Consider the following 57,671-nt stretch of genomic DNA (forward strand, 5'->3'; position numbering starts at 1 on the left):
GAGGTCGGCGACGGCGCGCAGCAGCGCCGTGCCGACGCCGCGCCCCCGGTCGGCGACACCGCCGATCAGCAGATGGAGGCCCGTGTCCTGGGGCCGCGCCTGGCAGTAGCGGGCGACCGGGTCGAGGTCGGCGCGGTAGATCTCCCAGTAGCTCATGGGGGTGCCGTCCAGGACGCCGAGGCACGGCACGCTGCGGCCGTCGCCCTCCAGTTGGGCCCGTACATGCGCGGCCGTGGTCTCCGCCGGGCCCGACAGCTCCCAGAAGGCGGCCACGGCAGGGTCGTTCATCCAGGCGGCGAGCAGGGGGAGGTCGCGGGCGAGCCGGACGGGGACCAGTTGCAGCGCTCCCACGGGGGTGTGCGTGGCGGGCCAGGTGTCCACGGAGTCGAGCAGAGCGGGATCGGCGCTCGACGGGCGCGAGTGCCCGGCGAGGACGCCCTCCTCCGGAGGGGACGGGGCCGGAACCGGAACCGGGGTCTCCGCCGCGCTGTCGCTCGCGGCGAGCAGCGCGGTGAGTTCGCCGGGGAGATGGAGGTCGAGGGTGTCGTCACTGCTGGAGTGCGGCGAGTCGGCGGCGGGCCCGGGACCGGACTCGGGATCCGGGCCGGGGCGGGGACCGGGCCCCGCGGACTCGGGCTGCGCGAAGGGGTGCTCGCGCGAGTGCTGCATGACGACGCCTCCTCTCGGTGCTCGTAGCGGGGTCAGTGGATCAGCGGATTGGTGACGTCCACGTAGACGGACTGTGTGTCCACGGGGCCGACGAGTTCGTCCAAGCCGTGCAGCCGGGTGAGGAGGTTGGCCTTGCAGCGCAGGCTCGGGGAGTCGAGCAGCAGCGCGGGCAGCGGCGATACGGGCGCGCCGTCGACGCCGCGCGCCTCCTTCTCCAGGAAGCGGCGGAGCGCGGCCAGGAGCAGTCGCTCGTCCGCGAGCCACTGGGCGCCGAAGGCGCCGATGAGGCCGAGGACGTTGTTGATGCCGAGGTAGTAGGCGAAGCGTTCGTCCGTGACGTCGTCGTCCACGAAGGACTCGCTGGCGACGCCGAGCCGCGCTCCGGGCAGCCGCCGCTCCAGCGCCTCGCGCCGTGACGTACGGAAGTAGTAGCCCTGGTTGTCGCGGTAACGGCCGCCCCTGGGCCAGCCGTCCGCGTCGAGCAGCACCAGGGTGTTCTGCTGGTGCGCCTCCAGGGCGATCCCGGCGTGCGCGTCGAGCCACAGGACGGGGCGTACGACGGCGTCCAGATAGCGCAGGAACCACTCCGCCGAGACGGCGGCGACGGACCGTCCCGTACGGGACGCCAGGCGCTCGGCCACATCGGTCAGCCGCGAGCGCAGCGCGCCGGGCCGGGCCTCGCCCGTGCCCGCATCTGTGCCCGCGCCCGAAGGGGCGGGCGGCCAGGGGCGGGGCGAGGTGAGGGAGGCGAGGCACACGGCGTCGTCACCGGGCGCGAAGGGGTGGTGCCGGACGACGGTGTCCAGTCCTGGCAGCGGCTCGCCGTCAGGGCCGTCGACGCCCAGCCAGGCCGGGTCGCGGACGATGTCGAAGCCGGGGTGGGCCGCGTGCCACTGGGTGGCCAGCCCCGAACGCAGCAGCCGGTGCACCTCGACCCCGCGCAGCGCCTCCTTGCGGAGGTTCTCGCGGCGGGAGTTGGTGATCCGCACGCCCAGCGACAGCTTCAGCATCGCGGGCCCTTCGGGACGTGCCACGGTGCGGATGGAGGAGGTGGGGTGCCAGGGGCCGCCCGCCTCGCCCAGGTCGTGCAGCAGCCCCTCCGCCAGGAGCGCGGCGACGGCGGGCCGGTGCCGCAGCTCCCGCGCCTGCCAGGGGTGCAGCGGCAGCGGCGCTGTGCCCTCGGGCAGCCGGGCCGCCACCTCCTCGCCTGCGAGCCTCGTGGCGAGCCGGTCGGCGGGAACCGTTCTGCCGCGCTCGGTCCAGGCGGAGTCGTGGGCGAGCAGGGAGCGGGAGACAGCGAACCAGTGCAGCGGGAAGGCGGCGCGCAGTTCGGGCGAGTACGCGCGTACGCCCTCGTCGGACAGCCCCTCGCGGCTCTTGGGCGTCGGGTGCAGGGGATGCCCCAGCAGGAGCGACTGTTCCGCGTCGAGGAAGCGTCCGGTCCCGGAGGGGGCGTGCGGGGACGCCCTGCGCGCGGTGAGGAAGTCCACGGTGCGCTGGAGCGAGTCGGCGACCCGGCCCACGAGGGCGGCGCTCTCGATGGGGTTGTCGACGCGGGTGCCGTGCGCGCCCCGGTCCACGTGCGCCCGTTCCTCCCCTGCCTCTCCCGCCGAGCGCCCCCGGTGTGCCGCCTCCCGGCCGATCAGTGCCGCGAGGGTGACGGCGTCCACGGGGGCGGCCTCCGGAGGGGCGCCCTCCAGCAGCGGGGAACCGAAGCGGTGCCATCCCGTGACCGACCAGTGGAGCACCGGCACGAGCACGGCGGTGCCGCAGGCGTCGAGCGGGATGCGCAGGGGGGCGCCGGAAGCGGGCCGTGGCAGGTCGTTCTCGCGCACCCAGCACCGCAGCAGGTTCTCGGTGGCGGCGGCGTCGGCGGCGACGGCGGGTTCGGGGTGCTCCAGAGGGTCGGCGTGGCCGGACGGGTTCGCGTGCGGCACAGGGGTCACCTGCGGCACGGGGTTCGTGTGAGGCACGGGGTTCGTATGCGGCACGGGGTTCGTATGCGACAGAGGGGCCGCATGTGTCAGAGGGTCCGCGTGCGCCGGGGAACCGGCGCCGTCCGGGAGGGGGTGGTCCGTGACCGTGCCCATGTCCGCGTCCAAGTCCAAGTCCGTGTCCGTGTCGTAGTCGCTCACCGTGCGCCGGGACTGCCGGGGCACGGCAGGCTCGATGAGACGGGCGAGTCGTTTACGGACCGGGTCCCTCGGGGTGTCCTCGGATCCGGGGCGCGCGTTCACGGCGGTCTCCTCTGGTCTCGGTCGGCGCGCTTTGAGCGGGCCGGTGTCCCCCGTCCGTACCAACGAAGTGACGGCCCCGGGATCACGGCCGGAAGTGAAGATCTCTGGCGAGTACCGGGCGGAACCATGGACCCTGGTGCACCCGTCCCCTCCCCCACCGGGCATAGTGGTGGCCGCTCGCTCCGGCGTGGTGCATGACAAGTACACAGGCGAAACGATCCAGTTCAGGGGGAATCCGCAGATGCCACCCATAGCCAGATCCGCGCGACGTCGACGTCCGGCGCTCGCCGCCGCAGCGGCCGTCGCAGCGCTGGTGGTGACTGCCACCGGGTGTGGCCCGGACGAGGGGTCGGCCGACGCCAAGGCCAGTGCCGAGGCGGGGGCCAGCACGCCCGACAAGGAGAAGCGGGAGGAGCTGGGGCTGCCGGACAAGCTGCCCGAGGACCTGCCCACCTCCCTCGAAGACCTCGACAAGTGGCGTAACGGCGAGTGGAAGAACTGGGACAAGGACCAGTGGCTCCGTGAGGCCAAGGACTTCATCAATCCGATCATCGAGGACCTCTGGGACCCGGACCGGATGAAGGACGCCGACGAGAACGACCGTGCCGACGAGAAGGACCGCAAGGTCGACGACTCGGACATCGACGACAGCCGGAGCGGCGGCGACAACGGCACCGGCGAGGACGAGGGCGTCACCGACCCCACTCCCGCCAAGATCCCGGCGAAGGCGGTCAAGACCCCGTACACGCGGGGCGCGGCCCCCGTCGGCAAGGTCTTCATGGACACCCCGAAGGGCTCCATGGTCTGCTCCGGCACCGTCGTGAAGGACCCCGGGAACCCGGGCAGGTCCAACCTCGTCGCCACCGCTGGGCACTGTGTGCACGCGGGCAAGGAGGGCGGCTGGTTCCGTAACGTCGTCTTCGTGCCGCACTACAACAGCAAGGGCCTGTCCAACGCCCAGCTGGAGACGGCGCAGCAGCAGGACGTGGCGCCGCACGGCGTCTGGTGGGCCAAGCACGCGCAGACCACCGACCACTGGATCGAGAACGGTTCCTCCATGGGCGGCGGGGGCGCGCCGCAGGACTTCGCCGTGATGAAGGTCCAGCCGGAGGACAGGAGCGGCGGCAAGTCACTGGAGGAGACCGTCGGCGAGGCCGTGTCGGTCAACTTCAACACGCCCCGGGTGAAGTCGATCCCCACCCTCACCCCGACCGGCTACCCGGCCGCGCCGCCCTTCGACGGCTCGAAGATGTACAACTGCGAGGGCAAGCCGGGACGCGTCACGCTCGACGCCAACCAGCCCACCATGTACCGCGTCGGCTGCACCATGACCGGCGGTTCCTCCGGCGGCGGCTGGCTGAGCCCGAGCGGCTCCCAGCTCCTGTCCGTCACCTCCATCGGCCCGGTCACGGGCGGCTGGCTGGCGGGACCGCGGCTGGGCACCGAGGCGAAGGGCGTCTACACCGCCGTCAGCAAGAAGAACTGACGCGCGGCACGCATCCGCCGGGCACGGCGGGAGGAGCCGCAGAGCATCCCGCCGCGCCCGTGTGCCACGCGTACACCTCGTACGTCACGCGTACGTTCCGTGCGTTACGCGTACGTCCCGTGCGTCACTCGCACACTTCGTGCGCCACACGTACACCCCGTGCGTCACTCGTGCACCTCGTTGTGCCACGCGTACGCACAGAGCACGATGATCGATCCATCTCGATGATCCACAACAGGGGGATTCCTTCCATGTCATCGATACGGCCGAGGCGCCGGAGGCCGGTGGTCGCCATGACCGCGCTCGCCGCCGCGCTCACCCTCACCGTCACCGCCTGCCAGTCCGGCGAGGACGACACCACCGACGCCCAGGCGAAGCCGTCGGCGGGCTCCTCCGCCGACACGGCGGCCAAGGACAAGGACCAGCTCGGGCTGCCGGACAAGCTGCCGGACGACCTGCCCACGTCCCTCAAGGACCTGGACAAGTGGCGCAACGGCGAGTGGAAGAACTGGGACAAGGACCAGTGGGTGCGTGAAGCGTCCGACTTCGTCAATCCCTACATCAAGGACCACTGGAAGCCCGGCCGCATGAAGGAGGCCGAGGACAACGAGAAGCAGGTCCCGGCCGACATCGAGAGCACCTCGGCCGAGACCGGCACCGACCCAGAGCCCAGCGCAGTGAAGGCCAAGGGCGTGCAGACCCCGTACACGCGCAACGCGGCCCCCGCTGGCAAGGTCTTCATGGACACCCCCGACGGCCCGATGGTCTGCTCCGGCACCGTCGTCAAGGACCCCCGCAACCCGGGCAAGTCCAACCTCGTCGCCACCGCAGGGCACTGTGTGCACTCGGGCGGCAGCGGCGGCTGGCTGCGCAACATCATGTTCGTGCCCGCCTACAACGACAAGGGCCTCTCCCCCGCGCAGCTCCAGAACGCGCAGCCGCAGGAGATCGCCCCGTACGGCCAGTGGTGGGGCGAGTGGGCGCAGACCACGGGCTACTGGATCGAGAAGGGCGCCCACTCGGGCGGTGGCGGCGCGCAGCAGGACTTCGCCGTCCTGCACGTGAAGCCGGAGCAGCAGACGGGCAAGTCGCTGGAGGAGACCGTCGGCAACGCCGTGGAGGTCAACTTCGACGCCCCGGTGGTCAGCCGCTTCTCCGGGCTCAGCTCGTACGGCTACCCGGCGGCGCCGCCGTACGACGGCTCGAAGATGTACAACTGCACGGACAAGCCCGGCAAGCTCACCATCGACCCGGCCCAGCCCGCGATGTACCGCATCGGCTGCACCATGACCGGCGGTTCCTCCGGCGGCGGCTGGTTCATGGAGGGCGCGGGCGGCAAGCCCGAGCTGGTCTCGGTCAACTCGATCGGGCCGCAGCCCGCCACCTGGCTCGCGGGTCCGCGCCTGGGCGCGTCCTCCAAGGCCGTCTTCGACGCGATCAGCAAGAAGTACGCGGGCAAGAACTGACCGCGCTCCGGCAGGCGTACCGGCCGGCGAGACCGGCAGGTGTGACATCTGACGGCTGACAGCGGAAGGGCCCGCCCCTCGTGCGAGGGGCGGGCCCTTTCCGTACGCGCTGAGAGCGGTGGCGCCCGCCCGGGGGCGCGGTGGTCAGGCGATGACGTGCGGTTCGTAGGCCCGCAGCTCGGCCGCCAGCTCCTCGTGCACGCGCGCCTTCAGCAGGGTGCCGTTGCCCGTGTGCTCCTCGGAGAGCACCTCGCCCTCGTTGTGCACCCGGGAGACGAGCTTCCCCTTCGTGTACGGCAGGAGGACCTCCAGCTCGACCGAGGGGCGGGGCAGCTCGTCGTCGATGAGCGCCTTCAGCTCCTCGATGCCCTGGCCCGTGCGCGCGGAGACGAGCATCGCGTGCTTCTCCGCGCGCAGCAGCCGCTGGAGCACGAGCGGATCGGCGGCGTCCGCCTTGTTCACGACGACGATCTCGGGGACGTCGGCGGCGCCGACGTCGCGGATCACCTCGCGGACCGAGGCGAGCTGCTCCTCGGGCGCCGGGTGCGAGCCGTCCACCACATGCACGATGAGATCGGCGTCGCCGACCTCCTCCATGGTGGAGCGGAACGCCTCGACCAGGTGGTGCGGGAGGTGGCGCACGAAGCCGACGGTGTCGGCCAGCGTGTACAGCCGCCCGCTGGGGGTCTCCGCCTTGCGCACGGTGGGGTCCAGGGTGGCGAACAGCGCGTTCTCCACCAGGACGCCCGCGCCCGTGAGGCGGTTGAGCAGCGAGGACTTGCCCGCGTTGGTGTATCCGGCGATGGCGACGGAGGGCACCTTGTGGCGGCGGCGCTCCTGGCGCTTGATCTCGCGGCCCGTCTTCATCTCCGCGATCTCGCGGCGCATCTTCGCCATCTTCTCGCGGATGCGGCGACGGTCCGTCTCGATCTTGGTCTCACCGGGACCACGCGTGGCCATGCCGCCGCCCGCCGAACCGGAGCCGCCGCCACCCATCTGACGGGACAGCGACTGACCCCAGCCACGGAGCCTGGGCAGCATGTACTGCATCTGTGCCAGTGCGACCTGCGCCTTGCCCTCGCGGGACTTGGCGTGCTGCGCGAAGATGTCCAGGATCAGCGCGGTGCGGTCCACCACCTTGACCTTGACCACGTCTTCGAGGTGGATGAGCTGGCCGGGGCTCAGCTCACCGTCGCACACGACGGTGTCCGCGCCGCTCTCCAGCACGATGTCCCGCAGCTCCTGCGCCTTGCCGGAGCCGATGTACGTGGCGGGGTCCGGCTTGTCGCGGCGCTGGATGACACCGTCGAGGACGAGGGCGCCCGCCGTCTCGGCGAGGGCCGCCAGCTCGGAGAGGGAGTTCTCGGCATCCTGCGAGGTGCCGGAGGTCCAGACACCGACCAGCACGACGCGCTCCAGGCGGAGCTGCCGGTACTCGACCTCGGTGACGTCCTCCAGCTCGGTGGAGAGTCCGGCCACGCGCCGCAGTGCGGCCCGCTCGGAGCGGTCGAACTGGTCGCCGTCACGCTCCCCGTCGATCTCGTGACTCCAAGCAACGTCCTCTTCCATCAGGGCATCGGCTCGGCGAGTGCTCTCGGTGGGGCGCCGGTCTTCGTGGCCAGGGCCGCCGTTCTGCGGAAGGGAGGAGGAGAAGGTCATTGGATCCTTTACGTCGGTGTCGGTGAGAAAAGTCTGCGCCAGGCCAACGCATGCCCGTCCGGATTGATTCCCCGGAACCGTCCGCCGTACCTCGCGACGTCAAGGATCGTCGCACGGCGCGGTCGGCCCGTCACCCGGATTTACCGCCTCGCGGGCCAGGGGCCCGTTCCGTGCTCAGGCCGCGCGCCACTTCGGGTGGCCCGGCATCGGCGGGGTCTTCTCTCCGTAGAGCCAGCCTTTCATGAAGCCTGTCAGGTCACGCTCCGCGACCTCGTTGACCATGGCGATGAAGTCGGCGGTGTCGGCGTTGCCGTCCCGGTGGCGGGAGGCCCACAGGCGCTCCAGGCGGGCGAAGTCCTCCGCGCCGAGCTGCTGGCGCAGGGCGTAGAGGACCACGGCCGAGCCGTCGTAGACGATGCTGCGGAAGATGCCGATCTTGCCGTCGGGGGTGTCGGTGCGCAGCGCGGCGGGAGGCCCGTACTTCTCGCGCCAGGCGTCCGACTCCCGGTACGCGGCGCGCACCCTGCGCTCGACGGGGAAGCCGCCCGCCTTCTGCGCGTAGGCCCACTCGTACCAGGTGGCGTGCCCCTCGTTGAGCCACAGGTCGCCCCAGGTGCGCGGGGAGACGCTGTTGCCGAACCACTGGTGCGCCAGTTCGTGCACCATGACCGACTCCTTGTACCAGGAGGGGTAGTCGGGGGAGGTGAACAGGTGCCGTTCGAAGAGCGAGAGTGTCTGGGTCTCCAGCTCGAAGCCGGTCTGCGCGTCGGCAACCAGCAGCCCGTAGTTCTCGAAGGGGTACGGGCCCGCCCTGCGCTCCATCCACGCGATCTGCTCCGGGGTCTTCGCGAGCCACGGCTCCAGCTTCGCCACGTCCCCACGGGGCACCACGTCCCGCACCGGCAGCCCGTGCGGCCCCTGGCGGCGCAGGACGGCGGAGCGTCCTACGGAGACCTGCGCCAGTTCGGTCGCCATGGGGTGGGCCGATTCGTACGTCCACGTGGTAGCGGCCCCTTCGCGCCTCTTGCCGGTCAGTTCGCCGCCCGCGACCGCGGTGAGCTTCCTCGGCGCGGTGACGCGGAAGGTGAAGCGCGCCTTGTCGGAGGGGTGGTCGTTGCAGGGGAAGACCCGGTGCGCCGCGTCCGCCTGGTTGGCCATGGCCAGCCCGTCCGACGTACGCACCCAGCCGCTGCCCTTGACGCCCTTGGCGGGGCTGGTGTGCCGGACCTCGATGCGCAGCGTCTGGCCCCGGTACAGCGGGTCCTCCGGGGTGAGCACCAGGTCCTCGTTCCTGCCCGTGTACGCCGCGCGGTCACCGTTGACGCGTACGGAACGCACCTGGCCGCCCGCGAAGTCGAGGTTGACGCGGGAGAGGGAGCGGGAGGTCACGCGCGCCTCGATGACCGTACGGGCTTCGAGGGGCTTGGTGTTGTCCCCTCCGTAGCGCAGGGCGATGTCGTACGCGCTCACGTCGTAGCCGGGGTTGCCCAGTTCGGGGAAGAGGCGGTCGCCGATGCCCAGGGCGCGGGGGGCCGGGAGATCGGCGGCGACGAGCGCCAGCGCGGTGGCGGCGACGGCGCCCGCCGTGCCGAAGCGGCGCCGCAGGGTCCGGACGGGGGCGGGGCGCGGCGGCCGGTCCGGGGGGACCGCTCCAGGGGGTGTGATGGCCATGCACACACGGCTATCAGCAGACCGGCCGCGCGCGGGGGCGGCGCGGCAGCGGCCCACCCGAATGGATTCCGGCCCGGTCATGGCGGGTCCCGGCCGCTCCCGCGCTTGCCCGGCGCGGTCCGCTGTGCGGGGCCTCAGCCGGTGGTCACGGGGCGGACGGCACGCGTGACGTCGTAGACCCCCGGGACGCGGCGCATGGCGCGCATGAGGGCGGGGAGGCCCGTCGCGTCGGGGAGTTGGAGCGTGTACGTGTGGCGCACGCGCTGTTCGCGCGGCGGTTCGACGTCGGCCGAGACGACCGCCGCGCCCTGGGAGGCGATGGTCTCGGTGAGGTCGGCGAGCAGCCGGGGGCGGCCGAACGCCTCGGCGCGGAGCGTGACCCGGCACCCGGCCGCGCCCTGCTCCCAGCGCACGGGGACCGCGCGCCGTCCGGCGGAGCGCATACGGGCCACGGCCTGGCAGTTGTCGCGGTGCACCGTGACGGCGCCGCCGCGCACGGTGAACCCGGTGACGGCGTCGCGCGGTACGGGTGTGCAGCAGCGCGCGAGGCGTACGACGGTGTCGGGGTGGTCGGTGACGACGGGGGCGGCCTCGGTCTCGGTGCCGGTCCCGGAGTCGGACTCGGGCTCGGGGCTCTCGGGAAGGGGTGCCGCGGCCTCGTCGGCGCCAAGGGCGGTACCGGTGCCAGTACCGGTGCCGTTCGCCGGGCCGGGCGCGGGTCCGGGGTCCGGTAGTGCGCCGGTTCCGGCGGCGGGGGCCTCCGCCGTGGGGCACAGGACGCCGCCGGGCTCCGCCGTGCAGGGCCCCGGCCCGGGCGCGCCAGGGCCGCCCCGCGCGCCGACGGGCTCCGGCACGGGCTCACCCGCGCCACCGTCCGTCCCCGCCGTCTCCGGCGTCTCCGCCGTGCGCGGCTCCGCCGCGGTGTCGGCCGGGTGGGAGGCCAGCCAGTGGCGGATGGCGATGCGCGCCGCGGGCGTACGCGCGTGCTCCAGCCACTCGGGCGAGGGGCCGGAGGGCCCGGCCGTCGCCGTCGGCTCCAGGAAGAGCTGGAGCGCGTCACCGTCGCGCAGGACCGTGCTCAGCGCCGCCAGCCGCCCGTTGACGCGGGCGCCGATGCAGCGGTGTGCCGCCTCGCCGTAGCGGGCGTAGGCGGCGTCCACGCAGGAGGCACCGGCCGGGAGGGGCAGGGCTCCGCCGCTCGGGGCCGAGGCGAGGCCGGGAGAGGCGCAGTAGACGGTGATCTCGCGGTCCTGGGACAGCTCGTCGCGCAGCTCGGCCCAGAAGGTGTCGGTGTCGGTGGCGTGGCTCTGCCACTCCAGGAGGCGGGAGAGCCAGCCGGGGCGGGTGGGGTCGGTGCGCTCCGTCGCCGTTCCCGGCACGCCGCCCGCCGCTTCAGCGCCCGCGCTCGCCGCGTCGCCGCCCGCGCCCTCCTGCTCGCCCTGCGGCGCCACGTAGGGGTTGCCGAGCGCGATCACCCCGGCCTCGGCCACGCGGTGCATGCGCCGGGTGCGGACGAGGACCTCGGCGACGCGCCCGTTGCCGTCGGCGAAGGCGGTGTGCAGCGACTGGTACAGGTTGAATTTCGGTACCGCGATGAAGTCCTTGAACTCCGAGATCACCGGCGTGAAACAGGTGTGCAGCTCGCCCAGCACCCCGTAGCAGTCGGCGTCGTCCTCCACGAGGATCAGCAGCCGCCCGAAGTCGCAGGCGCTCAGCTCGCCGCGTTTCATGTGCAGCCGGTGCACGGAGACGGTGTGGCGCGGCCGGATGAGGACCTGCGCGGCGATGCCCGCCTCGCGCAGCACCCTCCGTACGGAGGCGGCGATCTCGGTGAGCGGGTCGGTGCGCCGGGCGTGCTCCTGGATCATCTCCCGGGTGCGCGCGTGCTCTTCGGGGTGGAGGATCGCGAAGACCAGGTCCTCCAGCTCGCTCTTGAGCGCCTGCACCCCGAGCCGTTCGGCCAGCGGGATCAGCACATCGCGGGTCACCTTGGCGATGCGCGCCTGCTTCTCCGGGCGCATCACCCCCAGGGTGCGCATGTTGTGCAGCCGGTCGGCGAGCTTGATGGACATCACGCGCACGTCGTTGCCGGTGGCCACGAGCATCTTGCGGAAGGTCTCGGGCTCGGCCGCCGCGCCGTAGTCGACCTTCTCCAGCTTGGTGACGCCGTCGACCAGATAGCTCACCTCGTCCCCGAACTCCCTGCGCACCTGCTCCAGGGTGACCTCGGTGTCCTCGACCGTGTCGTGGAGCAGGGAGGCGGTCAAGGTCGTGGTCTCGGCGCCGAGTTGGGCCAGGAGCAGGGTGACAGCGAGCGGGTGGGTGATGTACGGCTCGCCGCTCTTGCGCATCTGGCCGCGGTGCGAGGACTCCGCGAGGACGTAGGCCCGGCGCAGGGCGCCGAGGTCGGCGCGCGGGTAGTGCGCGCGGTGGACCTTGGCGACGTGCTCGATGGCGTCGGGAAGGCCGTCGCGGCGCGGCGCGTGCCCCAGAAGCGCCGCACGGCTGAGCTTCCGCAGATTCCGCAGGTTCCGTACGGAGCTCATGCGCCGGCCCCGCCGCGTACCCCGGCTCGCCGGGCCCCGCGTCCGCGCGGCGTCCTCCCCGTACCGGCTCGCTCGCCGCACTCGCTCATGGGCACCTCCCGTTCATGCACACCCCCACAGGCCCGGGGCTGTGATGCTACAGACCACATCACGCACCGCTGACCGGGTCTCGCACACCGTGAAGCGGATCACTCCATCGTGCGACGTTTGAACAGCGGATGTGCCGTAACTGCGCAGGATGCCCGGAATACGCCCCTCAGGCTTCCTGGCCGTCGAGCCACTCCGGGTCGACGGTCCCCTCGGCGACGATGACGGCGGGACCCGTCATCTCGATCTCGCCGTCGGCACGTTCGGTGATCACCAGCCGTCCGCCGGGGACGTCCACGGTGTACGTCACGGGCTGCCCGTCGGCCACCGGGTCCGCACCGTCGCGGCGCGCTGCGGCGACCATCACCGCGCACGCGCCCGTACCGCACGAGCGGGTCTCGCCCGAGCCGCGCTCGTGCACGCGCAGGGCGACGTGACGGGGGCCGCGGTCGACGACGAACTCCACGTTCGTGCCGTCCGGATACGCGGCGGCGGGCTCGACGACGGGCGCCTCCAGCAGGCTGCCCGCATGGGCGAGGTCCTCGACGAAGGCGACGGCGTGCGGGTTGCCCATGGAGACGTGCCGCGCGGCCCAGGCGCGCTCCCCGACGCGCACCGTGACGCCGTCCTCCGGCAGCTCCGCGCGGCCCATCGAGACGGTGACCCCGCCGTCGCCGTCCTGGGCGTCCCCGGTGCCGCTCTTGGCGAGGTGCGCGCGGCGCACCCCGGCGCGGGTCGCGATGGCCAGATCACCGGCCTCGGCCAGCCCGAAGCGCTCCAGGCAGCGCGCGAAGACGCGCACGCCGTTGCCGCACATCTCCGCGACAGAGCCGTCGCTGTTGCGGTAGTCCATGAACCACTCGGCCTCGTCGGCCATGGCCCGCGCCTCGGGGTGCGCCGCGGCGCGCACGACCCGCAGCAGGCCGTCGCCGCCGATCCCGGCGCGGCGGTCGCACAGGCGCGCCACGTCCCGCGCGGACAGGTCGAGCTTCCCGTCCGGATCCGGAATGATCACGAAGTCGTTCTCCGTGCCGTGTCCCTTCAGGAACGGCAGGGGCTGCTGCACGCTGGTCACCTTCCCGATCGTACGGGAGTGCGGCACGGTCCGGAGCCGTCGCCCCGGCCGCGCGGGACGGGGCGGAAGGGGAGGTCAGCGCAGCCGGGCCACGCGCCAGATGGCGAGGGCCACGACGGTGCCGACGACCACCGCGTACAGCACGACCACCCGCCAGTCGGTGCGCTGCCCCGAGCCGCGCGCGGGCAGCCCCGGCCAGGTCTGGCCCACACGGCGCGCCGCCATGACGCCCCAGCCCGCGGCGCAGCCGCAGATCAGCAGCCCGAGCATCGAGACGACGGCTCCCGAGCCGCCGCCGGGCTCGAAGGCGAGGGGGAAGGCGAACATCAGCGAGCCGAGCGCGCCCAGGACGACGATCGGGGCGAGCTGCCACAGCCGCAGCTTCCGCTGGGGGCGCAGCTCGTGCGGCTCCACAGGGGGCGCGGCTTCTGAGGGCACGGCGCCGTCGGGCTCCGGATCGTCGGGCTCCGGATCGTCGGCCCCGGAGACATCAGGAACGTCGGTCCCGGGAGTCCCGGGGGCACCGGGGCCTTCCGGGAGCGGCGGATCGTTCCGGCGCTCCGGTTCCGCCGCGCCTCGGGGGCCCACCACGCCCTGGGGGTCGCGCGAGTCGTCGCGCGGGTCCCGGTTCTCGCGCGCGTCCCGGGGGGCCCGGGGGGCACCGACCGTGGTCTCTTCGTTGTCACGAGGGCCGGCCTCCATCGCCACGTGCCCTCCCAACTTCCGGTTTCACGGCTCCGAACGATGGTCGATGATGGCACGGCCACGCAGTCCGCCATGACCCCCAGCGCGTCCCGATGCCATCACGTGATCAGGCTGTGACCGCTTCTTCCAGCAAGGCGAGCGCGCGGCCGGTGAGTTGCCCCCGGTCGTCGGCCGCGCCGCTGAGCCAGTGCACGCGCGGATCCCTGCGGAACCACGAGTCCTGGCGCCGCGCGAAGCGCTTCGTCGCGCGGACGGTCTCGGTCCGCGCCTCCTCCTCCGTACACTCCCCGGCCAGCGCTGACAGCACCTGCTGGTAGCCGAGCGCCCGGGAGGCGGTGCGGCCCTCGCGCAGCCCCGCGGCCTCCAGCGCGCGCACCTCGTCCACCAGCCCGGCCTGCCACATGCGGTCGACGCGGGCCGCGATGCGCGCGTCCAGCTCGGGCCTGGCGACGTCGACGCCGATCTGGACGGTGTCGTAGACCGACTCGTGTCCCGGCAGGTTGGCGGTGAAGGGGCGCCCGGTGATCTCGATGACCTCCAGGGCGCGCACGATGCGGCGGCCGTTGCCGGGCAGGATGGCCCGCGCCGCCTCGGGATCGGCGGCGGCCAGGCGGCGGTGCAGCTCGCCGGGGCCGTGCTCGGCCAGCTCCGCCTCCAGCCGGGAACGTACCGCCGGGTCGGTTCCGGGGAACTCCATGGCGTCGATCGCGCCCCTCACGTACAGCCCCGAGCCGCCGACGAGGACGGGGGTGCGGCCCTCGGCGCGCAGGCGGTCGATCCGGGCGCGGGCGAGGCGCTGGTACTCCGCGACACTCGCCGCCTCCGTGACCTCCCAGACGTCCAGGAGGTGGTGCGGTACGCCCGCGCGCTCCTCGGGGGTGAGCTTGGCGGTGCCGATGTCCATGCCGCGGTAGAGCTGCATGGAGTCCGCGTTGACGACCTCACCGCCCAGGTGACGGGCGAGCGCGACGCCCAGGTCGGACTTGCCAGCGGCGGTCGGGCCGACGACGGCGACGACGGGCGGGGCGCTGCGCGCCGAGGCGGGTGCGGGCGCGGAATCGGGTGCGGCGTTCACTCCGCAAGTCTCCCAAACCCCGTCCGGCCTTCTCGAACGGGCGACGTGACACCGCGTGCGCGGCGTCGTTGCCCGGCGCGGGGTTCCGGGGCCGGTGACCGGGCCCGGTGCCGCAGGAAGGCCCACGGAGGCCGACGGAGGGGCGCCGGAAGGCCGAAGCACGGCGACGCGAGCCCCCGTAAGGCGCGAGATTTCGCCCGCACGAGTAAGGTCTGGAGCAGATATGGGCGTATTCGCGAAGATTCCGCGCCCTCCATCCGGCGCATGCGGCCGGGGCGGCCGGACCCGTACGGGGGACCGGCTCCCGGGAACGGACGGGACGCCCTGGACGTCGGAGAAGACGTCGGCTCCCGTGGCCGACGCCGTGACAGACGAAGCCGGGGGCGAGAGCGCCCGCGAGCAGACCGTTCCCCACGGGAAGCAAGGACTGGAGAAAGGTGACCGCCATGGGGTTCATGGACAAGGTCAAGGGCCTGCTGGGCCAGCACGGGGACAAGGTCTCCAAGGGCCTGGACAAGGCCGCGCAGGTGGCCGATTCGAAGACCAAGGGCAAGTACAGCAGCCAGATCAGGACCGGCGCCGAGAAGGCGAAGGACGCCGCGACGCGCCTCGGGCCCGACCAGGGCAAGGGCGGCGGAAGCGCCGGCGGCCGGGGCCCCGGCGGCCACTGATCCCTGCGGCTCCGGCCTCCGGTCCGCCGAAGGACCGCGGGGCGTGTGGGGTGCGCGGCCCGCGCGGCCGTGCACCCCACACGTGTGTCCGGCACAGATCCGGCGCAGGCGTACGCGCCGCGTGTGCGGGCCGCACACCCACGACCCGGACCGCGCCGGACCGCGGGCTACGGGCTGCCGCTCACGACCAGCTCGCGACCATGTAGCCGACCCCGTACGGCGCCTCGTCGTACAGCAGCCGCCCGTCGAGCCGCGCGCCCTCCGCGGCGCCCGCCAGCACCTGCCAGCAGGCGCGGCCCGTGGCCTTGAGCTCGTACGCCAGCTCCTCGTCCAGCGCCAGCAGTGCCCCCGTGTCGGCGGAGCCCAGCGCGCGGGCCGCCTCGGCGTCGAAGGCCGCGGCGCGCTCGTCGAAGTAGCCGGGGGCCTTCAGGGTGCGGCAGTTGGTGCCGTCGCCCATGACGAGCATCGCGACGCGGTCCGCGCTCTGGGCCAGCTCCTTGCCGGAGGCGGCGCAGCGGTCGCGGGTGAGCGGCTCGCCCACGCCGAGGCCCTCGACGGGCGCCGCCGTCCAGTCCGTACGGGCCAGGAGCCAGGCGGCGACGGCAAGGGAGGGGGGCAGCTCGCGCTGCGCGGGCTCGCCCTTGCCGAGGCTCACCTCCAGGTCGACTCCGTAGCCGCGGAAGGAACCACGGGCGCCCTGGGGGTGGGGGCCGCGGGCCGGCTGTTCGGCGGGGCCGAGGACCACCAGCCGGTCGGGCCGGGAGGCGGCCAGGACGCCGAGCGCGTCGTAACAGGCGGCGCGCGCGTCATCCATCTCGTGCGCGGCCCCGGCCGCGACCTCGGGCACGAGCAGGGGCGGACTGGGACATACGGCAGCGGCGACAAGCATGCTGCGCAGCTTAGAGGTCTACGCCAGCTCTTCCCACACCCACGCGGCGCCCGTCCGTGTTACGCGAGACGCGGGCAGGGTTATGTTCCCGCGCCCGTGTTGCCGCCGTTGTCACTGTCATACAGCAGCTCGGCCACGGAGAAGCGGCAGGTGAAGGTGTCGACGGAGCCGTGCACCGTCAGCAGGAAGCCGTCGTCGGCCGTGCGGTGGAGCTGCTTGCGCTTCGGCCGCCGCGGGTGCTCGGGCGCGAAGCCCGCGGCGTGCTCCTTGAGCCGCGCGAGCGCCTCCTCGCGCGTGCCCTCGACGGAACCGAGCTGCCGCATCGTCCACTCGCGGGTGCGGTAGCCGGTGGTCGACTCGACGAAGAGCCCCCAGTTCGCCATGTGTGCCGCGTCCTCTCCCGGTGTCCTCTCCGGTGTCCTCGCTCAGCAGGTGCCGCAGGCGCCCTGCTCGGCGGCGGGCAGCGGCGCAGGCGCTCCCACGGTGGGCAGGCCCAGCATGACGCCCTGGCCAGGCCCCGCGGGCTCCTGCGGCGCCGCCTGGCGCCACTCCCAGGCGTCGCCCGCGCGCGTGCGGCGCACGGCGGTGGCGGGGCCCTCGGCGAGGAGGTGGTGGGGTGCCGCGTAGGTGACCTCGACGGTGACCGTGTCACCGGGGCGGACGGGCTCGTCCGGCCTGGTGAAGTGGACGAGCCGGTTGTCGGGCGCTCGGCCAGAGAGACGGTGCGTGGCGTCGTCCTTGCGGCCCTCGCCCTCGGCGACCAGGACCTCCAGGGTGCGGCCCACCTGCTTCTTGTTCTCCTCCCAGGAGATCTCCTCTTGGAGGGCCACGAGCCGCTCGTAGCGCTCCTGGACGACCTCCTTGGGGATCTGGCCGTCCATCTCGGCGGCCGGGGTCCCTGGGCGCTTGCTGTACTGGAAGGTGAACGCCTGCGCGAAGCGCGCCTCGCGCACCACGTGCAGCGTCTCCTGGAAGTCCTCCTCGGTCTCGCCGGGGAAGCCCACGATGATGTCGGTGGAGACGGCCGCGTCCGGCATGGCCGCGCGGACGTTCTCGATGATGCCGAGGAAGCGCTCCTGGCGGTACGAGCGGCGCATCGCCTTGAGCACGCGCGAGGAGCCCGACTGGAGCGGCATGTGCAACTGGGGCATCACGTTCGGGGTCTCGGCCATGGCGGCGATGACGTCGTCCGTGAAGTCGCGGGGGTGCGGCGAGGTGAAGCGGACGCGCTCCAGGCCCTCGATCCGGCCGCAGGCGCGCAGCAGCTTGCTGAACGCCTCGCGGTCGCCGATGTCCGAGCCGTACGCGTTGACGTTCTGGCCGAGCAGCGTGATCTCGGAGACGCCCTCGGCGACCAGCGCCTCGACCTCGGCGAGGATGTCACCGGGGCGGCGGTCCTTCTCCTTGCCGCGCAGTTGCGGGACGATGCAGAAGGTGCAGGTGTTGTTGCAGCCCACGGAGACGGAGACCCAGGCCGCGTAGGCGCTCTCGCGCCGCGTCGGCAGCGTCGAGGGGAACGCCTCCAGGGACTCGGCGATCTCGACCTGCGCCTCTTCCTGGACGCGGGCGCGCTCCAGGAGCACCGGCAGCTTGCCGACGTTGTGGGTGCCGAAGACCACGTCGACCCAGGGGGCCTTGCGGACGATGGTGTCGCGGTCCTTCTGCGCCAGGCAGCCGCCCACGGCGATCTGCATCCCGGGCCGCGCGGCCTTCTTCGGCGCGAGCTGGCCGAGGTTGCCGTACAGCCTGTTGTCGGCGTTCTCCCGCACCGCGCAGGTGTTGAACACGACGACGTCCGCGCCGTCCGCGTCCTTCGGCGCGCGCACATAGCCCGCGTCCTCCAGCAGACCCGCCATCCGCTCGCTGTCGTGGACGTTCATCTGGCAGCCGAACGTCCGCAGCTCATAAGTCTTCGCAGTCATCTCAGTCGACCAGGGTACGCGCTCGCCCCGCGCCCCCGCCCCTCCCTTCCCCGGCCGGGGGCTGGCAGGATGCCCGCCCATGGTCAGCCTCCGTTTCCCCGGCCGCTCCGGCCGCTCCCGCACAGAGCGCGACGCCGCCACCGGCGGGCCCGCGTCGCGCCGCCGTCGTGCGCGGGCGCTGCGCGCCGCCGGGGCGGCGGCCGTCGTGCTCGGGCTGCTGGCGTGGTGGCTGGCACCGGGCGGCGGCGCGACGCCCGGGGGGACCGTCACCTTCGCGACGGGGGTGCCCACGGGCGTCTACGCGCGCTACGGCACCCTCCTCAAGGAGCGGCTGGCCCGCGAGCTGCCCCGGGTGGACCTGCGCCTCCAGTCCAGCCAGGGCTCGGTGCAGAACATCGACAGGGTCGCCTCGGGCAAGGCCGCCTTCACCATCGCGGCGGCGGACGCGGTGGCGACGTACCGCGCGAAGCGGGGCCCGGGCGCCGACCGGCTGCGCGCGTGCGCGCGGCTCTACGACGACTACATGCAGCTCATCGTCCCCGCGGGCTCCACGGTGCGCAGCGCCAAGGACCTCAAGGGGCTCTCCGTCGGCGTGGGCCAGGAGCGCTCGGGGGTCAATCTGATCGCCGGGCGGCTGCTGCGCGCGGCCGGCCTGGACATCGAGCACGACGTGCACGCGGTGCGCGCGGGGATCGACCACATGCCGGAGCTGATGGAGGACGGCGAACTGGACGCCTTCTTCTGGTCGGGCGGCCTGCCGACGACGGCGGTCGAGCGGCTCGCCGCGCGCTCCGACATCCAGCTCGTGCAGCTCGGCGATCTCGTCCCCGCGCTGCACGCGCAGCAGCCCGAGACCCGCTACTACCGGGCCGCCGTCATGCCGCCCGACGCCTACCCCTCCGTCCAACGGGGCGAGTCGGTGAAGACCGTCGCCATCGCCAACCTCCTGGTCACCACGGACCGCACGGACGCGGCGCTGACCGAGGGCATCACCCGCTCCGTGATCGGCAGCAGGGACCAGATCGGGCGCGAGGTGCACGCGGCACAGAAGGTGGACCTGCGTACCGCGATCTACACCGATCCGCTGCCCCTGCACGAGGGGGCGCGGCGCTACTACCGGTCCGAGAAGCCGTAGCCGCTGCTGCCCTCCTGGACAGGGCGGGCAGCCCCCGGCAGGGACACGGGCCGGGCGGGTGGGAGGCATCGCGAGTCTTCGGGCGCCGCCCGGCAGGGAAAGCCCTCTGGAGCCCCTGCCGACGACCACCATCGGAGCCGCCCGTATGCACGATGACCGCAGCATCGTCGAGGACCGCCTGCGCCGCGTACTGGACGAGCGGATCAGGCCCGCCGTGCACGGCGCGCCCGTGCCGCTGACCGTCGAGCGCTGGGAGGCCCCCGGCGAACCGGTGGACGTCCAGGAGGGGCTGGCAGCGCCCTACGAGCCCGCCGAGGTGGGCCGGACGTGGGGGCCCGCCTGGGGGACGACCTGGTTCCGGGTGACGGGGCACGTGCCGCGCGAGTGGGCGGGCCGGACCGTCGAGGCCGTGCTGGACCTCGGGTTCGACCGGAACATGCCCGGCTTCCAGTGCGAGGGGCTCGTCTACCGGGCCGACGGCGAGGCCGTGAAGGGCCTGCATCCGCGCAACGACTGGGTGCGGGTCGCCGAGCGCGCCCGGGGCGGCGAGGCGGTGGAGCTGTTCGTCGAGGCCGCCTCCAACCCCATCGTCAACACCCCCCAGACGCCGACGTACGAGGGCGACCGGCTGACGGCGGGCAGCGAACCCCTCTACCGGCTGCGGCGCATGGATCTCGCCGTGTTCGAGACCGGGGTGTGGGAGCTGGTGCAGGACCTGGAGGTCGCCGGGTCGCTGATGCGGGAGCTGCCGCTGGAGGACGCGCGCCGCTGGGAGCTGCTGCGCGCGCTGGAACGGGCGCTGGACGCGGTGGACCTGGCCGACGTACCAGGCTCTGCCGCGCGGGCGCGAGAGGCGCTCTCAGGGGTGCTGGCGGCCCCGGCCCGCGCGTCGGCCCACCGGATCAGCGCCGTGGGGCACGCGCACATCGACTCGGCCTGGCTGTGGCCGCTGCGCGAGACGGTGCGCAAGGTGGCGCGTACGGCGTCGAACATGGTCGCCCTCATGGACGACCACCCGGAGTTCGTCTTCGCCATGTCGCAGGCGCAGCAGCTCGCCTGGATCAAGGAGCACCGCCCCGAGGTCTACGCGAAGGTCAAGAAGAAGGTGGCCGAGGGGCAGTTCGTGCCGGTGGGCGGCATGTGGGTCGAGTCGGACACCAACATGGTCGGCGGGGAGGCCATGGCCCGGCAGTTCCTCTACGGGAAAAAGTTCTTCCTGGACGAGTTCGGCATCGACACCCGCGAGGTGTGGCTGCCCGACACCTTCGGCTACACGGCGGCCATGCCGCAGATCGTGAAGCTGGCGGGCGCGAAGTGGTTCCTGACGCAGAAGATCTCCTGGAGCCAGACCAACAAGTTCCCGCACCACACCTTCTGGTGGGAGGGCATCGACGGCACGCGCGTCTTCACGCACTTCCCGCCCGTCGACACCTACAACTCCGACCTCGGCGGGCGCGAGATGGCGCACGCGGCGCGCAACTACCAGGAGAAGGGCCGCGCCTCACGCTCCCTCGCGCCCTTCGGGTGGGGCGACGGAGGCGGCGGTTCCACCCGCGAGATGCTGGCGCGCGCCGCACGCCTGCGGGACCTGGAGGGCTCGCCCCGGGTCACGGTCGAGAAACCGGCCGCCTTCTTCGAGAAGGCCCACGAGGAGTACGCGGACGAGGCGCCCGTGTGGGTGGGCGAGCTGTATCTGGAGCTGCACAGGGGCACGTACACCTCGCAGGCCAAGACCAAGCAGGGCAACCGGCACAGCGAGTCCCTGCTGCGCGAGGCCGAGCTGTGGGCGGCGACGGCGGCGCTGCGCGTCCCCGGGCACGCGTATCCGTACGAGGCGCTGGAGCGCCTGTGGAAGACGGTGCTGCTGCACCAGTTCCACGACATCCTGCCGGGCTCCTCGATCGCCTGGGTGCACCGCGAGGCCCGCGAGACGTACGCGCGGGTGCGCTCCGAGCTGGAGCGGATCATCGGGGAGGCGCAGACGGCGCTCGCCGGTGAGGGCGCCGAGCCGGTCGTCTTCAACGGCGCCCCGCACACGCGCGGCGGCGTCCCCGCGGGCGGCGCGCTGCCCGCCGTGCGGGAGGACGCGGCGCGGGAAGGGGGCGCGGGGGGCGACGCGCCCGTCGCGGCGGAGGAGCGGCCCGGGGGCGGCTGGGTGCTGGCCAACGGGCTGCTGCGGATCGAGATCGACGGGCGAGGGCTGGTCGTCTCGGCCCGCGATCTGCGCGCCCGCCGCGAGACTGTGGCCCCCGGCTCGGCCGCCAACCTCCTCCAACTGCACCCGGACCTGCCCAACCACTGGGACGCCTGGGACGTGGACGCCTTCTACCGGAACAACGTGACCGACCTGGTGGACACCGACGAACTGACCCTCACGGAGAGCGGCGGGCGGCGCGCGACGGTCCGGGTCGGCCGCTCCTTCGGCGACTCCTCCGTCACGCAGTTGCTCACCCTGCGTGCCGGTTCCCGCGTGCTGGACATCGACACGGAGGTGGACTGGCACGAGAGCGAGAAGCTGCTGAAGGCCGCGTTCCCGCTGGACGTGAAGGCGGACAGGTCGGCGGCCGAGACCCAGTTCGGGCACGTCTTCCGCGCCACGCACACCAACACCACCTGGGAGACGGCGAAGTTCGAGATCTGCGCGCACCGCTGGCTCCACGTCGAGGAGCCGGGCTGGGGCGCCGCGCTCGTCAACGACTCGACGTACGGGCACGACGTCACCCGCGACATGCGCGAGGACGGCGGCCAGACCACCACGGTGCGGCTCTCCCTGCTGCGCGCCCCGCGCTACCCGGACCCGGAGACCGACCAGGGCGTCCACCGGCTGCGCTACGCGCTCGCGCCGGGCGCGTCCGTGGGCGACGCGGTGCGCGAGGGGCACTGGATCAACCTGCCCGAGCGCACCGTCACGGGCGAAGGCGGGCCGGTGGCGCCCCTGGTGAGCGTCGACGACGACCAGGTGGTGATCGAGGCCGTCAAGCTCGCCGAGGACCGCAGCGGCGACGTGGTGGTGCGCCTCTACGAGTCGCACGGCGGCCGGGCCCGCGCGGTGCTCACCCCGGGGTTCGCGCTGGCCTCGGCCACCGGGACGGACCTGCTGGAGCGCCCGCTGTCCACCGCGCCCGCGTACGAGCCGACGCCGGACGGCGGCATCGAGGTGGCCCTGCGCCCGTTCGAGATCCGGACGCTGCGGCTGTCGCCCCGCTAGGGGCGGGCCGGGTACGGCCGGGCGCGGGGGTGTCCGCCCTCGCGCCCGGCCCGCCCGGTCACCCGGCCGTCCAGCCCTACAGGGCCGTCCGTCAGTTGACGGTGAGCGTCTTGGCTACGCTCGGCACCCCCTGGGAGCCGAGCGCGAACAGCAGGTACGTGCCCGGCAGTGCCACGCCCGGGTCGTCGGGGATGTCCAGCGTGTAGGCGCCGGTGCCCGTCCGGGTGAAGTCGAGCGGGACGCGGCGCTGGTCGTTGTCCGTGGAGTGCGTCGCCGCACCCGTCCTGACCAGCGAGAAGGCGGTGACCTCCCGGTTGGTCGTCAGCGGTACCGAGGCTCCGTGGTCCACCCTGGACGGCGGGGTACTGGTGATCACGGGACGGGACTTCTCCGTACCGTCGGCGTTCAGCAGATAGGGCGGCGTGAACACGGCGCCGTCCATGTGGTTCGTCGCGCAGTCGCCGCAGAGGCCGCCGCCGCCCGTGAAGATCCGTCCGTCGGGCAGCAGGTTGGCGACGCTGTGGTAGTTGCGGGGCACCGCCATGCTCGCCATGCGGGAGAACCGGCCCGTGGCCGGGTCCCAGATCTCGGGGGTCATGGCGGAGGTCGCGTCGCTGAAGGGCACGGGGTGGGACTGCCCGCCGAAGACGGCCACCTTGCCATCGGGCAGCACGACGCTGTTGGAGAAGGCCCGCGCGTAGGACATGTCCCCGGTGCGGGCGCTGACCGGCTGGCCGCCGCCGCTCGCGTCCACCGTGTACGCGCGCCGGGTGGCGTTGACGTTCTCGTACGCGGTGGCGCCGCCCAGGGTGAGCAGTTTGCCGACGTCGTACGCGACCGCGTTGCCGTTCATCGCGTCCTGGCTGTCGGCCCGGTTGCCCGCCGAGGTGACCGAGCCGCCGCCCTGGGTGCCGATCCAGTTCATCTGCTTGCTCGGCCCGAGCTGGAGCACCCTGCCGCCCGAGGCGGCGTGCAGCCACTGGTGGTTGTCCGCGCGGTAGGGGCCTGCCGGGTCGCCGGTCATCGTGGCGGTGACGGGCACGCCCGGCAGGGTGCGCCAGGTGCCGGTGTCCTTGTCCCACACCTCGCCGCCCTTGTTGCCCGCGCCGCCGCTCCAGGAGCCGCCGAGCACGAACGCGTCCCCGTCGGAGAGCAGGGTCATGGCCTGGTAGCCGCGCGGGATGTTCATGTCGGCGGTGGAGGTCCAGGCGTCGGTGCGCGGGTCGTAGAGGCTGGCGCGTTCGGCGTTGCTGCCCCCGGTGACCAGGACGCGTCCGTCGTCGAGCACGGCGATGCCGGGGCAGAACATGTCGTGCCCGGTGTTGTCGACCCTGCGCTGGGTCACCTCGCCCGTGGCCAGGTCCATGAGGGAGGTCTGGGTGTAGCCGTTGCTGCCGCCGAACCTGTCCACGCCGTACGCCGACCAGGCCAGCAGCTTGTTGTTCGGCAGCACGGCCGTGGCCACGGGGACCAGCGGGAAGCCGGTGACCCTGCCCCAGGAGCCCGCCGTCGCGGGGTTCGCCGGGCCGCTGAGCCGGATCTCGGCCGCCGAACTCCACGGGCCGCGCCCGCCCGCCTCCGTGGTGGCCGTCAGCCGCACGTAGCGGGCGCTGACGGGGGCGGTGAACGTGGTGCTCTTGACCGTGTCGTCGTCCTTCCACGTCCCGCTCGCCACGGGCGCGCCGAAGGTCTGCCCGTCGGTGCTGGTGGCCACGGTGTACGCGCCGATCCGGCCGTTGGCGCCCGATCTGCGGGGCTCGTAGGAGAGCGCGGAGACGGTCCGGGTGCTGTGCATGTCGAGCGTGATGCTGTGCGGCAACGGCGCAGCCGTGCCCGACCACTTGCTGTGCCACAGCGTGTCGGACTCGCCGTCGAGGACGTTCGCGGCGCGGTTGTCCGCGCTCGCCGTCTCCTCGTCGCTCGCCGTGGCCGTCCAGCCCGTACGCGGCAGGTCCACGACCGAGGCGGGCAGCCCCGGGTCGCCCAGCAGGTTCAGCTCGGCCGCCGAACTCCACGGGCCGCGCCCGCCGGCCTCCGTCTGCGCCGTCAGCCGTACGTAGCGTGCGCCGCGTGCCGCGAAGCTCAGCGTCTTCACGGTGGCGTCGTCGGCGAGGGTGCCGGTGGCCACGGCCTGGCCCCAGCTCTGGCCGTCGGTGCTCAGGTGGATGGCGTACTCGCCGATCCGCCCGTTCGCACTGCCGGTGCGCGGGCGGTAGAGGAGCGCCGAGACGACCTCGGTGCGGTGCATGTCGAGCGTGATGCTGTGCGGCAACGGCGCCGCCGTGCCCGACCACTTGCTGTGCCACAGGGTGGCGGGGTCCCCGTCGAGGACGTTCGCGGCGCGGCCGTTCTCGCTCGCCGTCTCCTCGTCGCTGGCCGTGGCCGTCCAGCCCGTGCGCGGCAGTTCGGGCGCGGCGGGCTCCATCGCGGAGGCCGGTGCCTTCTGGTGGTGCGGTGCGGGCGGGGGCGCGGTGCCGCCGGGCGAGGGGGGCGACGCGCGACCGCGGGCGACGGCAGGGCCGTCACCCGCGGTGACCAGCGGCGCGAAGGCCGCGAGGACCGCCAGCACGGCGATCAGCAGCAGTCCCCGGGATCTGAGCCGGGACAGTCCGCGTGCACACGTCGACGACAACATCGGGCCCCCCTTGGGCGAATGGGTCGCGTCGCGTGGTCCCGTAGCGAGGGTCACGTCGCGCGGCACATGCCTCAGTGGGGCGTGACCATGCCATCGCGGAGATGCCCCGTATAGGAGACATCCCGCCATATTCGTTCGAGGGGTGGGACACGGGACGCGGGCGGGTGCGGGCGGAGGACGGCCGGGGCGCGGGCGGGGCACGCGGGGCGCGTGGAACTCCGGGGCTCAGTCCGCCGCGCCGCCCGGCTCGTTGCGCGGCACCGTGATCACGACGCGCAGCCCGTGCGGCTCGCCCCGCGCGAAGGCGAGACCGGCGCCGCCCGCGGACAGCAGCGCGCGCGTGATGGAGAGGCCGAGCCCCGAACCGGAGACGTTCTGGTGCCGCCCGCTGCGCCAGAACCGGTCCCCCACACGCTCCAGCTCGCTGTCGCTCAGCCCCGGCCCGCCGTCCGCCACCGTGACCGTGACCCACTCCCCCTCCGGTGCCACCGTCACCGTCACGCCCTCCCCCTCGGGCGTGAACTTCACGGCGTTGTCCACCACCGCGTCCAGCGCGCTGGACAGCGCCACCGGGTCGGCCCAGCCCGTCACAGCGGACTGCCCGGCCGAGGCCAGCGTGACGCCCTTGCGCTCGGCGACGGGCCGCCACGCCTCGACGCGCTCGGCCGCCACCTCGGCCACGTCGGTGAGCCGCAGGTCGGCCGCTGCGTGCTCTGCCAGCGCCAGGTCCAGCAGATCGTCCAGCACCCGGGCGAGACGCTTGCCCTCGGCCTGTACGGACGCGAACTCCTCGTTGCCCTCCGGAAGCTCCAGGCCGAGCAGTTCGATGCGCAGCAGCAGCGCGGACAGCGGGTTGCGCAACTGGTGCGAGGCGTCGGCGACGAAGGCCCGCTGCTGCTCCAGCACCTCTTCGACGTTGTCGGCCATCTCGTTGAAGGAACGCGCCAGCCGCCGCAGCTCGGGCGGCCCCCCGGAGGCCGCGACCCGCGACTTCATCTCGCCCGTCGCGATCTCGTGCGCCGCCCGGTCCAGCGTCCGCACAGGGCGCAGCACCCAGCCCGTCAGCCGCAGCGCGGCGCCGACGGCCAGCAGCATCGCCGCCGCCTCCCCCGCCGCGATGGGCAGCCAGCTCCGCACGATGCGCGACCGCATCTGCCCCGTCGGCGAGTCCGTGAAGACGACGGCCGCGACATCGCCGTCCCTGATGACCGGCGAGGCGACGGCGATACGCGCCCGCTGCCACGGCCACACCTGGCCCGGGTCGTGGCTGCGCCGCCCGGCCAGCGCCTCGGCGAACGCCCTCGCGCCCTCCCCCTCGTCCGGTACGCGCCAGCCCCCGGGCGCGGACGCCATGGCACGGCCGTCGCGGTAGAAGACACCGGCGCGGATTCCGTACAGCTCCTGGTAGCGGTCGAGTTCGTCCCGCAGGGTCGCGCGCCGCTCGCTCGCGTCGCTGGGCTCCGTCACGAACTGCGCCAGCGCGGCGAAGCGTGCCGTGTCGTCGATCCGGTCGACGACCACGCGCTGCTGCTCGGCCGCCGCCTGGCTCGCGGCGAGCGGGAAGCCGAGCGCGAGGAGCACCCCGGCGAGCAGGATGATCAGGAGCGGGAGGAGGCGGGTGCGCACGTGTGGTCCGGTGTTCCCTGGCGGCTACGCGGCCGGGGAGACGAGGCGGTAGCCGACCCCGCGCACCGTCTCGATGAGCGCGGGCAGGCGCAGCTTGGACCGGAGCGACGCCACATGCACCTCAAGGGTGCGGCCCGTGCCCTCCCAGCTCGTACGCCACACCTCGCTGATGATCTGCTCCCGCCGGAAGACGACGCCCGGCCGCTGCGCGAGCAGCGCCAGCAGGTCGAACTCCTTGCGGGTGAGCGCGACGGCGTCGCCGTCGACGTGCACCTGCCGCGTGGGCAGTTCGATGGTGACCGCGCCCAGCCGCAGGGTCCCCTCGCCGCCGGAGGGGGCCTCGCCGCCCTTGCCGCCCTCCGCGCCCTCCTCGGGGGGCGTGCGGCGGCTGACGGCGTGGATGCGGGCGAGGAGTTCGCCGGTGTCGTACGGCTTGACCACGTAGTCGTCGGCGCCGAGGTTGAGGCCGTGGATGCGGGACCGTACGTCGGCGCGGGCCGTCACCATGATCACGGGGGTGGTGCTGACGCGGCGGATGCGCCCGCACACCTCGAAGCCGTCCTGGTCGGGCAGCCCCAGGTCCAGGAGGACGACGGCGAAGGGCGACGCCTCCTCGCCGGGCAGCAGCTCCTTGAGCGCCTCCGCGCCGCTGCGGGCGTGGACGACGGTGATGCCGTGCCGGGCGAGCACGGCGGAGAGCGCGGCGGCGACATGATCGTCGTCCTCGACGAGCAGCAGTCTCATACCGGCCCTCCCTCATGGCGAACGGCGCTCAGCGAACGGCGTCGACGAACAGCGTCGGCGAATGGCGTCCGACGCGTGGCGCGCGCGATGCGATGCGATGCGCGGCGTGCCGCGCGCGGTGCACGACGCACTGCATCCACGCCTATGCGCGCAGGTGAGTCAAGGGGCTGCCGGTCACGCGGAGGTTTCCGTTATGTAGCCGGTACGACACCGGGGAGACCTTCCACGTCCTCTTCACCCAGTGTGCCCGGTTGCGGCCGGATCGTTATGCTCAATTTCCGCTCAGATGTAATGACGCTGGTGGCAGCATCTCATTAGTGTCCTCGCAACCGACGAGGACGGAGCTACACGCCGATGAGCGAAGTATCGGTGACCAAGGACGCCGTGCCGACGGCGGACAAACTGGTCGTACTGGACAACGTCAACAAGCACTTCGGTGCGCTGCATGTGCTCCAGGACATCGACCTGACCATCGCGCGGGGCGAGGTCGTCGTCGTCATCGGACCCTCGGGGTCCGGGAAGTCCACGCTGTGCCGCACCATCAACCGCCTGGAGACCGTCGACTCCGGAAGCATCGCCATCGACGGCAAGCCGCTGCCCCAGGAGGGCAGGGAGCTGGCGAAGCTGCGTTCCGACGTCGGCATGGTCTTCCAGGCGTTCAACCTCTTCGCGCACAAGACCGTGCTGGAGAACGTGATGCTCGGCCAGGTCAAGGTCCGGCGCACGGACAAGAAGGCCGCCGAGGAGAAGGCGCGCACCCTGCTCGACCGGGTGGGCGTCGGCAACCAGGCCGACAAGTACCCCGCGCAGCTCTCCGGAGGCCAGCAGCAGCGGGTGGCCATCGCCCGCGCGCTGGCCATGGACCCGAAGGTGATGCTCTTCGACGAGCCGACCTCCGCACTGGACCCCGAGATGATCAACGAGGTCCTGGAGGTCATGAAGCAGCTCGCGGAGGAGGGCATGACGATGGTCGTCGTCACCCACGAGATGGGCTTCGCCCGCTCGGCCGCGAACCGCGTCGTCTTCATGGCGGACGGGCGCATCGTCGAGGAGGCGACCCCGGAGCAGTTCTTCAACAACCCCCGGAGCGACCGGGCGAAGGACTTCCTCGCGAAGATCCTCCACCACTGACGCGCGGTCACGGACGCACGGCCACGCCTCCGCGAGGCCACCACCGTCGCGGCCGGCCGCACCCCGTACCGCATCGCATCGCACCCGCGCTCCGCGCCCGGCCGGCGACGGCCGGCGGCCCCCGAAGACTCATCAAGCAAGGGATGTTCACCATGAAGTTCCGCAAAACCGCCGCCACGGCGGCCGTGGTTCTCACTGTCGCCCTGTCCGCCACCGCCTGCGGCGGCAAGGAGGGGTCCGCCGGTGACAAGCCGGGCGGCGACACCGACGCCAAGGCGCTGCCGAAGTACGAGGTCGCCAAGGACGCCAAGGTCGACTCCCCGGTGTGGGAGAAGGCCAAGAAGCGCGGCAAGCTGATCATCGGCGCCAAGGCCGACCAGCCGTACCTGGGCTTCCAGGACCAGTCGACCAAGAAGTACGAGGGCTTCGACATCGAGGTCGCCAAGATGGTCGCCGCCGACCTGGGCTTCGACCCGGAGAAGGACGTCGAGTTCAAGACCATCGACTCCTCGATCCGTGAGACCGCCATCTCCAAGGGCCAGGTCGACCTGATGGTGGGCACCTACACCATCAACGACGAGCGCAAGAAGCAGGTCGGCTTCGCGGGCCCGTACTACATGGCCGGACAGGACCTGCTCGTCCGCAAGGACGAGAAGGAGATCAAGGGCCCGGACAGCATCAAGGGCAAGAAGGTCTGCTCGATCACCGGCTCGACGCCGCTCCAGAACATCAAGGACAACAAGTCCAAGTACGGCGCCACCCCGGTCGAGTTCGGCAAGTACACCGACTGCGTCAAGCAGCTCCTCGACGGCCAGGTCGACGCCATGACCACCGACGACGCGATCCTCAAGGGCTACGCGGCCGAGCGCCCCAGCAAGCTGAAGGTCGTCGGCGAGACCTTCAGCGAGGAGCCCTACGGCATCGGCCTCAAGAAGGGTGACAAGGCGCTCCAGAACGCCGTCACCGACGCCGTCGAGGCCCACCAGAAGGACGGCAGCTACAAGAAGGCGTACGACGCGACGCTGGGCCGCTCGGGCTCCAAGTTCGAAGAGCCCCCGGCCCTTGAGCGCGACTGACGGCTCACGCCTGACGCCTGACGGCTCACAAATAACAGCTGACGGATAACGGCTGACAGTTGTCAGACAACAGCTGACAGATTTCGTTATCCGTCACCTGTTACCCGTCGCCCCCGCCACACCGTCCCGTACGCCCGCCTCCCGGGCGGGCGTACGGGACGCGTCGTTCCGGCGCCCCTCCCTCCCCTTCCCGTACTCCCAGCCGCTCCCGGCTCACCCGCGTCCATCGCGAGGTACTTGAATGAATGTGCTCCTCGACCACTTGGACCTGTTCCGCGACGGATTCATCGGAACGGTCTCGCTGACCGCTGCCAGCGGGCTGCTCGCGCTCGTGCTGGGCGTACTGATAGCGGGCTTCCGGGTCTCGCCCGTACCGCCGCTGCGCGCGTTCGGCACCGCCTGGGTGACCCTGCTGCGCAACACCCCGCTGACGCTGCTCTTCCTCGTGGCGTTCTTCGTGCTGCCGCAGATCCTCTTCCCCGGCATCAGCTCGTACGTGCTGGGCGTCCTCGCCCTCGGCTTCTACACGTCCGCCTTCGTGTGCGAGGCCGTCCGCTCCGGCATCAACACCGTCCCGCTCGGCCAGGCCGAGGCGGCACGCAGCATCGGGATGACCTTCACGCAGACACTGCGCATGATCATCCTGCCGCAGGCGACCCGCACGGTGCTCCCGCCGCTGAGCAGCATCATGATCGCGCTGACGAAGAACTCCGCGATCGCCGGTGCCTTCAACAACCCCGAACTCTTCAGCGTCCAGAAGGTGCTGAGCGACAAGGGCTTCAACGTCATGGTCATCTTCCTGTGGGTGGCCCTCGCCTACCTGGTTCTCGTCTTCCTCATCAGCGGCCTCTTCCGGCTGCTGGAGCGGCGGATGGAGGTCGCCCGATGAGTTCGTCCGTCCTCTACGACGCCCCTGGGCCCAAGGCCCGCGCCCGCAACCGCGTCTACGCCGTCCTCGGCACCGTGGCCATCGCCGCGCTGCTCGTCTTCGTCGTCATCCGGCTGGCCGACAAGGGCCAGTTCGCGGGTGAGATGTGGGACATCTTCAACTACTCCGGCATCCGCACCTCCATCGCCAACGGCATCGTCAGCACCCTCCAGGCATTCGCTCTCGCCGGAGTGCTCTCCCTGGTGCTCGCCGTGCTGCTCGTCGTGGCGCGCCTGTCGGAGCACAAGCCCGTCAGCCTGCTGGCGACCGGGTTCATCGAACTGTTCCGCGCCGTCCCGCTGCTGATCACCATCTACGTGCTCTGGGTGGGCTTCTTCACCAGCGAGCCGATGTGGGCCGTGGTCCTCGGACTCACCCTCTACAACGGCGCCGTCCAGGCGGAGGTCCTGCGCGCGGGGATCAACGCGGTGCCCAAGGGGCAGAGCGAGGCCGCGTACGCGCTGGGCATGCGCAAGACCCAGGTGATGACCACGGTCCTCATCCCGCAGGCCGTGCGCTCCATGCTGCCGACGATCATCGGCCAGCTCGTGGTGACCCTCAAGGACACCTCGCTCGGGTTTGTCATCACCTACGAGGAGCTGCTGCGGGCCGGTCAGCTCCTGGCCTCCAACACGATCGTCAACGGCGACAACCCGTACGTCCCGATGATCATCGTCGTCGGCGCGATCTACATCGCCATGTGTCTCGTGCTGTCCGCGTTCGCCAACTGGATCGAGCGCCGCGGGCGCCGCGCCAAGACCGGCATCGCCGTGGCGGAGACCGGGGCCGCGGACACGCTGGAGGCCCCGGCGGCCCCCGAGCCGCCCGCAGGAAAGATCGGCTGACCGAGCCGGAGGGCCGACCGGACCGCGGAGACCGGTCGGCCCGATCGGCCCGGTCAGCGCAGTCAGCGCGGCCGGCCCGGTCAGCGCGGTGACCGGGAAACGGCCGAGCCGGCCCGGCGACGGAGAACGGCCGAGGTGGGGCGGCGGTACGGACGTATCACGACAGGTCCGGACCGTCGCCCCCGCAGCTTGACGCATGACCAGGCACTAGGTTGCATACGTTCTGTGATCGCGCACCGGGCTCCATCGGCTCCAACTCTCCGCCCCCGTACGGCTCGTACCCCACGGACCGCCCCGGAGACGGACGCGTGAGCGAGTCCGAGGTCATCGTCGTCGGCGCGGGGCCGACCGGACTCGCGCTCTCGCTCGCCCTCGCCCGCCACCACGTCCCCTCCGTCGTCCTGGACGCCACGGACGGCGAGGTCGTCCCGCGCGCGGCCCGCACCTGCGTACTCAGGCCGGACACGGCCGCCTGCCTCCCGCCCGTCCCCGGCGCCCGCTGGTCCGCCTGGCGCGCCCAGCGGCGGCGCCAGCTCGTACGGCGCGTCGAACTCGACGAGGAGACCTCCCCCGTACACATCGAGCAGCACACCGTCGAGCGCTCCCTGCGCGCCGCGCTCGACGAGGAGAAGCTCGCCCGCGTGGTCACGGGCAGCCACCTGGACATCCTCGAACAGGACGCCGACGGCGTCACCGCGCACACCCGTGGCGCGGGCGGCACATGGTGGCGGGGCAGCTATCTGGTCGGCTGCGACGGCGCACGCTCCACGGTGCGCAAGCTGCTCGGGGTGAGGTTCACGGGGCGTACGGCCGTCGAACGGCACGCTGTCGCCGCGCTGCGCACCCGCCTCCCCTGGGACGGGGAGGCGCTGCTGCACCGGGACCTGGGCGGACGGCCCGGCGAGGTGACGGCCCGGCCGCTGCCAGGGGGCGTATGGCGGCTGGACTGGCTGCTGCCGCCACGGGGCGACCTGGTCACACCCGACGAACTGCTCCACCGCGTCCATACGACCCTCGCCCAGTGGTACGGCACCGACAGCGCGGACGCCTCGGCCGTCGGCCCGTACGAACTCCTCGACACCGGCGTCTACACCACCCACCAGCGACTGGCCCGGCGCTGGCGCGTCGACCGCGCGTTCCTGGCCGGGGACGCGGCCCATCTGATGGGGGCGCTGGGCGTCCAGTCCGTCGACGAGGGGCTGCGGGACGCGACCAACCTCGCCTGGAAGATCGCCCACGCCTGGCACCACGGCGACCGCCCGCCCCACCCCCAGCACCCCACCGGGGCGACGACCAGCGGGCTCGGCGAGGCGACCGAGGCACTGCTGGACAGCTACGAGGCGGAACGCCGCACCGCCGTCGCCGCCCGGCTGCGCGCCGTCGACCAGGCCATGACCGTGGTACGGCGCGGAGGCGGCGGACTGCGCGCCCTGCTGCCCGGCGGTGGCGCCCGCTCCCACCTCGGCCTCCTCACGGACGGCCATGTGGGCAGCGGACTGCTGGGCGCGCCCCCCGCCTACGAACGGTCCCCGCTGACCCTGCCACGGGGCGCCGTCGCCTCGGTTCCCGTGGGTACGGCTCCGGGCTCGCCGGTGCGCGATGTGCCGGTGACCGCCCTGAACGGGCAGCAGGTGCACCTGCGTGAGCGGCTCGGCGGCGTGGGGGGCGAACTGCTGGTGCTCCTGGTGGCACCTGGCACGGGGGTGTGGGACAGCCGCCACTGGCTGTCGGCGGGCATGATGCCGGAACTGGCCGCCTCCGTCGACGCCCTGCCGCTGCGCGCGGAACTGCTGGTGACGGAGAGCTATCCGGGCGCCGCCGCCCACACGGTGCTGGTCATCCGCGCCGACGGCCACCTCGTCGCCGCCCTCCCCGGCATCCGCACCGGCGAACTGCGCGCCTGCGTCGACGCCGTCACCGGCCGCACCGCCGCCACTGCGCGGGCCGCCGCCCTGGAGAAGTCACGGGAGAAAACGCGGGAGAAGGCGCACGAGAAGACACGGCCCCCGGGGAAGGACGACGCGGCCGGGAAAGCAGGGAAGGCCGGGGCATCGGGGAGGGGCGGAGCCGGAACCGGGCGGGCGTGAAGGGCGCGGGGCGTGAGGGTGTGTGAAGGGGTGTGGCCCTGCAAACCCCCGTGTTGCAGGGCCCCCACCCCTCCCCCTCCCCCCACCCCCGTCAGTTGCCCCGTCCCCCGTCCCCCGTCGGTGGTCGTCAGTGGTCCGGGAGGTGCTGTTCCAGCTCCTCCGGGTCCTCCCCCTCGTCTTCCAACGCCTGTCGCACCACGCGCAGCGCGAGCCCTTCGCCGTACCCCTTGCGGGCGAGCATCCCCGCGAGGCGGCGGATCCGCTTCTCCCGGTCGAGGCCCCGGGTGGAGCGCAGCTTCCGGTCCACCAGGGCGCGGGCCGTCTCCGCCTCCTGATCGGCGTCGAGCTGCCCGATCGCCTCCTCGACGAGGGCGGAGTCCACGCCTTTGGTCCGCAGCTCACGGGCGAGGGCCCGCCGGGCCAGCCCGCGACTGTGGTGCCGCGATTCGACCCAGGCGTCCGCGAACGCCGCGTCATCGATCAGCCCCACCTCCTCGAAGCGGGACAGCACCTCCTCCGCGACGTCCTCGGGCACCTCCCGCTTGCTCAGTGCCTCGGCCAGCTGCTGCCGGGTGCGAGCGGTCCCGGTGAGCAGCCGCAGACAGATCGCACGCGCCCGTTCCGCGGGGTCCTGCGGCTCCTGTGGAGCACCCTCCCCCTTCCCTTCGGCCCCCCGTGGCCGTGAGAAGTGCGAGGTACGCGGTGGCCCTGTCCCGGCCCTCGACGAGTCAGGGCCACCGCTGTCTTCGTGTTCCGGCCAGTGGGTGCGCCGTGTCACGGATCAGCTCTTGGCGGCGGAGGACTTGGCCGCCTTGGCCTTGGAGGCCGGGGCGGGCACGGTCTTGGCCGCTTCCGCAGTGCCCGGGGCCCCCTCCGCCCCCGCACCCGCGGCGTCCGCGCCGGGCTCGGCCGCGGGCTCCTCCGGCCGCACGCCGATGCCGAGCTTTTCCTTGATCTTCTTCTCGATCTCGTTGGCGAGGTCGGGATTGTCCCGGAGGAAGTTCCGGGCGTTCTCCTTGCCCTGGCCGAGCTGATCGCCCTCGTACGTGTACCAGGCGCCGGACTTGCGGATGAAGCCGTGATCGACGCCCATGTCGATCAGGCCGCCCTCGCGGCTGATGCCCTGGCCGTAGAGGATGTCGAACTCGGCCTGCTTGAAGGGCGGCGCGACCTTGTTCTTGACGACCTTGACGCGGGTGCGGTTGCCCACGGCCTCGGTGCTGTCCTTGAGGGTCTCGATGCGGCGGATGTCGAGCCGCACCGAGGCGTAGAACTTCAGGGCGCGGCCGCCGGTCGTGGTCTCCGGCGAGCCGAACATCACGCCGACCTTCTCGCGGAGCTGGTTGATGAAGATCGCGGTGGTCTTGGAGTGACTGAGCGCACCGGTGATCTTGCGCAGGGCCTGGCTCATGAGCCGGGCCTGGAGGCCGACGTGCGAGTCGCCCATCTCGCCCTCGATCTCCGCGCGCGGGACGAGCGCGGCGACCGAGTCCACGACGATCAGATCGAGCGCGCCGGACCTGATCAGCATGTCCACGATTTCCAGCGCCTGCTCGCCGTTGTCCGGCTGGGAGAGGATCAGGCCGTCGGTGTCGACTCCGAGCTTCTTGGCGTACTCGGGGTCGAGGGCGTGCTCGGCGTCCACGAAGGCCACCGTGCCGCCCGCCTTCTGGGCGTTGGCCACCGCGTGGAGAGTCAGAGTCGTCTTGCCGGAGGACTCCGGGCCGTACACCTCGACGACCCGGCCGCGCGGCAGGCCGCCGACGCCGAGGGCCACGTCAAGGGCGGTGGATCCGGTCGGGATGACTTCGATGGGCTCGTTCGGCCGCTCGCCCATGCGCATCACGGCGCCCTTGCCGAACTGCCGTTCAATCTGCGCGAGGGCGGTTTCAAGCGCCTTCTCGCGGTCGGTTTCTGCCATGGGTGCCACCCGGTTTGCTTGAGTCGATCGCTTCACGTTCAGAGACGCTAGCGGCTGCCACTGACAATCGGCCCGGACCCGCTCCCGTCCGGAGCGTCCGGAGTGGGGGAACTCGCCGAGGACACCTATAAGAATCCATGTTCGATATTTGAGTCAAGCCACTCCCTGAGCCTGTGGATAACTCATGAAACCGCAGGTCAGAGCGACCCTCTTCGTTGCGGGGAGCAGCTCAGGCAGCTTCTTCGCAACTTCGGGAACCGGTTTCCGAGCGCTCGGAAATCCCCGGAAAACGGTCTTCGCGCCGCCGGAAACCCGGTTCAGGATCGGAGACTGATCAGGTGCGGCGGCGGATCCGGTGCCGCCGTACCTCGTGGGCCCGCGGGTCGGTCACGTCGTACCGCTTCACGTAAGCGCCCAGGAACCCCTGGAGGGTCGCCGTCGCCGGGATGGCGATCAGCGCGCCGATCACTCCCATCAGCGCGGTGCCCGCGATCACCGAGCCGAAGGCGACGGCCGGGTGGATGTCCACGGTCCTGGCGGTGATCCTCGGTTGCAGCAGGTAGTTCTCGAACTGCTGGTACACCACGACGAAGGCCAGCACCCACACCGCCGTCCACGGGTTGACGGTGAACCCGAGCAGCATCGGCAGGGCTCCGGCGATGTAGGTGCCCACGGTCGGGACGAACTGGGAGACCACGCCGACCCAGATGCCCAGCGCGGGCGCGTACGGCACGTCGAGCAGTTCGAGGAAGAGGTAGTGCGCGACGCCCGAGACCACCGCCATGAGGGCGCGCGAGTAGATGTAGCCGCCGGTCTTGGCGACGGCGATCTCCCAGGCCCGCAGCACCTCTGCCTGCCGAGCGGGCGGCAGCACGGAGCACAGCGCGCGCCGCAGCCTGGGCCCGTCGGCGGCGAAGTAGAAGGCGAACAGGAAGACCGTCAGCAGTTGGAAGACGGCTCCGAGGACGGTGGCGGACAGGCCCCACACGTTCTCGGCGTTGTCCTGGAGGTAGCCGCGCAGCCAGTCGGAGTGCAGGACGTTGTCCTGGAGCTTGCCGACGTTCAGGTCCGCGTGGAAGGTCTGGTTGATCCAGACGACCACGTCGTCCACGTACGAGGGAAGGTCGTCGATGATCCGGGTGATCTGGTCGGCGAACACCGAGCCGAGCGCGCCGAAGAATCCGACGGTCAGCGCGAGCAGCAGCAGGAAGACGACTCCCGTGGCGAGTCCGCGGCGCATCCCGCGCGCCACGAGCCGGTTCACGGCGGGTTCCATGGCCAGCGCCAGGAAGAAGGCGATCAGGACGTTCAGCAGCAGTCCGACGAGCTGGTGGAAGGCCCAGCTCGCGAGCTGGTAGCAGCCCACGAGGGCCAGGGCGAGCACGAAGGCGCGGGGCAGCCAGCGCGGCATGCCGCTGTGGCCAGGCTCCCGCCGGCCGCCGTCCGCGTGCGGTCCCGTGTGCAGGGCCGCGCCCTCACCGCGGCCGGCACCCGAGCCACGCGCCGCGTCACCGTCACCCGCGCAACGCGTCGCGCCGTCGCGGGTCGCGCCGTCGGCCCCTCCACGGGGCGCACCGCCACCGGTACCTTCGTCGGCCATGGTCCCCCCGCCGGTCCCCTCGCCGCCGGTCTCCGCGCGGCCCTTCCGCTGCCCTTCCGGGCCGCCCGGCGCGTTCCGGGCCTCGTCTTCTGGCGCTCCCACGGTGCAAAGTCTCGCTCACGGGGTCAGGCGCCCGCCGCGCGACTCACCTCTTGTCGGCCGGAACGTCCATGGCGGCGCACACGGCCCGCCAGACGTCCTTCGCCTCCCACCCGGCGTCGAGTGCCTCGCGGACAGTACGCCCGCCCAGCTCGGCCATCACGTGGTCCCGCGCGAAGGAGTCGGCGTAGGAACCACCGAAGTGGTCGGCCATCCGCTCCCAGAAGTCCGTCAACCGCATGCCTCCAGTATCCCGCCCACAGGGGGCCTCCCGTCCGGTCCCGTGACCGGGCAGCCGCTTGCGCCTACGGTCGGACGATGGTCCCCACCTCAGCGACGCCCCTCTCCCGGGCCGAACACTTCGTCTGGCTGACCGCGCGCGTGCTGGAGCAGCGGCGGTTCGAGCACCACTTCCTGGGCGGCGACGCCGACACCGTCGAGACGGCGCTCGACGCGTACCGCAATTCCGACGGCGGTTACGGGCACGCGCTGGAGCCCGATCTGCGCGGCCCGGTCAGCCAGCCGCTGCACACGGCCACGGCGCTGCGGGTGCTGGACGGGATCGGGCGCTGCGGAGGGCAGCGGGTGGAGCGCGTCTGCCGCTATCTGACCGGTGTCTCCACGCGTGAGGGCGCGCTGCCCGCGCTGCATCCCTCGCTGCGCGGCTATCCCTCAGCGCCCTGGATCCCCGTCGTGGACGATCCCCCCAGCGATCTGCTCGCCACGGGGCCCGTCGTCGGGACGCTGCACCGCAACGACGTGTGGCACGCCTGGCTGTTCCGGGCGACCGACTTCTGCTGGGCCACGGTCGAGGGGCTGGAGACGACGCACCCGTACGAGGTGCACGCGGCCGTCGCCTTCCTGGACGGCGTCCCCGACCGGCCGCGCGCGGAGGCGGCGGCCGAGCGGCTGGGACGGCTCGTACGGGAGCAGCGGCTGGCGGTGACGGATCCGGAGCGCGAGGCGGAGTTCCCCGTCGCGGAGGGCTACGCGCCCGGCGAGTACCACTACGTCACCGACTTCGCCCGTGAGCCCGGCTCCCTGGCGCGGCGCTGGTTCACGGACGAGGAGATGGCGCGCGGTCTCGACGCCCTCGCGGCGCGCCAGTGCGAGGACGGCGGCTGGCCGGTGAACTGGCGGCTGTGGGCGCCGGGGACGGAGCTGGAGAGCCGTCCCCGGCTGACGGTCGAGGCGCTGCTGACGCTGCGTGCCTACGGGCGCGCGATCTAGACGGACGGTCCGCGTCCGGTTCCGGCCCGGCCCCTGGGCCCAGGTCTGGCTTCCGGTTCCGGGGCCGAGGCCAGGCCCGGGTCCCGGTGCGCGGCAGGAGCCCTGCTCCGGCGGCTCCTACGGCTGCTCCGGCGCGCCCGCCTCGCCCCGCAGCAGCAGTGCCGCGAGGGCGAGGGCGGTGCCCCGGGGTGCGGAGAGGTCGAGGCCGGTCAGCTCGGTGATCCTGGCGAGCCGGTTGTCGACGGTGTTCGGGTGGACGCCCAGCAGCCTGGCCGTGTCGCGGCGCCGTTGGGACTGTTCCAGATGGACGCGGAGGGTCCCGGTCAGCTCCGGGCTGCCGCCGAGCGGGTCGAGCAGCGCGGCGATGGCGCCGCTGCTCGCGTCGCGGCGCGACAGATGGAACTCCAGCAGCACGTCCTCCAGCCGGTGCAGCCCAGGTGGCAGCCCAGCGGCGCGTGCCACCCGCACCACCTCGGCCGCCGTACGGGCGGCCTGCGGCACCTCGTCCGGCGTCCGCGCGGAGACGGCCGCGGCGCGCACCGGGCCGCCGCTCGCCCGGCGCAGCCGGTCCATGAGGCCGGGCGGCGGTTCGGGGCTGCCCGGCACCACCGCCTTGCCGATGCCGCCGTCGTGCGCGCCGTCGAGGAGCGATGCGACCTCCGTACCGAAGGCGTGGTCGAGCACCGTCTGGACGCGGCGCAGCACGCGGCGGCGTGCCACGGGCGAGTCCTGCCCCGACGACGCGGGGACAGCCAGGGCGAGCACCAGGCAGGCACCGCCAGGCTCCAGGCCGAGTTCGGCCAGCCGCCCACTGCGCCCGTCACGCCCGCTGTGAGTGTTGCCGACGTTCCCTTCCGCTTCCCGTGCGGCTCTCTCTTCCGCTTCCTCCTCCGCGTGGTCCGCCGCGCTGTCCGGCGTCCCCGTCCCCCGTGGGCACGGTGGCGCGGCGCCCGTGCCCGCCCCCAGGGAGCCGTCGAGCAGGGCGCGGACCAGGGAGCGGCGGTGTTCGCGGCGCTCGGCGTCCAGGGCCGCGCGTTCGTCCATGTATGCCTGGGCGACGGCTCCGATGGTGCTCTCGTGCGTGCGGAGCAGGAGGTCGGCGAGTTCCGTGAGCGCGGCGTCCTCCCCGGGGCGGGCTGATTCGCGCAGCGCCTGCCAGAGCACGTGGACGCCCATGGAGTGCGAGCGCAGCAGCAGATGGAGCGGAACTCCCTCCTCCGCGCGCTGGGCGGCGCGTTCGCGGAAGAGGCCGTTGTCGCCGTGCCGGGCGTTCGGGTCGCGGACGCGGCGCATGAACAGCCGCATCCCGTAACGGGCCGTCGCGGCGATCTCCAGGTCCTTCATGTCGCCGGGGATGGCCGCGTACCCGGGAATCCGCTCGAAGGCGTCACGTGCCATGCGGCGGGCCAGTTCGTTGACGCGGGGCTCGCAGCGCAGTGCCAGCTCCCGTGCCGCGTCGGACAGCCCCGCGACGCCCCCGTCTGTGCCGCGCTCGTCCTCGCCCGCCGCACCGCTGCCCGCGGCGTTCCCGCGCTCCGCCACGGCACGCACCTCCTCCCTGGCTCCCCTGACTCCCTGACGGGCCCCGACGCCCCCTGGTGGCTCTCCGATGCCCGACAGGAACGCCCGCCTTGTGATGCGTCACATTACGCACGGCTCCCTCGTGTGACGAGAGCGGATGTCGGCGTTCCGGGTGTCCGGCCGAGACTCGGGAAACACCTGGTGATGGCGGCACAAGCCCGGCCCAGGTCCAGCACACGCCCATGGAACGCAGAAGGAGCCGCCCGGTATGACGCAGCACAAGGAGAACGGCGACGGGTATCTCGACTACGCGGAGCGGGTCTGGCGGGGCGAGGAGACCCTGCTGCCGCATCTGACGGGGACGTACACGCGCCCCGAGCTGGTCCGGATCGGCGAACGCGCCGGGTTCTTCCCCGCGTTCGCCAACGTGGCGGTCTTCGACTCGGGCGACGGCCTGGTGCTCGTCGACTCCGGGGACTTCCGTACGGCGAAGACACTGCACGCGGCCGTACGGGACTACTCGGACGCGCCCGTCCGTACCGTCGTCTACACGCACGGCCACGTCGACCACGTCTTCGGTGTCGCGCCCTTCGACCAGGAGGCCACGGAACAGGGAGTTCCGCTGCCCGAGGTCATCGGGCACGAGGCGGTGTCCGAGCGCTTCGACCGCTATGTCAGCACAGCCGGTTACAACTCCTGGATCAACCGCCGCCAGTTCGGGGTACCCACGCTGAACTGGCCGACCAGCTACCGCTACCCCGACACCACCTACCGCGACCGGCTCACCGTGCGGCACGGCGACCTGACCTTCGAGCTGGTCCACGCGCGCGGCGAGACGGACGACGCCACGTACGTGTGGATACCCGAACTGCGCGTCCTGTGTACCGGGGATCTGTTCATCTGGAACAGCCCCAACGCGGGCAACCCGCAGAAGGTGCAGCGTTACCCCGAGGAGTGGGCGCGGGCGCTGCGGGCGATGCGGGAGCTGGGCGCGGAGGTGCTGCTTCCGGGCCACGGCGTGCCGATCACCGGCGCCGACCGGGTCAGCCAGGCGCTCGGCGACAGCGCGGCGCTCCTGGAGACCCTGTGCGAGCAGACCCGCACCCTCATGAACGAGGGCAAGCGGCTCGACGAGATCGTGCACACGGTCAAGGTGCCGCGCGAGCTGCTGGAGCGCCCGTACCTCCACCCGGCGTACGACGAGCCGGAGTTCGTGGTCCGCAACCTGTGGCGGCTGTGGGGCGGCTGGTACGACCAGAACCCCGCCCATCTCAAGCCCGCCCCCGAGCGCGACCTCGCCGCGGAGCTGGCGGCGGCGGCAGGCGGCGCGGGCAGGCTCGCCGAGCGCGCCATGGGGCTCCTGGAGCGCGGGGAACTGCGGCTGGCCGCACACCTGGCGGAGACGGCGGCCCAGGCGGCCCCCGAGGACCGGGAGGTCGCACGGGTGCGGTCCGAGGTGTACGCGCGGCGTGCGGAGGCCGAGACGTCCACCATGGCGCGCGGCGTCTTCCACTGGGCGTCGGCCGAGGCCGCGGCGGTCGCCGAGGGCACGGACACCGCGACGGAGCTGACGCGCAGCGCGGAGGGGGCGCGGCGCGCGGCGGGCGTCATCGGCGTCGGTGAGGTGTCCGGGTCCGCGACGGACAAGGCGGGTACCGAAGGCGCCGGGGAGGGCGCCGGGGGCGGGGGCCGCTCCCCGGGGCACGGCGCGTGACCCCGGGGCGTCGCGGCGCCGGGGGTGGTCGGGACGGTGGCCGGGGCGGGGGCCGGAGTGGCGCGCGGTCAGGGGCGGCCCCCGCGCGGACGGTGACGCCCTGGGGCACCGCCTGGATGCTGCTCGCCTTCATGCTGGTCAACTTCGCCGACAAGACCGTGCTTGGCCTGTCCGCGAGCCCGGTCATGGACGAGCTGGGGCTGACCCGCGAGGAGTTCGGGACCGCGTCGTCGGCCTTCTTCGCCCTGTTCAGCCTCGCGGCACTCGGCGGCTCCGCGCTCACCCGGAGGGTGCGCACTCCGGTGCTGCTCCTGGGGATGGCGCTTCTGTGGTCGGCGGCGCAACTGCCCATGGTGTTCGCCGCCGCGGGGTTCGGGACGCTCCTGGTGACGCGGGTCCTGCTGGGCGCGGCCGAGGGCCCCGCGGCGCCGGTGGCGACGCATCACCTGCACGGGTGGTTCGCGCAGCGGGACCGCACCCTGCCGACCTCGGTCCTGCTCTTCGGCGCCTCGGCGGGCGTGGCCGTCGCCGCGCCCACGCTGGGCCTGGTCATCGACCGCTGGGGCTGGCGCGCGGCCTTCGGCACGGTCGGCGCGGCGGGGCTGGCGTGGGCGCTCCTGTGGCTGCGGTACGGGCAGGAGGGCCCGTACGCGCCCCGTACCGCACACCACCGGAACGGGGAGAGCGGCCGTCCCCAGAAGCACGCACCGGGGCAGGGGCACGCGTCGGCCCCGGGGCACCGGGAGCACCCGGAGGGCCCGGAGGCGGAGCGACCGCGTCCGCTGCCCTACCGGCGGATCCTGCTCTCGGGCACCTGGCTGGCCGCCGCCTGCGGCGCGTTCGCCGCGTACTGGACGCTCTCGGCCGGGCTGACGTGGTCCGCGGACTACTTCCAGGAGACGTCCGGGCTGAGCCTGCGGCACGCCAGCCTGCTGATCATGCTGGCCGCGCTCTCCAAGGGGCTGGCCATGGTCACGCACGGGCTGATCGTGCAGCGCGCGGTGAGACGCGCCGCCAGGGGAGGCCCCGTCAGCCGCGCCCCGTTCTCGCACGGGGTCAACAACGGTTCGCTGATGCTGGTCTCGGCCGTGGCGACGGCCGTGTTCGCGACGACCGACGTGCTGTGGCTGAAGGTGGTCCTGCTCCTGGGGCCGATGGCACTGGCCGACATCATCCTGTCCGTCGCCACGACAGCGGTCTCCCGGATCGCCCCCGCGCCCCAGCGCGGCGTGGCCCTGGGAGCCCTGACCGGAATCTTCGCCCTGGGCGGCTTCCTCGCGCCCCTGGTGATGGGCCGGGTCGTCGACGCGGGCGCCTCGGTGTCCGGCGGCTACCGCGACGCCTACCTGCTGATGGCGGGGCTCCTCTGCGCCGCCGGGCTGATCGTGACGTGCTTCCTGCGCCCCGCACGGGACGCGGCACGCCTCGGCGTCCCCGAGGAACCCCCGCACGACGGGCCGGGGACGCCCGGAACGGCGCGGGACGCCGGTCCCGGTGCCGATGCCGGTACGGGGACGGACGCCCACCCACGCCCCCGTAGCGGCGACGCACCGCCTGCCCCCCGACCATCAGAACGCCCGCTGTGACCGCCACGGCGACGCCGACCACCGCCACGAAGGGGGCTCGCAGCAGCAACGCGAAGGGGCCGCAGCCCAGCTACGCCGCCAGTTCCGCCAGGCCGGGCGGATCCGGCCTGCGCTCCTCCAGCACCGCACGCACGCGGGCCGCTGTGCGCGCCCCCGCCGTACGGACCGTCCTGGACGGCAGCCCGGCGTACCGCCGGTGCCGCGCCCACGCCCCGCCGCCCCGTGCACCGGTACCGGCTCCCGCGACCGGGCCCGCGTTCACGTCCGCATCCGCGTCCGCGTCCCCCGTTCGGCCCTTCCGGCCGCCGTCCCCCGGCCTGGTCACGGGCCCGTTCAGCGCCGTGCGAGGGCGTTGTCAGTGGCGGGGTGCACGATGGGAGACATGGACGGGATCTCGGCACTCGACGCCTTCTCCCCCGCGACCAGGGCCTGGTTCACGGGGGCCTTCAGCGCGCCCACCGCCGCGCAGGCGGGCGCGTGGAAGGCGCTCGCCGAGGAGTCGGACGCGCTCGTCGTCGCGCCCACCGGATCCGGCAAGACGCTGGCCGCCTTCCTCGCGTCCCTCGACCAGCTCGCGTCCACGCCTCCGCCCGCCGACCCGGTCAAGCGCTGCCGGGTCCTGTACGTCTCGCCGCTCAAGGCCCTCGCCGTGGACGTCGAGCGGAATCTGCGCAGCCCGATGACGGGCATCCGCCAGGAATCCGTGCGGCTCGGGCTGCCCGAGCCCGACATCCGGGTCGGGATCCGCTCCGGCGACACCCCGCCCGCCGAGCGCCGCTCCCTCGCCCGGCGCCCGCCGGACATCCTCATCACCACACCCGAGTCGCTGTTCCTGATGCTCACCTCCGCGACACGGGACGCGCTCTCCGGCGTCGAGACGGTGATCCTGGACGAGGTGCACGCCGTCGCGGGCACGAAGCGCGGCGCCCATCTGGCGCTCTCCCTGGAGCGGCTGGACGAGCTGCTGGAGCGCCCGGCCCGGCGCATCGGCCTGTCCGCGACCGTGCGCCCGGTCGACGAGGTCGCGCGCTTCCTCTCCCCGCGCCGCAGCGCGACGATCGTGCAGCCGCCCTCGGGCAAGGAGTTCGAGCTGTCGGTGGTCGTCCCCGTCGAGGACATGGGGGAGCTGGGCGCCTCGCCCGCGCAGGACGCCGGGAGCGACGGCCCCGGGGGCGGCGGGAAGCCGTCCATCTGGCCCTCCGTCGAGGAACGCATCGCCGATCTCGTCCAGGCACACCGCTCCACGATCGTGTTCGCCAACTCCCGGCGCCTCGCCGAGCGCCTGTGCAACCGGCTGAACGAGATCGCGTACGAACGGGAGACCGGCGAGCCCCTTCCCGAACACCACTCCCCCGCCGAGGTGATGGCCGAGGCGGGCGCGGCGAAGGGCGCCCCGGCGCTCCTGGCCCGCGCGCACCACGGGTCGGTGTCCAAGGAGCAGCGCGCCCAGGTGGAGGAGGACCTGAAGGCGGGCCGCCTCCCCGCCGTGGTCGCCACCTCCAGCCTGGAGCTGGGGATCGACATGGGCGCGGTGGATCTGGTGATCCAGGTCGAGTCGCCGCCCTCGGTCGCCTCCGGGCTCCAGCGGGTCGGCCGCGCGGGGCACCAGGTGGGGGCGGTGTCGGCCGGTGTCGTCTTCCCCAAGTACCGGGGGGATCTCGTCCAGTCCGCCGTCGTCACCGAGCGGATGCGCGAGGGTGCCATCGAGGCGCTGCGCGTCCCCGCCAACCCGCTGGACGTGCTGGCGCAGCAGCTCGTCGCCATGACCGCCGTCGACACCTGGGACGTCGGGGAACTGCTCGCCGTCGTGCGCAGGGCAGCGCCCTTCGCCTCGCTCCCGGAGTCGGCGTACCACTCGGTGCTGGACATGCTCGCCGGGCGCTATCCGTCCGACGCGTTCGCCGAGCTGCGGCCCCGCGTCGTGTGGGACCGGGTCGCGCAGACGGTCAGTGCCCGCCCCGGTGCGCAGCGGCTCGCGGTCACCTCGGGCGGCACCATCCCGGACCGCGGCCTGTTCGGGGTGTTCCTGGCCGGAGCCGATCCGAAGAAGGGCGGCGGCCGGGTCGGGGAGCTGGACGAGGAGATGGTCTATGAGTCGCGGGTCGGCGATGTCTTCACTCTGGGCACCACCTCCTGGCGGATCGAGGACATCACCCGCGACCGCGTCCTGGTCTCGCCCGCCCCGGGGGTGCCGGGGCGGCTGCCGTTCTGGAAGGGGGACCAGCTCGGCCGCCCGCTGGAACTGGGCCGCGCGCTGGGCGCCTTCCTCCGCGAGATCGGCTCCCTCACCCCCGAGGAGGCACACGCCCGCCTCACCTCCGCCGGGCTGGACGAGCTGGCCGTCTCCAACCTGCTCGCGTATCTCAAGGAGCAGCGCGAGACGGCGGGCCATGTCCCGGACGACCGCACCATCGTCGTCGAACGCTTCCGTGACGAGCTGGGCGATTGGCGCGTCGTCGTCCACTCACCCTTCGGCGCCCAGGTGCACGCCCCCTGGGCGCTGGCGCTCGGCGCCCGCCTCACCGAGCGGTACGGCATGGACGCCCAGGTGATGCACGCCGACGACGGGCTGGTGCTGCGTCTGCCCGACGCCGATCTGCTGGGCCTCGATCTGCTGGACGAGGTCGCCGCCACCGGCCCCGGCAGCAACGGCGGCACGAGCCGCAACGCGGGCGGAGGCGCGGGCTCCGGCGGGGGCGCCTACGACGCGGAGCAGGCGCCCGTCGGCGTCTCGGACGTCCTGTTCGACAAGGGCGAGGTCCAGCAGATCGTCACCGACCAGGTGGGCGGATCGGCCCTGTTCGCCGCCCGTTTCCGCGAGTGCGCGGCCCGCGCGCTGCTCCTCCCCCGCCGCAACCCGGGCAAGCGCACCCCGCTGTGGCAGCAGCGCCAGCGCGCGTCGCAGCTCCTCCAGGTGGCGAGCGAGTTCGGCTCGTTCCCGATCGTCCTGGAGGCCGTGCGCGAGTGCCTCCAGGACGTCTTCGACGTGCCGGGTCTCGTCGAGCTGATGGGCGACATCGAGGCCCGCCGCGTCCGCATGGTCGAGGTCACCACACCCGAGCCCTCGCCCTTCGCGCGCTCCCTCCTCTTCGGCTATGTGGCGCAGTATCTGTACGAGGGGGACTCACCCCTGGCCGAGCGCCGCGCCGCCGCGCTCTCCCTCGACTCCCGGCTGCTGGCCGAGCTGCTGGGCCAGGCCGAGCTGCGCGAACTGCTGGACGCCGACGTCCTGTCCGAGCTGGAGCGCGAACTCCAGTGGCGTACGGAGGACCGCCGCGTCAAGGACGCCGAAGGGGTCGCCGATCTGCTGCGGCTGCTGGGCCCCCTCACCGACGGCGAACTGGCCGAGCGCGGCGCCGAGCACGCCTGGCCCCGCGAACTGGAATCGGCCCGGCGCGCCATCCGGGTGCGTGTCGCCGGGCACGAGCACTGGGCGGCCGTCGAGGACGCCGGACGCCTGCGGGACGCGCTGGGAGTGGCGCTGCCCGTAGGGGTGCCGGAGGCGTTCACCGAGCCCGTCGCCGACCCGCTGGGTGATCTGCTGTCGCGGTACGCGCGTACGCACGGCCCGTTCGTCTCCGCCGACGCGGCGGCCCGCTTCGGCCTGGGCACCGCCGTCGCCGACGGCGCCCTGCACCGGCTCGCCGCCGCCGGCCGCCTCGTCCAGGGCGAGTTCCACCCCGCAGGCGCCGGGCAGGAGTGGTGCGATCCCGCGGTGCTGCGTCGGCTGCGGCGCCGTTCCCTCGCGGCGCTCCGCGAGGAGCTGGAACCGGTGCCGCCCGCCGCGCTGGCCGCTTTCCTCCCGCAGTGGCAGCACGTGGGCACCCGCAGCCTGCGCGGCATCGACGGGCTGCTGCGCACCGTCGAGCAGTTGCAGGGCGCGCCCGTGCCCGCCTCTGCTCTGGAGAAGCTGGTGCTGCCCGGCCGCGTCCACGACTACGCCCCTGCCATGCTCGACGAGCTGACCGCCTCCGGAGAGGTCGTGTGGGCGGGCGGGGGCGCCCTCCCCGGCAAGGACGGGTGGGTCTCCCTCCACCTCGCGGACACGGCACCGCTGCTCCTGCCGCCCCCGCTGCCCGTCGAGCTGACGCCGCTGCACCAGTCGGCGCTGGAGGTGCTCGCTCCCGGCTACGGCCTGTTCTTCCGCCAGATCGCCGACCAGGTCCGCGCCACCACCCACCCCGAGGCCACCGACCCGCAGCTCGCCGACGTGCTGTGGGACCTGGCCTGGTCGGGCCGCCTCACCAACGACACGCTGTCCCCGCTGCGCTCCCTCCTGGGCTCGGGGCGTACAGCGGGCGCCACGGCGCACCGCGCCAAGAGAGCGGTACCCCGCGGACGTTACGGCTCGCTGACCGCCGCCACGGCCCGCGCGGGAACCAACCGGCCGACGGCCTCGCGGGGCGGCCCGCCGACGGTCGCCGGGCGCTGGTCCCTGCTCCCAGCCCTGGAGCAGGAGCCCACCCACCGCGCCCACGCCCTGGCCCGCACCCTGCTGGACCGGCACGGCGTCGTGACGCGCGGAGCCGTCGCCGCCGAGGGGGTGGAGGGCGGCTTCTCCGCCGCGTACCGGGTGCTGGCCGTCTTCGAGGAGAGCGGGCAGGCACGCAGGGGCTATGTGGTGGAGGGGCTGGGAGCGGCCCAGTTCGCGATGGACGGCGCCGTCGACCGCCTCCGCGCGGTGAGCACGGCCCGCGAGCGCGAACCCCAGCTCCGCACGGCCGTCCTGGCCGCCGCCGATCCGGCCAACGCGTACGGCGCGGCCCTCCCCTGGCCCGAGCCGCCCTCCTCCGGCGGAGTCGGCGCACGCGCGGCGGGCACGGCGGGCGCGGCACACAAGCCGGGGCGCAAGGCGGGAGCCGTCGTCGTCCTCGTCGACGGCGAACTGGCCCTCTACATGGAGCGGGGCGGCAAGACCCTCCTCGCCTGGCCGGGCACCAGCGCGGAGGCGGCGGCGGACGCGGCGGCCGAGGCCGGGGTCGGGGTCGGGGTCGGAGCCGCCTCCGCCTTCGCCGGGGCGCCAGGTCCGGGGGCACCGGCCGGCCCGCCCGGGACCGGCACCACGGCCACCGTCGGCCGCGCGGCCGACGGCGCCCCGGGCGAGGCCACGCCACGCCTGCGCGCCGCCGCCGAGGCGCTGGCACGCTCGGCCCGCGAGGGCGCCCTGGGCACGGTCACGGTCGAACGGATCAACGGCTCCCCGGCCCTCACCTCACCCTTCGGCGCTCTCCTGGAGGCCGCGGGCTTCCTCGCGACCCCGCGCGGGCTGCGGCTGCGAGCGGGATGAACGGGGCGAGCGGAGTGAGCAGTGAGACGAGCACCTGCCCGGCGCCGACGTCGCGCTCCGGACCCGCGCTCCTGCGAGGATGACCGCATGCCCGAAGGAGACACCGTCTGGCACACCGCGCACCGGCTCCACGAGGCACTCGCGGGCCGCGTCCTGACCCGCACCGACTTCCGCGTCCCCCGCCTCGCGACCGCCGACCTCACCGGGCGCCAGGTCCTGGAGGTGGCCCCGCGCGGCAAGCATCTGCTGACCCGCGTCACGGGCGGCCTGACGCTCCACTCCCACCTCGGCATGGACGGCTCCTGGCGGATCGCCCCCACCGGACGCGGCCCTCGCGGCGGACCGGCCCACCAGATCAGGGCCGTCCTCACCACCGAGGACAACACCGCCACCGGCTACCGCCTCCCCCTCCTCGAACTGCTGCGCACCACCGAGGAGTCGCACGCCGTCGGCCATCTGGGCCCCGATCTGCTCGGGCCCGACTGGGACGCGGAAGAGGCCGTGCGCCGCCTCCGATCCGCACCGGAACGCCCCCTCGCCGAGGCCCTGCTCGACCAGCGCAACCTCGCCGGGATCGGCAATGTCTACGCCGCCGAGCTGTGCTTCCTCGCCCGCGTCTCGCCCTGGACACCCGTCGGCGGCCTCCCCGGCACGCTGCTGCCCCGCCTCCTCGCCGCGGCGCACACTCTGCTGGAGGCCAACAAGGACACCTACGACCGGCGCACCACCAAGACCGGGCTGCGTACGCCCAGGGGCGGCGCGCGCGGGGGCCCGTACGACCGGGACCGCGCACTGTGGGTCTACGGGCGCGAGCACCGCCCCTGCCACCGCTGCGGCGCCACGATCCGCACCGGTACGTACGGCCCGCCCGACCGGTCCCGCACCGTCTGGTACTGCCCCCACTGCCAGCCGGGCCCCCTCCCCGGCCCCACCCCTGCACCCGCACCCGGCCACAGCACCGGAACCGACACGGACACCGGGACCCGCGCCCACACCGAACCCGACTGAGTCCGACGAGCCCCGACGGAGCCGACGCCGCCCCGCTGCCCGACCCCGTACGGGCGGACCCCGCACGACAATTGACGCCCCGTCAGATCGCTGCGTACCGTCATACGCCATGAGCCTCCCGGCGTACGACCTCACAGGCCGCACCGCGCTCGTCACCGGAGCGGCGAGCGGCATCGGCCGCGCCACAGCCCTGCTGCTCGCCGAAGCGGGCGCCACGGTCCACTGCGCCGACCGCGACGAGAAGGGCGCCCACGCCACGGCCGCCGCCATCACGGCCGAGGGCGGCGCCGCGCACGCGCACACCGTCGACGTCACCGACCGGGCCGCCGTCGACGCGGCGGTCGCCACGGCCGTACGTACCGGTGGCCGCCTCGACATCGCCGCCGCCGTCGCGGGCGTGATGCACAGCAGCCCCGTGCTGGAGACCGACGAGGCGGACCTCGACCGGATGCTCGACATCAACTTCAAGGGCGTGCTCCGCACCTGCCAGGCGGCGGCCCGCAGCATGATCGAGACCGGTACGCGCGGCAGCATCGTCACGATGGCCTCCGGCGCCGTGGACACCGGCGGCCCCGGGCTGCTCTGCTACGGCGCGGCGAAGGCCGCCGTCGTCCAGCTGACCAAGACCCTGGCCACCGAGGTCGGCCGTCACGGCATCCGCGTCAACGCCGTCGCCCCCGGCTGGATCCGCACCCCCATGACCGAGCGCAACGACGACGCGGCGCAGCGCAGGACCGAGGAGGCCATGACGCGGATGTCCCCCCTGGGGCGGGTCGGCGAACCCGAGGACGTGGCCCACACCGTGCTCCACCTCGCCTCGGACGCCGCCGCCTTCACGACCGGCCAGATCCTCCGCCCGAACGGCGGCGTGGCGATGCCCTGGTAGACCGGACGCGTCCGGCGGCCCTGACACCTCTGGCCGACCTGACCGGCCTGGCGGCGCCGACGGCCCTGGCAACCCCGGCAGCCCTGGCGGTCACGGCGCCGAGTCCTCCGCCCCGCCCCGCGTCGGCCCCCGTCCGGGACCCGGCACCCCCGCGGCCTCCCCGTGCCTCGTCCCCGTACGGCCCCGTGCCCGGCCTCATGGCGGACCCCGGTCCAGGTCCAGCGCCCGGCGCGGCACCCGGCCCCGCAGCGGCCCCGGCCCCCATCGCGAACCCCGCCCCCACACCCTCGCCCCGCACCGGGCCGCGCGGGGCACCCACCCCCGTACGGCTCCCCGGCGCACGCGTCACGCTCACCGGCAGCAGGCTCAGCCCCCATCCCCCGGCCGTCACGGACGCCTCCAGCGGACCGCCCTCCCCCACCGCCAGCCGCCATATGGCGCACAGCCAGCCCACGGCGAAGACGGCACTCAGGACGCAGCGGGCCACCAGCAGCGGGCCCACGTTCATCTCGGCCATGTCCGTCACCTCCCGCCTCGCGGGCCGGGCGCTCCCCCGCCCCGCCGTCCATCGTCCCGCACCCCGCGCACACGCGCGACCACACACCGGAAGCGCGAAGGAGACCCGTGGAGGACAAAAGAAGGCCCGTCGAGGGCAAGCGGACCACAAGAGGACAGCAAAAAGCCCCGCCGGAACCTTCCAGCGGGGCCCCTCACCTCATACGTTTCGCACGCCTGTGAAGAAGCGGCCGGTCACGGGGACCGTGGTCACGCCCGACGGGGCGGGTCACGTGTCTCAGGCCGCGACCACGTCCACGGCTTCCGCCGGTGCCTTGATCGTGACACGCTCCTCTGGCACACCTGTGACGGAGGTCACCGTCACCGGATTGAGCACCGGTCGCATCGGCGGCACCGAGTCGCTCGCGGCGGACTCGGCCAGCTCCGCGAGCGCCAGCTCGTCGCTGACCTCCCGCATGAGCTCGGACATCCGTACGTCGAGTGCGTCGCAGATCGAGGACAGCAACTCGGACGAGGCTTCCTTCTGACCGCGCTCGACCTCGGAGAGGTAGCCGAGCGACACACGGGCGGACGAAGAGACTTCGCGCAGGGTACGGCCCTGGCGCTGGCGCTGCCGACGCAGCACGTCACCCAGCAGGCGACGGAGCAGAATCATCGGTGCTCCTCCCTCTCAACGCGCGGCGTCTTCCACAGCCTGATTCCGACTGGCCCGTTGGGCCAGGATCCTTCCCTGGATCCTTCACGCTCCACCGTACCGCCTCGGGCTGTGCCCGTGCGGGGAGCGATGTCGTGTTCACTCAGGGCTGCAAACATCCATTCCCCCCTGGTTGTTCCGTATCCTGTGCCCGCGCATTCTCCGTGAGTTCCCCGAAGAGCAGCGCGAGCACCTTGTCGACGGATTCCGCGCGGATGGCCGAACGGTCCCCCGCCAGCGCCAGCCGCACGGCACGCGCACCTCCGCCGGGCCCCGCGACGGCCACGAAAACAGTTCCTACCGGCTGGCCGTCCTGCGGCTCGGGGCCCGCCACGCCGGTTGTGGAGACGCCCCAGTCGGCGCCCAGCGCCTTGCGCACGCCCCCCGCCATCTGCCTGGCCACCTCGGCGTCGACCGCGCCCCGCTCCGTCAGCAGGGTCCCGTCCACACCGAGGACGTCGCGTTTGAGCGGGGTGGCATACGCCGTGACGGAGCCGCGGAAGACCCGCGAGGCTCCCGGCACCGCCGTGATCCGCGCGGCCACCAGGCCACCGGTGAGCGACTCCGCGACGGCCAGTGTCTCCCCACGCCGCGCCAGCTCCTCCAGCAGCCGCGCGGCCACGGACTCCGCACCGGATTCCGCACCGGCCCCGGTCTCCGCGCCGCGCACGTCCTCAGTCCCGGTCACGGCCGCTCCGCTCCCGGCGCCCGCTCGCCCCCGGCCCCGGACCCGATCCCGGGCCCGGCGTCGCCCCCCGTACCCGTACCCGTACCGGCACCCGCGTCCGCCATCCGCGCGGCGACCCGCTCCCGCGCGCGCCCCACGCGCCGCAGCACGAGCGCCTGGCGTACGTAGTCGAGCCCGGTCACGACCGTCAGCAGCACGGCCAGGGCCATGACCCACCAGCGCAGCGTCGCCAGGGGCCCGGTCAGCGCCAGCACGTACATGCCCACCGCGACACCCTGCGCCAGGGTCTTCAGCTTGCCGCCCCTGCTGGCGGGGATCACCCCGTGCCGGATCACCCAGAACCGCATCAGCGTGATGCCCAGCTCGCGGAAGAGGATGACACCGGTCACCCACCACGGCAGGTCGGACAGCGCCGAAAGGCAGACCAGCGCCGCGCCCATGATCGCCTTGTCGGCTATGGGGTCGGCGATCTTCCCGAAGTCGGTGACGAGGTTGTAGCGGCGCGCCAGCTCACCGTCGAAGAGATCGGTGATCATGGCGACGGTGAACGCGGCCCACGCGTACGAGCGCCACACCGGGTCGTGCCCGCCGCCGTAGAGCATCAGCGCCACGAAGCCGGGCACCAGCAGCAGCCGCACCATCGTGAGGATGTTGGCGATGTTCCAGAGACTGACCTGCCGCACTGCCACGGCAGCCTTCGGCTTGGCCATCGCACCGCCTCCGGCCGCGGAGGCAGGCACCCCGCTCATCTGCCCGCCTCCTCGTTGAACCCTTCGGCCCCCTCGCCGAGCGGCTCGGCGATCAAGTCCACCCCCTCGGTCGCGACCACCTTCGCTTCGACCATACGTCCGACCACCAGTCCCTGTCCCCGTGAGGCCGCACCAGCACCGGCACCCGCACCGGCGCCCCCGTCCGCGCCCTCGCCCTCGCCCTCGGAGGCGGCCAGCAGGATCTGCCCGTCCGTCTCCGGGGCCTGGTGCGCGCCACGGCCCACGGGCCCGTCGTCGCCGTCGACCGACTCGACCAGCACCCGGACCGTCTCGCCCAGCCGCTCCTCGGCGCGCTGCGCGGTCAGCTCCTCGGCCAGCCGGGACACGCGCTCCAGGCGCTCGGCGACGACCTCCGGGTCGTTCTTCTCGCCGTAGCCGGCGGCCTCGGTGCCCTCCTCGTCGGAGTAGCCGAACACGCCGATGGCGTCCAGCCCGGCGGAGCCGAGGAAGCGCTCCAGCTCGGCCACGTCCGCCTCGGTCTCGCCGGGGAAGCCCACGATGAAGTTGGACCTGACGCCCGCCTGCGGGGCCTTGCCCCGGATGGTGGTGAGCAGTTCGAGGAAGCGCTCGGTGTCGCCGAAGCGCCGCATCGCGCGCAGCACCCCGGGCGCCGAGTGCTGGAAGGAGAGGTCGAAGTAGGGCGCGACCTTGTCCGTGCCCGTGAGCACGTCGATCAGTCCGGGACGCATCTCGGCGGGCTGGAGGTAACTGACCCGGACACGCTCGATGCCGTCGACCGCGGCCAGCTCGGGCAGCAGCGTCTCCAGCAGCCGGATGTCGCCGAGGTCCTTGCCGTAGGAGGTGTTGTTCTCGGAGACGAGCATGACCTCCTTGACGCCCTGCTCGGCCAGCCAGCGCGTCTCCCCCAGCACGTCGGAGGGGCGGCGCGAGATGAAGGAGCCGCGGAAGGAGGGGATGGCGCAGAACGAGCAGCGGCGGTCGCAGCCCGAGGCGAGCTTCACGGAGGCCACCGGGCTGGTCCCGAGCCGACGCCGCAGGGGCGCCCTGGGCCCGGAGGCGGGGGCCAGCCCGTCCGGGAGGTCGGCGGGCGGCACCTCGGGAACCTCGGGAACCTCGGCGAGGGTCTGTGCGTGGCCCGGCAGCGCGACGGCTCCGGCCGACTGCCGCTCGGCGGGGCTGACCGGCAGCAGCTTGCGCCGGTCCCGGGGCACGTGGGGTGTGTGGACGCCGCCGCTCAGGATGGTCTGGAGGCGGTCGGAAATGTCCGAGTAGTCGTCGAAGCCGAGCACGCCGTCGGCCTCGGGCAGGGCTGTGGCCAGCTCCTTGCCGTAACGCTCGGCCATGCAGCCCACGGCGACCACGGCCTGGGTTCTTCCGTGGTCCTTGAGATCGTTGGCTTCGAGCAGGGCGTCGACGGAGTCCTTCTTGGCGGCCTCGACGAAGCCACAGGTGTTGACGACGGCGACATCGGCGTCGGCGGCCTCCTCCACGAGGTCCCAGCCATCCGCCGCCAGGCGGCCTGCGAGCTCCTCCGAGTCGACCTCGTTACGGGCGCAGCCGAGAGTGACAAGTGCGACGGTACGGCGTTCGGGCATGGACTCAGCGTACTTTGTCCCGGCAGGGCGCCCTGTCGCCAGGGCTGCCGCCGGAACCGCCGGGGCTGCCGCCGCCCGAGCTTTCGCCGGGGCTCAGCCCGCTTCCGGATCGCCCCGCGTGTAGCTGACGCGCTGGACCTGGCCGACCTCGCCGACGTCCTTGACCTCCTTGCCGTTGACCCACAGCTTGACCCCGCCCGCGTTGCCGAGCACCAGGTCGAGCCGCTTGTCGTCGGTCAGGGTCTTGGACTCGCCCTGTTTCAGTACGCCCTCGTGGATCAGGCGGCCGTTGTGGTCCTTGGCGGAGACCCAGCTGCTCTTCTCGGCGGTCATGCGCACCGTCACCTTGTCGGCCGGGGCCGCGGCGATGGCGCTGTCGGAGGGCTTGGGGTCGGGTTCGGGGGAACCGGTGCTCTCGTCCGGCTCCTTCTCGTTCTCGGCGGGCTGCTCGCTGGGGGTGTCCTCGGCGACGGGCTTGCCCGAGTCGCCGCCCTCGTCACCGCCGCCGCTGAATGCCGTGAAGCCGACGAAGCCGACCACCGCGACGATGGCGGCGACCATGGCGGCCGTCCAGTTCGGGCGGCGCGGCTCGGGCCTGATGCGTTCCGCTTCGAAGAGCGTCGCAGGGGCCGTGGGTTTTGGGCGCCCGCCGTGCTCGGAGTCGAACTGCTCCACGAGTGCGTCGCCGTCGAGTCCGACGGCACGGGCGAGGGTGCGGATGTGCCCGCGGGCGTAGACATCGCCGCCGCACCGGGAGAAGTCGTCCTCCTCGATCGCCTGCACTATGGGCACGCGCACGCGGGTGGACGTACTGACCTCGTCCACGGTCAGCCGTGCGTCGATTCGGGCCTGTTGGAGGGCTCGACCGACCGATGGCCGGTCCTCTTCCGGGGAGTTGCCGATGGACACGGGGGCGCCTTTCGAGCGTGTAGCCACCTGCTGGAGGTTCAGTCTAGGGCCGTTGCAAAAGGGTGGGGCAAGCGGGCGGACCGAGTTTGTCCGCCATCAGGATTGCCATACCGCCTGACGGTGTCACTTCCGGCCGCTTCCTTCCTCAACTTGACGTATCGACTGAGGAAACGGTTGCCTCGCTGACCCTTACGGGTGAGTCTCCCCCCGGATCACCGCGAGCACGCCCTCCAATTCATCGGGCTTGACCAGCACGTCCCGCGCCTTGGACCCCTCACTGGGCCCGACCACGCCACGTGACTCCATCAGGTCCATGAGCCGTCCCGCCTTGGCGAAACCCACCCGCAGCTTGCGCTGGAGCATCGAGGTCGATCCGAACTGGGTGGAGACCACCAGCTCCGCCGCCTGGCACAGCAGGTCCAGATCGTCGCCGATCTCCTCGTCGATCTCCTTCTTCTGCCCCTGCCCGACGGTGACGTCCTCGCGGAAGACGGGCGTCATCTGCGCCTTGCAGTGCTCGACGACCCCGCTGACCTCGTCCTCCGTGACGTAGGCGCCCTGCATACGGGTGGGTTTGCTCGCGCCCATCGGGAGGTAGAGCCCGTCGCCCTTGCCGATGAGCTTCTCGGCGCCCGGCTGGTCGAGGATGACGCGGCTGTCGGCCAGCGAGGAGGTGGAGAAGGCCAGGCGGGAGGGGACGTTCGCCTTGATCAGGCCGGTGACGACGTCCACCGAGGGCCGCTGGGTGGCCAGCACCAGGTGGATGCCCGCGGCGCGGGCCAACTGGGTGATGCGGACGATCGCGTCCTCCACGTCACGCGGCGCCACCATCATCAGGTCGGCCAGCTCGTCCACGATGACCAGCAGATACGGGTACGGAGCCAGCTCGCGTTCGCTGCCCTCGGGCGCCTTGGCCTTGCCGCTGCGTACGGCGGCGTTGAAGTCGTCGATGTGGCGGTAGCCGAACGCGGCCAGGTCGTCGTAGCGCAGGTCCATCTCGCGCACGACCCACTGGAGGGCCTCGGCGGCCTTCTTGGGGTTGGTGATGATGGGCGTGATCAGGTGCGGGATGCCCTCGTACGCGGTCAGCTCCACGCGCTTGGGGTCCACCAGCACCATCCGCACGTCCTCCGGGGTGGCGCGGGCCATCACGGAGGTGATGAGGCAGTTGATGCACGACGACTTGCCGGAGCCGGTGGCGCCCGCGACCAGGATGTGCGGCATCTTCGCGAGATTGGCCGAGACGTACCCCCCTTCGACGTCCTTGCCGAGCCCGACGAGCAGCGGGTGATCGTCGCCCGACGACTCGGCCGACCGCAGGATGTCCCCCAGGTTGACCATCTCGCGGTCGCTGTTGGGGATCTCGATGCCGACGGCGGACTTGCCGGGGATCGGGTTGATGATCCGCACATCGGGGCTGGCCACGGCGTACGCGATGTTCTTGGCGAGCGCGGTGATCTTCTCGACCTTGACGCCGGGGCCCAGCTCGATCTCGTAGCGCGTGACGGTCGGGCCCCGGGTGAAGCCCGTGACGGCCGCGTCCACCTTGAACTCGGTGAAGACCGTGGACAGCGACGCGACGACCTCGTCGTTGGCGGCGCTGCGCGTGCGTCCGGGGCCGCCGCGCTCCAGCAGGTCGAGGGAGGGCAGCGCGTACGTGATGTCGCCGCGCAACTGGAGCTGCTCGGCGCGCGGGGGCAGGCTCTCGGGGTCCGGCGGCGCGGCGGCTTTCGTCAGATCGGGTACGGGCGTGCGCTCGGTGGGCTCCTCCTCGCCGCGCGCCCCGGGCACGGTCGGGCCCCGGTCCGCACCGGAACCGGACGACCCGGACCCGGATGAGCCGCCGGATGAGCCGTGAGCGTCCGGCTCCCCGTCCCGCGCGGCTCTCCTGCGCTCGGCCGACACCCCGCTGGTGAGGTCGGCGACGAGCGGGGAAGGCTGCACGCCGTGCAGCACGGCGCCGTCCAGGGCCGCCGCGGCGGCGGTGGCGACGTCCACCGCGTCCGAGGAGCCGGAGGCGGGCAGCGGGTCCTGGCCCGGCGCCCCGGCCGCGCGACGGCTCCTGCCGCCCTTGCGGGCCGCGCGACGGCTGTCCAGCGCCTCCTTCTCCGCG

The 57,671-nt window shown here is 73.0% G+C and carries 42 protein-coding genes (2 of these 42 running past the window's edge); 16 read left to right on the forward strand and 26 right to left on the reverse strand.

Annotation, left to right across the window (positions count from 1 at the left end):
* On the reverse strand, positions 1 to 669 hold the 5' portion of the coding sequence (locus ACYVOO_RS11390; protein ID WP_461015529.1) for a GNAT family N-acetyltransferase. 174 nt of this gene lie to the left of the window's left edge; only the first 669 of its 843 coding nucleotides appear in the window; its start codon is at positions 667 to 669; its stop codon lies off the left edge, out of view.
* Positions 670 to 701: 32 nt separating this feature from the next.
* Positions 702 to 2,906 carry an IucA/IucC family protein gene (locus tag ACYVOO_RS11395; RefSeq protein ID WP_461015530.1) on the reverse strand — a complete coding sequence of 735 codons (2,205 nt, stop codon included), beginning with the start codon at positions 2,904 to 2,906 and terminating at the stop codon, positions 702 to 704.
* Between the two features lie 241 nt (positions 2,907 to 3,147).
* On the opposite strand from ACYVOO_RS11395, the gene ACYVOO_RS11400 reads away from it, so the two are divergent.
* Positions 3,148 to 4,392, forward strand: a complete 1,245-nt coding sequence (locus tag ACYVOO_RS11400) for a trypsin-like serine peptidase (protein ID WP_461015531.1) — start codon at positions 3,148 to 3,150, stop codon at positions 4,390 to 4,392.
* A 251-nt stretch (positions 4,393 to 4,643) separates the two neighbouring features.
* Entirely contained in the window at positions 4,644 to 5,858 is a 1,215-nt protein-coding gene (locus ACYVOO_RS11405) for a trypsin-like serine peptidase (protein ID WP_461015532.1), read from the forward strand.
* 144 nt (positions 5,859 to 6,002) lie between these two features.
* Here the strand turns inward: ACYVOO_RS11405 and hflX are convergent, their stop codons facing one another.
* From hflX to miaA, 6 genes are all read right to left on the reverse strand, one after another.
* Positions 6,003 to 7,517, reverse strand: coding sequence for a GTPase HflX (gene hflX, locus ACYVOO_RS11410; RefSeq protein ID WP_461015533.1), 1,515 nt, complete (start codon positions 7,515 to 7,517; stop codon positions 6,003 to 6,005).
* A 174-nt stretch (positions 7,518 to 7,691) separates the two neighbouring features.
* The gene (locus tag ACYVOO_RS11415) at positions 7,692 to 9,188 is read right to left on the reverse strand and encodes a M1 family metallopeptidase (protein WP_461015534.1); all 1,497 of its coding nucleotides are present in this window, start codon (positions 9,186 to 9,188) and stop codon (positions 7,692 to 7,694) included.
* Positions 9,189 to 9,322: 134 nt separating this feature from the next.
* Positions 9,323 to 11,734, reverse strand: coding sequence for a RelA/SpoT family protein (locus tag ACYVOO_RS11420; protein WP_461015535.1), 2,412 nt, complete (start codon positions 11,732 to 11,734; stop codon positions 9,323 to 9,325).
* Between the two features lie 256 nt (positions 11,735 to 11,990).
* A complete protein-coding gene (gene dapF / locus ACYVOO_RS11425; protein WP_461015536.1) occupies positions 11,991 to 12,896 on the reverse strand; it encodes a diaminopimelate epimerase in 906 nt (301 codons plus the stop codon).
* A gap of 75 nt (positions 12,897 to 12,971) precedes the next feature.
* The gene (locus tag ACYVOO_RS11430) at positions 12,972 to 13,598 is read right to left on the reverse strand and encodes a hypothetical protein (RefSeq protein WP_461015567.1); all 627 of its coding nucleotides are present in this window, start codon (positions 13,596 to 13,598) and stop codon (positions 12,972 to 12,974) included.
* Between the two features lie 109 nt (positions 13,599 to 13,707).
* Complete coding sequence (gene miaA, locus ACYVOO_RS11435) at positions 13,708 to 14,676, reverse strand: tRNA (adenosine(37)-N6)-dimethylallyltransferase MiaA (protein WP_461015537.1); 969 nt, start codon at positions 14,674 to 14,676, stop codon at positions 13,708 to 13,710.
* A gap of 446 nt (positions 14,677 to 15,122) precedes the next feature.
* Here miaA and ACYVOO_RS11440 point away from each other — a divergent pair, with 446 nt between their 5' ends.
* A complete protein-coding gene (locus ACYVOO_RS11440) occupies positions 15,123 to 15,347 on the forward strand; it encodes an antitoxin (protein ID WP_461015568.1) in 225 nt (74 codons plus the stop codon).
* 181 nt (positions 15,348 to 15,528) lie between these two features.
* Here ACYVOO_RS11440 and ACYVOO_RS11445 read toward each other — a convergent pair whose 3' ends face one another.
* From ACYVOO_RS11445 to miaB, 3 genes are all read right to left on the reverse strand, one after another.
* The gene (locus ACYVOO_RS11445) at positions 15,529 to 16,236 is read right to left on the reverse strand and encodes a class III extradiol dioxygenase subunit B-like domain-containing protein (protein ID WP_461015538.1); all 708 of its coding nucleotides are present in this window, start codon (positions 16,234 to 16,236) and stop codon (positions 15,529 to 15,531) included.
* Between the two features lie 80 nt (positions 16,237 to 16,316).
* Positions 16,317 to 16,619 (reverse strand): hypothetical protein, encoded by a 303-nt coding sequence (locus tag ACYVOO_RS11450; protein ID WP_461015539.1) that lies wholly within the window; start codon positions 16,617 to 16,619, stop codon positions 16,317 to 16,319.
* Between the two features lie 42 nt (positions 16,620 to 16,661).
* Positions 16,662 to 18,158, reverse strand: a complete 1,497-nt coding sequence (miaB, locus tag ACYVOO_RS11455) for a tRNA (N6-isopentenyl adenosine(37)-C2)-methylthiotransferase MiaB (protein ID WP_461015540.1) — start codon at positions 18,156 to 18,158, stop codon at positions 16,662 to 16,664.
* Between the two features lie 79 nt (positions 18,159 to 18,237).
* Here miaB and ACYVOO_RS11460 point away from each other — a divergent pair, with 79 nt between their 5' ends.
* Together ACYVOO_RS11460 and ACYVOO_RS11465 are read left to right on the forward strand one after the other, a co-directional pair.
* Positions 18,238 to 19,293 carry a TAXI family TRAP transporter solute-binding subunit gene (locus tag ACYVOO_RS11460; protein ID WP_461015541.1) on the forward strand — a complete coding sequence of 352 codons (1,056 nt, stop codon included), beginning with the start codon at positions 18,238 to 18,240 and terminating at the stop codon, positions 19,291 to 19,293.
* 145 nt (positions 19,294 to 19,438) lie between these two features.
* Positions 19,439 to 22,501, forward strand: a complete 3,063-nt coding sequence (locus tag ACYVOO_RS11465) for an alpha-mannosidase (RefSeq protein WP_461015542.1) — start codon at positions 19,439 to 19,441, stop codon at positions 22,499 to 22,501.
* 91 nt (positions 22,502 to 22,592) lie between these two features.
* Here the strand turns inward: ACYVOO_RS11465 and ACYVOO_RS11470 are convergent, their stop codons facing one another.
* The 3 genes from ACYVOO_RS11470 to ACYVOO_RS11480 form a co-directional block, all read right to left on the reverse strand.
* The gene (locus tag ACYVOO_RS11470; protein ID WP_461015543.1) at positions 22,593 to 25,136 is read right to left on the reverse strand and encodes a discoidin domain-containing protein; all 2,544 of its coding nucleotides are present in this window, start codon (positions 25,134 to 25,136) and stop codon (positions 22,593 to 22,595) included.
* Between the two features lie 225 nt (positions 25,137 to 25,361).
* The gene (locus tag ACYVOO_RS11475; RefSeq protein ID WP_461015544.1) at positions 25,362 to 26,762 is read right to left on the reverse strand and encodes a sensor histidine kinase; all 1,401 of its coding nucleotides are present in this window, start codon (positions 26,760 to 26,762) and stop codon (positions 25,362 to 25,364) included.
* A 24-nt stretch (positions 26,763 to 26,786) separates the two neighbouring features.
* A complete protein-coding gene (locus tag ACYVOO_RS11480; RefSeq protein ID WP_453346728.1) occupies positions 26,787 to 27,506 on the reverse strand; it encodes a response regulator transcription factor in 720 nt (239 codons plus the stop codon).
* Between the two features lie 354 nt (positions 27,507 to 27,860).
* Between ACYVOO_RS11480 and ACYVOO_RS11485 the strand changes: the two genes are divergently transcribed.
* The 5 genes from ACYVOO_RS11485 (at position 27,861) to ACYVOO_RS11505 (ending at position 33,573) form a co-directional block, all read left to right on the forward strand.
* Complete coding sequence (locus ACYVOO_RS11485; RefSeq protein ID WP_453346729.1) at positions 27,861 to 28,637, forward strand: amino acid ABC transporter ATP-binding protein; 777 nt, start codon at positions 27,861 to 27,863, stop codon at positions 28,635 to 28,637.
* Positions 28,638 to 28,789: 152 nt separating this feature from the next.
* Positions 28,790 to 29,713 carry a glutamate ABC transporter substrate-binding protein gene (locus ACYVOO_RS11490; RefSeq protein ID WP_461015545.1) on the forward strand — a complete coding sequence of 308 codons (924 nt, stop codon included), beginning with the start codon at positions 28,790 to 28,792 and terminating at the stop codon, positions 29,711 to 29,713.
* A 241-nt stretch (positions 29,714 to 29,954) separates the two neighbouring features.
* Positions 29,955 to 30,602: an amino acid ABC transporter permease gene (locus ACYVOO_RS11495; protein WP_461015546.1), complete on the forward strand. Its 648-nt coding sequence runs from the start codon at positions 29,955 to 29,957 to the stop codon at positions 30,600 to 30,602.
* Positions 30,599 to 31,486, forward strand: coding sequence for an amino acid ABC transporter permease (locus tag ACYVOO_RS11500; protein ID WP_461015547.1), 888 nt, complete (start codon positions 30,599 to 30,601; stop codon positions 31,484 to 31,486). Before ACYVOO_RS11495 ends, ACYVOO_RS11500 begins: the two co-directional genes overlap by 4 nt.
* A gap of 308 nt (positions 31,487 to 31,794) precedes the next feature.
* On the forward strand, positions 31,795 to 33,573 hold the full coding sequence (locus ACYVOO_RS11505) for an FAD-dependent monooxygenase (RefSeq protein ID WP_461015548.1): 1,779 nt from the start codon (positions 31,795 to 31,797) through the stop codon (positions 33,571 to 33,573).
* A gap of 127 nt (positions 33,574 to 33,700) precedes the next feature.
* Here ACYVOO_RS11505 and recX read toward each other — a convergent pair whose 3' ends face one another.
* The 4 genes from recX to ACYVOO_RS11525 all read right to left on the reverse strand — a co-directional run bounded on the left by recX (position 33,701) and on the right by ACYVOO_RS11525 (position 37,434).
* Positions 33,701 to 34,351: a recombination regulator RecX gene (gene recX, locus ACYVOO_RS11510; protein WP_461015549.1), complete on the reverse strand. Its 651-nt coding sequence runs from the start codon at positions 34,349 to 34,351 to the stop codon at positions 33,701 to 33,703.
* Positions 34,352 to 34,354: 3 nt separating this feature from the next.
* Entirely contained in the window at positions 34,355 to 35,494 is a 1,140-nt protein-coding gene (gene recA / locus ACYVOO_RS11515; protein WP_453346735.1) for a recombinase RecA, read from the reverse strand.
* Between the two features lie 334 nt (positions 35,495 to 35,828).
* Complete coding sequence (locus ACYVOO_RS11520) at positions 35,829 to 36,905, reverse strand: AI-2E family transporter (RefSeq protein ID WP_461015569.1); 1,077 nt, start codon at positions 36,903 to 36,905, stop codon at positions 35,829 to 35,831.
* Between the two features lie 334 nt (positions 36,906 to 37,239).
* Positions 37,240 to 37,434, reverse strand: coding sequence for a DUF3046 domain-containing protein (locus ACYVOO_RS11525; RefSeq protein WP_453346736.1), 195 nt, complete (start codon positions 37,432 to 37,434; stop codon positions 37,240 to 37,242).
* A gap of 77 nt (positions 37,435 to 37,511) precedes the next feature.
* On the opposite strand from ACYVOO_RS11525, the gene ACYVOO_RS11530 reads away from it, so the two are divergent.
* Positions 37,512 to 38,423 (forward strand): hypothetical protein, encoded by a 912-nt coding sequence (locus tag ACYVOO_RS11530; protein ID WP_461015550.1) that lies wholly within the window; start codon positions 37,512 to 37,514, stop codon positions 38,421 to 38,423.
* Between the two features lie 117 nt (positions 38,424 to 38,540).
* Here ACYVOO_RS11530 and ACYVOO_RS11535 read toward each other — a convergent pair whose 3' ends face one another.
* Positions 38,541 to 39,965, reverse strand: a complete 1,425-nt coding sequence (locus tag ACYVOO_RS11535) for a PucR family transcriptional regulator (protein WP_461015551.1) — start codon at positions 39,963 to 39,965, stop codon at positions 38,541 to 38,543.
* Positions 39,966 to 40,212: 247 nt separating this feature from the next.
* Here ACYVOO_RS11535 and ACYVOO_RS11540 point away from each other — a divergent pair, with 247 nt between their 5' ends.
* Together ACYVOO_RS11540 and ACYVOO_RS11545 are read left to right on the forward strand one after the other, a co-directional pair.
* Positions 40,213 to 41,658, forward strand: coding sequence for an alkyl sulfatase dimerization domain-containing protein (locus tag ACYVOO_RS11540; RefSeq protein ID WP_461015552.1), 1,446 nt, complete (start codon positions 40,213 to 40,215; stop codon positions 41,656 to 41,658).
* A gap of 92 nt (positions 41,659 to 41,750) precedes the next feature.
* Positions 41,751 to 43,244, forward strand: coding sequence for an MFS transporter (locus tag ACYVOO_RS11545; RefSeq protein WP_461015553.1), 1,494 nt, complete (start codon positions 41,751 to 41,753; stop codon positions 43,242 to 43,244).
* Positions 43,245 to 43,314: 70 nt separating this feature from the next.
* On the opposite strand, the gene ACYVOO_RS11550 is transcribed toward ACYVOO_RS11545, so the two are convergent.
* The gene (locus tag ACYVOO_RS11550; protein ID WP_461015554.1) at positions 43,315 to 43,506 is read right to left on the reverse strand and encodes a hypothetical protein; all 192 of its coding nucleotides are present in this window, start codon (positions 43,504 to 43,506) and stop codon (positions 43,315 to 43,317) included.
* A 111-nt stretch (positions 43,507 to 43,617) separates the two neighbouring features.
* On the opposite strand from ACYVOO_RS11550, the gene ACYVOO_RS11555 reads away from it, so the two are divergent.
* The 3 genes from ACYVOO_RS11555 to ACYVOO_RS11565 all read left to right on the forward strand — a co-directional run bounded on the left by ACYVOO_RS11555 (position 43,618) and on the right by ACYVOO_RS11565 (position 50,425).
* Positions 43,618 to 48,531: an Lhr family ATP-dependent helicase gene (locus ACYVOO_RS11555; RefSeq protein ID WP_461015555.1), complete on the forward strand. Its 4,914-nt coding sequence runs from the start codon at positions 43,618 to 43,620 to the stop codon at positions 48,529 to 48,531.
* Positions 48,532 to 48,618: 87 nt separating this feature from the next.
* The gene (locus tag ACYVOO_RS11560) at positions 48,619 to 49,539 is read left to right on the forward strand and encodes an Fpg/Nei family DNA glycosylase (RefSeq protein ID WP_461015556.1); all 921 of its coding nucleotides are present in this window, start codon (positions 48,619 to 48,621) and stop codon (positions 49,537 to 49,539) included.
* Between the two features lie 109 nt (positions 49,540 to 49,648).
* Positions 49,649 to 50,425, forward strand: coding sequence for an SDR family NAD(P)-dependent oxidoreductase (locus ACYVOO_RS11565; protein WP_461015557.1), 777 nt, complete (start codon positions 49,649 to 49,651; stop codon positions 50,423 to 50,425).
* A gap of 793 nt (positions 50,426 to 51,218) precedes the next feature.
* Here ACYVOO_RS11565 and ACYVOO_RS11570 read toward each other — a convergent pair.
* The 6 genes from ACYVOO_RS11570 to ACYVOO_RS11595 all read right to left on the reverse strand — a co-directional run.
* Positions 51,219 to 51,596: a helix-turn-helix domain-containing protein gene (locus ACYVOO_RS11570; RefSeq protein ID WP_453346742.1), complete on the reverse strand. Its 378-nt coding sequence runs from the start codon at positions 51,594 to 51,596 to the stop codon at positions 51,219 to 51,221.
* Positions 51,597 to 51,738: 142 nt separating this feature from the next.
* On the reverse strand, positions 51,739 to 52,305 hold the full coding sequence (locus ACYVOO_RS11575) for a CinA family protein (protein WP_461015570.1): 567 nt from the start codon (positions 52,303 to 52,305) through the stop codon (positions 51,739 to 51,741).
* 14 nt (positions 52,306 to 52,319) lie between these two features.
* On the reverse strand, positions 52,320 to 53,072 hold the full coding sequence (gene pgsA / locus ACYVOO_RS11580; RefSeq protein WP_461015558.1) for a CDP-diacylglycerol--glycerol-3-phosphate 3-phosphatidyltransferase: 753 nt from the start codon (positions 53,070 to 53,072) through the stop codon (positions 52,320 to 52,322).
* Positions 53,069 to 54,649 (reverse strand): 30S ribosomal protein S12 methylthiotransferase RimO, encoded by a 1,581-nt coding sequence (gene rimO / locus ACYVOO_RS11585; RefSeq protein WP_461015559.1) that lies wholly within the window; start codon positions 54,647 to 54,649, stop codon positions 53,069 to 53,071. The genes pgsA and rimO overlap by 4 nt, the downstream gene beginning before the upstream one ends.
* A gap of 93 nt (positions 54,650 to 54,742) precedes the next feature.
* Positions 54,743 to 55,558: a helix-turn-helix domain-containing protein gene (locus tag ACYVOO_RS11590; RefSeq protein ID WP_461015560.1), complete on the reverse strand. Its 816-nt coding sequence runs from the start codon at positions 55,556 to 55,558 to the stop codon at positions 54,743 to 54,745.
* A gap of 189 nt (positions 55,559 to 55,747) precedes the next feature.
* Positions 55,748 to 57,671, reverse strand: the 3' portion of a protein-coding gene (locus tag ACYVOO_RS11595) for a DNA translocase FtsK (RefSeq protein ID WP_461015561.1). It continues 872 nt past the right edge of the window; only the last 1,924 of its 2,796 coding nucleotides appear in the window; its start codon lies off the right edge, out of view — the gene reads right to left on this strand; its stop codon occupies positions 55,748 to 55,750.

Source organism: Streptomyces daliensis (assembly GCF_054782395.1).

Bases quoted from the DNA above. Each gene is read 5' to 3' on its own strand.
- ACYVOO_RS11400 (WP_461015531.1), top strand. From the start codon at position 3,148: ATGCCACCCATAGCCAGATCCGCGCGACGTCGACGTCCGGCGCTCGCC.
- ACYVOO_RS11405 (WP_461015532.1), top strand. From the start codon at position 4,644: ATGTCATCGATACGGCCGAGGCGCCGGAGGCCGGTGGTCGCCATGACC.
- hflX (WP_461015533.1), bottom strand. From the start codon at position 7,517: ATGACCTTCTCCTCCTCCCTTCCGCAGAACGGCGGCCCTGGCCACGAA.
- ACYVOO_RS11415 (WP_461015534.1), bottom strand. From the start codon at position 9,188: ATGGCCATCACACCCCCTGGAGCGGTCCCCCCGGACCGGCCGCCGCGC.
- ACYVOO_RS11420 (WP_461015535.1), bottom strand. From the start codon at position 11,734: ATGAGCTCCGTACGGAACCTGCGGAATCTGCGGAAGCTCAGCCGTGCG.
- ACYVOO_RS11430 (WP_461015567.1), bottom strand. From the start codon at position 13,598: ATGGAGGCCGGCCCTCGTGACAACGAAGAGACCACGGTCGGTGCCCCC.
- ACYVOO_RS11440 (WP_461015568.1), top strand. From the start codon at position 15,123: ATGGGGTTCATGGACAAGGTCAAGGGCCTGCTGGGCCAGCACGGGGAC.
- ACYVOO_RS11445 (WP_461015538.1), bottom strand. From the start codon at position 16,236: ATGCTTGTCGCCGCTGCCGTATGTCCCAGTCCGCCCCTGCTCGTGCCC.
- ACYVOO_RS11450 (WP_461015539.1), bottom strand. From the start codon at position 16,619: ATGGCGAACTGGGGGCTCTTCGTCGAGTCGACCACCGGCTACCGCACC.
- miaB (WP_461015540.1), bottom strand. From the start codon at position 18,158: ATGACTGCGAAGACTTATGAGCTGCGGACGTTCGGCTGCCAGATGAAC.
- ACYVOO_RS11460 (WP_461015541.1), top strand. From the start codon at position 18,238: ATGGTCAGCCTCCGTTTCCCCGGCCGCTCCGGCCGCTCCCGCACAGAG.
- ACYVOO_RS11465 (WP_461015542.1), top strand. From the start codon at position 19,439: ATGCACGATGACCGCAGCATCGTCGAGGACCGCCTGCGCCGCGTACTG.
- ACYVOO_RS11470 (WP_461015543.1), bottom strand. From the start codon at position 25,136: ATGTTGTCGTCGACGTGTGCACGCGGACTGTCCCGGCTCAGATCCCGG.
- ACYVOO_RS11480 (WP_453346728.1), bottom strand. From the start codon at position 27,506: ATGAGACTGCTGCTCGTCGAGGACGACGATCATGTCGCCGCCGCGCTC.
- ACYVOO_RS11485 (WP_453346729.1), top strand. From the start codon at position 27,861: ATGAGCGAAGTATCGGTGACCAAGGACGCCGTGCCGACGGCGGACAAA.
- ACYVOO_RS11490 (WP_461015545.1), top strand. From the start codon at position 28,790: ATGAAGTTCCGCAAAACCGCCGCCACGGCGGCCGTGGTTCTCACTGTC.
- ACYVOO_RS11495 (WP_461015546.1), top strand. From the start codon at position 29,955: ATGAATGTGCTCCTCGACCACTTGGACCTGTTCCGCGACGGATTCATC.
- ACYVOO_RS11500 (WP_461015547.1), top strand. From the start codon at position 30,599: ATGAGTTCGTCCGTCCTCTACGACGCCCCTGGGCCCAAGGCCCGCGCC.
- recA (WP_453346735.1), bottom strand. From the start codon at position 35,494: ATGGCAGAAACCGACCGCGAGAAGGCGCTTGAAACCGCCCTCGCGCAG.
- ACYVOO_RS11520 (WP_461015569.1), bottom strand. From the start codon at position 36,905: ATGCCGCGCTGGCTGCCCCGCGCCTTCGTGCTCGCCCTGGCCCTCGTG.
- ACYVOO_RS11525 (WP_453346736.1), bottom strand. From the start codon at position 37,434: ATGCGGTTGACGGACTTCTGGGAGCGGATGGCCGACCACTTCGGTGGT.
- ACYVOO_RS11530 (WP_461015550.1), top strand. From the start codon at position 37,512: ATGGTCCCCACCTCAGCGACGCCCCTCTCCCGGGCCGAACACTTCGTC.
- ACYVOO_RS11540 (WP_461015552.1), top strand. From the start codon at position 40,213: ATGACGCAGCACAAGGAGAACGGCGACGGGTATCTCGACTACGCGGAG.
- ACYVOO_RS11555 (WP_461015555.1), top strand. From the start codon at position 43,618: ATGGGAGACATGGACGGGATCTCGGCACTCGACGCCTTCTCCCCCGCG.
- ACYVOO_RS11560 (WP_461015556.1), top strand. From the start codon at position 48,619: ATGCCCGAAGGAGACACCGTCTGGCACACCGCGCACCGGCTCCACGAG.
- ACYVOO_RS11565 (WP_461015557.1), top strand. From the start codon at position 49,649: ATGAGCCTCCCGGCGTACGACCTCACAGGCCGCACCGCGCTCGTCACC.
- ACYVOO_RS11570 (WP_453346742.1), bottom strand. From the start codon at position 51,596: ATGATTCTGCTCCGTCGCCTGCTGGGTGACGTGCTGCGTCGGCAGCGC.
- pgsA (WP_461015558.1), bottom strand. From the start codon at position 53,072: ATGAGCGGGGTGCCTGCCTCCGCGGCCGGAGGCGGTGCGATGGCCAAG.
- rimO (WP_461015559.1), bottom strand. From the start codon at position 54,649: ATGCCCGAACGCCGTACCGTCGCACTTGTCACTCTCGGCTGCGCCCGT.